At 72.8% G+C, this 57,671-nt stretch carries 46 protein-coding genes (1 of these 46 cut by a window edge); 16 read left to right on the forward strand and 30 right to left on the reverse strand.

Annotation, left to right across the window (positions count from 1 at the left end):
• Nucleotides 1-57: 57 nt before the first annotated feature.
• From ACRX5S_RS11785 to ACRX5S_RS11810, 6 genes are all read right to left on the reverse strand, one after another.
• Nucleotides 58-1,248, reverse strand: coding sequence for a hypothetical protein (locus tag ACRX5S_RS11785; RefSeq protein WP_436772821.1), 1,191 nt, complete (start codon nt 1,246-1,248; stop codon nt 58-60).
• Nucleotides 1,249-1,475: 227 nt separating this feature from the next.
• On the reverse strand, nt 1,476-2,399 hold the full coding sequence (locus ACRX5S_RS11790; protein ID WP_436772822.1) for a 3-oxoacyl-ACP reductase: 924 nt from the start codon (nt 2,397-2,399) through the stop codon (nt 1,476-1,478).
• A gap of 91 nt (nt 2,400-2,490) precedes the next feature.
• On the reverse strand, nt 2,491-3,570 hold the full coding sequence (locus ACRX5S_RS11795; RefSeq protein ID WP_436772823.1) for a Zn-dependent alcohol dehydrogenase: 1,080 nt from the start codon (nt 3,568-3,570) through the stop codon (nt 2,491-2,493).
• A gap of 275 nt (nt 3,571-3,845) precedes the next feature.
• The gene (locus ACRX5S_RS11800) at nt 3,846-4,172 is read right to left on the reverse strand and encodes a hypothetical protein (protein WP_436772824.1); all 327 of its coding nucleotides are present in this window, start codon (nt 4,170-4,172) and stop codon (nt 3,846-3,848) included.
• A 58-nt stretch (nt 4,173-4,230) separates the two neighbouring features.
• Nucleotides 4,231-4,932: a TerD family protein gene (locus ACRX5S_RS11805; protein WP_436772825.1), complete on the reverse strand. Its 702-nt coding sequence runs from the start codon at nt 4,930-4,932 to the stop codon at nt 4,231-4,233.
• 370 nt (nt 4,933-5,302) lie between these two features.
• Nucleotides 5,303-6,163 (reverse strand): MaoC/PaaZ C-terminal domain-containing protein, encoded by an 861-nt coding sequence (locus ACRX5S_RS11810; protein ID WP_436772826.1) that lies wholly within the window; start codon nt 6,161-6,163, stop codon nt 5,303-5,305.
• Nucleotides 6,164-6,352: 189 nt separating this feature from the next.
• Between ACRX5S_RS11810 and ACRX5S_RS11815 the strand changes: the two genes are divergently transcribed.
• Complete coding sequence (locus ACRX5S_RS11815) at nt 6,353-7,048, forward strand: PaaI family thioesterase (RefSeq protein ID WP_436772827.1); 696 nt, start codon at nt 6,353-6,355, stop codon at nt 7,046-7,048.
• 133 nt (nt 7,049-7,181) lie between these two features.
• On the opposite strand, the gene ACRX5S_RS11820 is transcribed toward ACRX5S_RS11815, so the two are convergent.
• A complete protein-coding gene (locus ACRX5S_RS11820; protein WP_436772828.1) occupies nt 7,182-8,759 on the reverse strand; it encodes an ABC transporter substrate-binding protein in 1,578 nt (525 codons plus the stop codon).
• Nucleotides 8,760-9,137: 378 nt separating this feature from the next.
• On the opposite strand from ACRX5S_RS11820, the gene rarD reads away from it, so the two are divergent.
• Complete coding sequence (gene rarD, locus ACRX5S_RS11825; RefSeq protein WP_436773199.1) at nt 9,138-10,247, forward strand: EamA family transporter RarD; 1,110 nt, start codon at nt 9,138-9,140, stop codon at nt 10,245-10,247.
• On the opposite strand, the gene ACRX5S_RS11830 is transcribed toward rarD, so the two are convergent.
• Nucleotides 10,177-11,859, reverse strand: a complete 1,683-nt coding sequence (locus ACRX5S_RS11830; RefSeq protein ID WP_436772829.1) for a long-chain-fatty-acid--CoA ligase — start codon at nt 11,857-11,859, stop codon at nt 10,177-10,179. The two genes, rarD and ACRX5S_RS11830, sit on opposite strands and share 71 nt — an antisense overlap.
• A 388-nt stretch (nt 11,860-12,247) precedes the next feature.
• On the opposite strand from ACRX5S_RS11830, the gene ACRX5S_RS11835 reads away from it, so the two are divergent.
• On the forward strand, nt 12,248-13,168 hold the full coding sequence (locus ACRX5S_RS11835; protein ID WP_436772830.1) for an alpha/beta hydrolase: 921 nt from the start codon (nt 12,248-12,250) through the stop codon (nt 13,166-13,168).
• A 115-nt stretch (nt 13,169-13,283) separates the two neighbouring features.
• Here the strand turns inward: ACRX5S_RS11835 and ACRX5S_RS11840 are convergent, their stop codons facing one another.
• The 3 genes from ACRX5S_RS11840 to ACRX5S_RS11850 form a co-directional block, all read right to left on the reverse strand.
• On the reverse strand, nt 13,284-15,176 hold the full coding sequence (locus tag ACRX5S_RS11840) for a hypothetical protein (protein WP_436772831.1): 1,893 nt from the start codon (nt 15,174-15,176) through the stop codon (nt 13,284-13,286).
• Nucleotides 15,177-15,392: 216 nt separating this feature from the next.
• Nucleotides 15,393-16,211: a hypothetical protein gene (locus ACRX5S_RS11845; protein WP_436772832.1), complete on the reverse strand. Its 819-nt coding sequence runs from the start codon at nt 16,209-16,211 to the stop codon at nt 15,393-15,395.
• On the reverse strand, nt 16,208-18,955 hold the full coding sequence (locus tag ACRX5S_RS11850) for an outer membrane protein assembly factor BamB family protein (RefSeq protein WP_436772833.1): 2,748 nt from the start codon (nt 18,953-18,955) through the stop codon (nt 16,208-16,210). The genes ACRX5S_RS11845 and ACRX5S_RS11850 overlap by 4 nt, the downstream gene beginning before the upstream one ends.
• Nucleotides 18,956-19,053: 98 nt before the next feature.
• Between ACRX5S_RS11850 and ACRX5S_RS11855 the strand changes: the two genes are divergently transcribed.
• Nucleotides 19,054-19,881 carry a GNAT family N-acetyltransferase gene (locus tag ACRX5S_RS11855; protein ID WP_436772834.1) on the forward strand — a complete coding sequence of 276 codons (828 nt, stop codon included), beginning with the start codon at nt 19,054-19,056 and terminating at the stop codon, nt 19,879-19,881.
• Between the two features lie 272 nt (nt 19,882-20,153).
• Nucleotides 20,154-20,810: a hypothetical protein gene (locus ACRX5S_RS11860; protein ID WP_436772835.1), complete on the forward strand. Its 657-nt coding sequence runs from the start codon at nt 20,154-20,156 to the stop codon at nt 20,808-20,810.
• A gap of 112 nt (nt 20,811-20,922) precedes the next feature.
• Here ACRX5S_RS11860 and ACRX5S_RS11865 read toward each other — a convergent pair whose 3' ends face one another.
• The gene (locus ACRX5S_RS11865; protein WP_436772836.1) at nt 20,923-21,705 is read right to left on the reverse strand and encodes a ferritin-like domain-containing protein; all 783 of its coding nucleotides are present in this window, start codon (nt 21,703-21,705) and stop codon (nt 20,923-20,925) included.
• Nucleotides 21,706-21,822: 117 nt separating this feature from the next.
• Nucleotides 21,823-23,409 (reverse strand): MFS transporter, encoded by a 1,587-nt coding sequence (locus ACRX5S_RS11870; RefSeq protein ID WP_436772837.1) that lies wholly within the window; start codon nt 23,407-23,409, stop codon nt 21,823-21,825.
• Between the two features lie 51 nt (nt 23,410-23,460).
• Here ACRX5S_RS11870 and ACRX5S_RS11875 point away from each other — a divergent pair, with 51 nt between their 5' ends.
• The 5 genes from ACRX5S_RS11875 to ACRX5S_RS11895 all read left to right on the forward strand — a co-directional run bounded on the left by ACRX5S_RS11875 (nt 23,461) and on the right by ACRX5S_RS11895 (nt 28,106).
• On the forward strand, nt 23,461-24,510 hold the full coding sequence (locus tag ACRX5S_RS11875) for an Lrp/AsnC family transcriptional regulator (protein WP_436772838.1): 1,050 nt from the start codon (nt 23,461-23,463) through the stop codon (nt 24,508-24,510).
• 113 nt (nt 24,511-24,623) lie between these two features.
• Nucleotides 24,624-25,214 (forward strand): nuclear transport factor 2 family protein, encoded by a 591-nt coding sequence (locus ACRX5S_RS11880; protein WP_436772839.1) that lies wholly within the window; start codon nt 24,624-24,626, stop codon nt 25,212-25,214.
• 181 nt (nt 25,215-25,395) lie between these two features.
• On the forward strand, nt 25,396-26,742 hold the full coding sequence (locus tag ACRX5S_RS11885; RefSeq protein ID WP_436772840.1) for a cation:proton antiporter domain-containing protein: 1,347 nt from the start codon (nt 25,396-25,398) through the stop codon (nt 26,740-26,742).
• Nucleotides 26,743-26,898: 156 nt separating this feature from the next.
• Nucleotides 26,899-27,522 (forward strand): ClpP family protease, encoded by a 624-nt coding sequence (locus ACRX5S_RS11890; RefSeq protein ID WP_436772841.1) that lies wholly within the window; start codon nt 26,899-26,901, stop codon nt 27,520-27,522.
• Nucleotides 27,519-28,106, forward strand: coding sequence for a ClpP family protease (locus tag ACRX5S_RS11895; RefSeq protein ID WP_436772842.1), 588 nt, complete (start codon nt 27,519-27,521; stop codon nt 28,104-28,106). The genes ACRX5S_RS11890 and ACRX5S_RS11895 overlap by 4 nt, the downstream gene beginning before the upstream one ends.
• A gap of 108 nt (nt 28,107-28,214) precedes the next feature.
• Here the strand turns inward: ACRX5S_RS11895 and ACRX5S_RS11900 are convergent, their stop codons facing one another.
• From ACRX5S_RS11900 to ACRX5S_RS11945, 10 genes are all read right to left on the reverse strand, one after another.
• The gene (locus ACRX5S_RS11900) at nt 28,215-28,742 is read right to left on the reverse strand and encodes a helix-turn-helix domain-containing protein (RefSeq protein WP_436772843.1); all 528 of its coding nucleotides are present in this window, start codon (nt 28,740-28,742) and stop codon (nt 28,215-28,217) included.
• Between the two features lie 347 nt (nt 28,743-29,089).
• Nucleotides 29,090-29,548: a hypothetical protein gene (locus ACRX5S_RS11905; protein ID WP_436772844.1), complete on the reverse strand. Its 459-nt coding sequence runs from the start codon at nt 29,546-29,548 to the stop codon at nt 29,090-29,092.
• 488 nt (nt 29,549-30,036) lie between these two features.
• Nucleotides 30,037-31,200, reverse strand: a complete 1,164-nt coding sequence (locus ACRX5S_RS11910) for an NlpC/P60 family protein (protein WP_436772845.1) — start codon at nt 31,198-31,200, stop codon at nt 30,037-30,039.
• 4 nt (nt 31,201-31,204) lie between these two features.
• On the reverse strand, nt 31,205-31,408 hold the full coding sequence (locus tag ACRX5S_RS11915) for a hypothetical protein (RefSeq protein WP_436772846.1): 204 nt from the start codon (nt 31,406-31,408) through the stop codon (nt 31,205-31,207).
• 61 nt (nt 31,409-31,469) lie between these two features.
• Nucleotides 31,470-32,375 (reverse strand): hypothetical protein, encoded by a 906-nt coding sequence (locus ACRX5S_RS11920; protein ID WP_436772847.1) that lies wholly within the window; start codon nt 32,373-32,375, stop codon nt 31,470-31,472.
• On the reverse strand, nt 32,372-33,652 hold the full coding sequence (locus ACRX5S_RS11925; protein WP_436772848.1) for an ATP/GTP-binding protein: 1,281 nt from the start codon (nt 33,650-33,652) through the stop codon (nt 32,372-32,374). The genes ACRX5S_RS11920 and ACRX5S_RS11925 overlap by 4 nt, the downstream gene beginning before the upstream one ends.
• Nucleotides 33,653-33,909: 257 nt before the next feature.
• On the reverse strand, nt 33,910-35,415 hold the full coding sequence (locus ACRX5S_RS11930; RefSeq protein ID WP_436772849.1) for an SCO6880 family protein: 1,506 nt from the start codon (nt 35,413-35,415) through the stop codon (nt 33,910-33,912).
• Between the two features lie 47 nt (nt 35,416-35,462).
• Nucleotides 35,463-37,160 carry a hypothetical protein gene (locus tag ACRX5S_RS11935; RefSeq protein WP_436772850.1) on the reverse strand — a complete coding sequence of 566 codons (1,698 nt, stop codon included), beginning with the start codon at nt 37,158-37,160 and terminating at the stop codon, nt 35,463-35,465.
• Nucleotides 37,157-38,014, reverse strand: coding sequence for a hypothetical protein (locus ACRX5S_RS11940; protein ID WP_436772851.1), 858 nt, complete (start codon nt 38,012-38,014; stop codon nt 37,157-37,159). Before ACRX5S_RS11940 ends, ACRX5S_RS11935 begins: the two co-directional genes overlap by 4 nt.
• 229 nt (nt 38,015-38,243) lie before the next feature.
• Complete coding sequence (locus tag ACRX5S_RS11945) at nt 38,244-38,585, reverse strand: hypothetical protein (RefSeq protein WP_436772852.1); 342 nt, start codon at nt 38,583-38,585, stop codon at nt 38,244-38,246.
• Nucleotides 38,586-38,912: 327 nt separating this feature from the next.
• On the opposite strand from ACRX5S_RS11945, the gene ACRX5S_RS11950 reads away from it, so the two are divergent.
• The 3 genes from ACRX5S_RS11950 to ACRX5S_RS11960 all read left to right on the forward strand — a co-directional run bounded on the left by ACRX5S_RS11950 (nt 38,913) and on the right by ACRX5S_RS11960 (nt 42,290).
• Nucleotides 38,913-39,953, forward strand: coding sequence for an SCO6880 family protein (locus ACRX5S_RS11950; protein WP_436772853.1), 1,041 nt, complete (start codon nt 38,913-38,915; stop codon nt 39,951-39,953).
• A 115-nt stretch (nt 39,954-40,068) separates the two neighbouring features.
• Nucleotides 40,069-41,844 (forward strand): type IV secretory system conjugative DNA transfer family protein, encoded by a 1,776-nt coding sequence (locus ACRX5S_RS11955; protein WP_436772854.1) that lies wholly within the window; start codon nt 40,069-40,071, stop codon nt 41,842-41,844.
• On the forward strand, nt 41,841-42,290 hold the full coding sequence (locus ACRX5S_RS11960; RefSeq protein WP_436772855.1) for a DUF4913 domain-containing protein: 450 nt from the start codon (nt 41,841-41,843) through the stop codon (nt 42,288-42,290). The genes ACRX5S_RS11955 and ACRX5S_RS11960 overlap by 4 nt, the downstream gene beginning before the upstream one ends.
• Nucleotides 42,291-42,322: 32 nt before the next feature.
• Here the strand turns inward: ACRX5S_RS11960 and ACRX5S_RS11965 are convergent, their stop codons facing one another.
• The 3 genes from ACRX5S_RS11965 to ACRX5S_RS11975 form a co-directional block, all read right to left on the reverse strand.
• On the reverse strand, nt 42,323-43,186 hold the full coding sequence (locus ACRX5S_RS11965; RefSeq protein WP_436772856.1) for a hypothetical protein: 864 nt from the start codon (nt 43,184-43,186) through the stop codon (nt 42,323-42,325).
• Between the two features lie 55 nt (nt 43,187-43,241).
• Complete coding sequence (locus ACRX5S_RS11970; protein WP_436772857.1) at nt 43,242-43,877, reverse strand: hypothetical protein; 636 nt, start codon at nt 43,875-43,877, stop codon at nt 43,242-43,244.
• 368 nt (nt 43,878-44,245) lie between these two features.
• Nucleotides 44,246-47,032 carry a helix-turn-helix transcriptional regulator gene (locus tag ACRX5S_RS11975; RefSeq protein ID WP_436772858.1) on the reverse strand — a complete coding sequence of 929 codons (2,787 nt, stop codon included), beginning with the start codon at nt 47,030-47,032 and terminating at the stop codon, nt 44,246-44,248.
• Between the two features lie 311 nt (nt 47,033-47,343).
• On the opposite strand from ACRX5S_RS11975, the gene ACRX5S_RS11980 reads away from it, so the two are divergent.
• A complete protein-coding gene (locus ACRX5S_RS11980) occupies nt 47,344-48,450 on the forward strand; it encodes a hypothetical protein (protein ID WP_436772859.1) in 1,107 nt (368 codons plus the stop codon).
• A gap of 172 nt (nt 48,451-48,622) precedes the next feature.
• Nucleotides 48,623-49,516, forward strand: a complete 894-nt coding sequence (locus tag ACRX5S_RS11985; RefSeq protein ID WP_436772860.1) for a helix-turn-helix domain-containing protein — start codon at nt 48,623-48,625, stop codon at nt 49,514-49,516.
• A gap of 197 nt (nt 49,517-49,713) precedes the next feature.
• Here ACRX5S_RS11985 and ACRX5S_RS11990 read toward each other — a convergent pair whose 3' ends face one another.
• From ACRX5S_RS11990 to ACRX5S_RS12000, 3 genes are read right to left on the reverse strand one after another with little or no spacing between them, the layout of a single operon-like run.
• Complete coding sequence (locus tag ACRX5S_RS11990) at nt 49,714-52,020, reverse strand: transglutaminaseTgpA domain-containing protein (protein ID WP_436772861.1); 2,307 nt, start codon at nt 52,018-52,020, stop codon at nt 49,714-49,716.
• Nucleotide 52,021: 1 nt separating this feature from the next.
• Nucleotides 52,022-53,329, reverse strand: coding sequence for a DUF58 domain-containing protein (locus tag ACRX5S_RS11995; protein WP_436772862.1), 1,308 nt, complete (start codon nt 53,327-53,329; stop codon nt 52,022-52,024).
• The gene (locus tag ACRX5S_RS12000; protein WP_436772863.1) at nt 53,326-55,875 is read right to left on the reverse strand and encodes a fibronectin type III domain-containing protein; all 2,550 of its coding nucleotides are present in this window, start codon (nt 55,873-55,875) and stop codon (nt 53,326-53,328) included. The genes ACRX5S_RS11995 and ACRX5S_RS12000 overlap by 4 nt, the downstream gene beginning before the upstream one ends.
• 259 nt (nt 55,876-56,134) lie before the next feature.
• Here ACRX5S_RS12000 and ACRX5S_RS12005 point away from each other — a divergent pair, with 259 nt between their 5' ends.
• The gene (locus ACRX5S_RS12005; RefSeq protein WP_436772864.1) at nt 56,135-56,767 is read left to right on the forward strand and encodes a DUF6668 family protein; all 633 of its coding nucleotides are present in this window, start codon (nt 56,135-56,137) and stop codon (nt 56,765-56,767) included.
• A gap of 44 nt (nt 56,768-56,811) precedes the next feature.
• Here the strand turns inward: ACRX5S_RS12005 and ACRX5S_RS12010 are convergent, their stop codons facing one another.
• Nucleotides 56,812-57,671: the 3' portion of a helix-turn-helix domain-containing protein gene (locus ACRX5S_RS12010; protein WP_436772865.1), read on the reverse strand. 25 nt of this gene lie beyond the right edge of the window; the window shows 860 of its 885 coding nt (coding positions 26-885); its start codon lies off the right edge, out of view — the gene reads right to left on this strand; it ends in the stop codon at nt 56,812-56,814.

Consider the following 57,671-nt stretch of genomic DNA (forward strand, 5'->3'; position numbering starts at 1 on the left):
CGGCCCGGAGTCCGGGCCGCGCCCCGCCGAAGTCCCCGCGTGCATACGTCCGGACGGCTACTCGACCGCGCCCGCGCCGAGCCCCGTCTCGGTGGCGCCGTCCAGGATCTCCTGGAAGCCGTACCGCTCGTGCGGCCCGAAGACGATCTGCTCCAGCACACCCACGCCGACGCGCCCCTCGCCGCCGATCTCCGTGACCCGGATGACCTGCTGCTGGTGCTGCCGGTCGAAGGCCAGCGGATCGACCTCGTCCACGACCCAGCTCTCGCCCTCGACGGCGAGTTCGCCCTGCCACACGCCGTGCGCCCACTTGCTGTGCAGGTAGCCGAGCCCGGCGAGGAAGCCGCGCGTGCCCATCGGTTCGATGCGGTACGCGAACTCCTTGCCGTCCGCGTCGGCCAGGTGCATCGTCCCCCCGGCCACCCGGCGTGTCCCGGGCACGAACGTCAACTCGTGCCGCACCGGGTGGAGTTCGGTGTAGCCGATGGCGTCCGAGCCGTCCGTCGGGACGGCCAGCGCGGCGGTGTCCGGCACGGTGCCGAGCGGCTGCGCGGCCATGCGGTGGCCGTCCTTCTGGTACATCTCGCCGTCGGCGCGCTCGAATGAGCCCCAGAGCGTGACCTCGTTCTCCCAGTGGATGGGCGCCCACAGCCACATCATCGGGTTGAACGGCTTGGGTGCGCCCGCGTCGCGCTCGCCGACCGGCCGGATGCCCCACGAACGGTCGCGGGTGGCAAGGGTGGTGGCCGGGTCGACGGCGATCTCGCGGCCGCCCGGCAGCGTGATGGTGCCGGACCAGACGCCCAGTTGGGTGAGTCGGGTGGCGTCCATGATGACGTGGTGGCCGTTGCGCGTGGTGACGCGCGGTTCCTCGATCACGGCGGCGCGGGCCGTGAAGGTCAGGTCACAGGTGAGACCGGTCTCGTTGTCGGTCGCGTAGATGCGCAGGACCTTGAGCGGTTCGACGACCTCGATGCCCAGCGGGCCCACCGTCAGGTCGAAGCGGTCCTGCGCGGCGCGGCGGGACGCGTGCAGGCTGTGCTGCACACCGTCCACGCTCACCGTGAAGTGCGCGTCGGCGACGAAGCGGTTCGGGTAGAGGCCGTGCGCGAACGCGAAGTAGAAGGCGCCGTCGCGGTCGTAGCCGTTGAACCAGTAGCGGTCGTACGCGTTGCGGTCCGAGGTGCCCGGGTGGGCCACGGGCTCGGGGGTCTGGTGGATCGGGAAGTCGTCCGCGGGAGTGAGCACGCGGCGCCCCTTTCATGGTTCGTGGGGTCGGGCCCGACGGATGAGGCGGCCCGGGTCCGGCGGTTCGGCGGGCCGCGGTGGTGCGGCCGGTCAATTGGCGGCGGTGGGCGGGCGGTTCGTGCGGAGCCCGGACGACCGCCCGGTGACACGTGTCGACATTGCCGCGCGGTGCGGCGCGCCCGGGCGGACCGGGCGCGCCGTACGCACGACGGCGACCAAGCGGGCGGTCAGCGCTCGCGCTTGAGGAACAGCAGGTCGGTCGCCGAGTAGCCCTGGTTGAGCTTCTTGTCCGCGTAGTGCGGCACCAGGACCGACTCCAGCTCCTCCGGCGTGAAGGTCTCCTGCTTCGAGTCGAACTTCGCCTGGAGAGTGGGGCGTTCGACGACCGCGACGAAGCCGCCGTGCACCACGAAGACCTGGCCCGAGATGTTCTCCGCGGCCGGACTGGCGAGGAACGCGACGAGCGGCGCGACGTGCTCGGGCGCCAGCGGGTCGAGTTCGCCGTCCGCGAGCCCGTCCTTCGGGTTGAAGACGTTGCTGGTCATGTTGGTGAGCGCGCGCGGCGCGATCGCGTTGGCGCGGATGCCGTAGCGGTGGCAGCCGTTCGCGGTGCTCATGGTCAGGCCGACGATGGCCGACTTGGCGGCGGCGTAGTTCGGCTGGCCGGGCGAGCCCGCGAGGAAGGCCTCCGAGGCGGTGTTGATGACGCGTGCGTACACCGGGCCGCCCTCGGCCTTGGACTTGTCGCGCCAGTACTTGGCGGCGTGGTGCGACGTGTTGAAGGTGCCCTTGGCGTGCACCGCGAGGACCAGGTCCCATTCGGCCTCGGTCATGGAGAACAGCATGCGGTCGCGCAGCACACCCGCGTTGTTGACGAGGATGTCGATCGAGCCGTACGTGTCGATCGCGAGCCGGACCAGTTCGCCGCCGACCTCGAACTGCGACATGTCGCCGCGGTGCGCGACGGCCTCGCCGCCGCCCGCGACGATCTCGTCCACCACGGCCTGGGCCGGGTTCGGGGCACCCTCGGGGGCGAAGTCGTTGACGACGACCTTCGCTCCCTGCTTGGCCAGTTCGAGTGCCTCGGCGCGGCCGAGACCGCCGCCGGCGCCGGTGATGACGGCAACCTTGCCTGCGAGGGACGTGGTCATGTGCTGCTCTCCAGGGGTGTGCGGGGTGGTCACCGGCGGGGCCGGGCCGCGGCTTCGCGTACCGGGCCCGGCCCGCCGGCTGCGGGTCGGATCAGGCGAGCGTGACGATGGTGCGGATCGACTCGCCGCTGCGCATCAGCTCGAAGGCCTGGTTGATGTCGGCGATGCCGACGCGGTGGGTGATCATGCTTTCGAGGTCGATGCGGCCGGCCCGCCACAGGCGGATGATGCGGTTGTACTCGCGCACGATGTCGCCGCCGCCGTAGATGCTGCCGATGATCTGCTTCTGGTCGAAGAACAGCTCGAACATGTTGAACTGCACGTTGTCGTCCATGGCCCCGGCGCCCACCACGACGACCTGGCCGCCGCGGCGGGTCAGGTCGTACGCGCTGCGCACCGTGAACGACTTGCCGACCACCTCGAAGACGGCGTCGAAGCCCTGGCCCGCGGTCAGCTCCTGCTTGAGCGCGGCGGCCTCGTCCGGGGTCGCGGTGTGCGTGGCGCCGAACTGCTTGGCCCACGAGTGCTTGCTGGTCGCCGGGTCGATCGCGACGATCTCCGACGCGCCGCTCGCGCGCAGCGCCTGGATGACGGCGATGCCGACGCCGCCGGCGCCGATGACCGCGGTGCTCATGCCCGGCTCGATCCTGGCGCTGTTGAACACCGCGCCCATGCCGGTGGTGACGCCGCAGCCGATGAGCGAGGCGATCTCGTACGGGACGTCGTCCGGCACCTTGACGGCGCACGGCGCGGCGACCACGACCTCCTCGGCGAAGGTCCCGGTGCCGGTCATGCCGAACGACGGGGTGCCGCCGAAGGTGAAGTTCTGGGTGCCCGCGTTCATGAAGCCCGACAGGCACAGGTTCGACTGGCCGCCGGTGCAGAAGTTGCAGGTGCCGCAGGGCGGTGCCCAGCACACGATGACCTTGTCGCCGACCGCGACCGTGGTGACGTCGTCGCCGACCTCGACGACCTCGCCGGCGCCCTCGTGCCCCGGCACGAAGGGCGCGGGCTGCGGCAGGATGCCGGTCATCGCGGAGAGGTCGGAGTGGCACACGCCGGTCACATGCAGCTTGACCCGGACGCGGCCCGGACCCATGCCGACGGCCTCGACGTCGTCGCGGACCTCAAGCTTGTCCTGTCCGGTCTCGTGCAGGATGGCTGCGCGCATGATGCTGCTCCTCGTCCTAGCCGTGCCCATGAGGTCGCCGTGGCCCCGGTCGGGCCCGGTCGGGGTGCCGTCGCCGACGCCCGCGAAAATATAACCCGTTCTCGTTTCCGACAAGGTCGATGACAAGGTCAAGCTATACGCCAGAGCACATCTGCTGAAGCCCTCGGGGTGCTTTGGACTGCTTTGGAAGGCCCGGACAGGGTCGCGGGCATCTCACGGACGGTCCGCCGACGTGTGCTCGGCGGGTTGCGACCCGGTATGGGACGCCGAACCGGTCACACTCGGTGAGCGGCCTGGAAGGCGGTCCACCACGCCGCGAACTCGATGTACCCGGGAGTGAGCACGAACACCAGCCCCCGGTCGGCGCCGGAGTCGACATGGCGGGCGGTCACACTCGGCACCGCGCCGAGTCCGCTGCTCCCCGAAAAATACGGCTCGTGCCGTACCGCGCGCCGGGGATCCGGATCGTGCGGGAGCCCGTCGGGCGAGTAGAAGTCGATGCGGACGGGCGCGGGTTGCGGCCCGCCCACGGGCGGGACCTCACCCGAGACCAACACCGGGAACCACTGCTTCCACCAGAAGTCCACCTCGCGCGGGGACATCGGAGGCAGCAGCGCCACATCGTCCCCGCAGATCCACACATCTATGGCGTGTGACGGATCACACGCGCGCCAGGGCGGACACCCGGTCGACCATTTCGCGGATGACGCCCTGCTCGAACAGCGGCTCAAGTTCAGGCCAGTGGTGGATGACCAAGGTCACGCGAATCGGCGCGGCATCCAGTTCATGGTGTTTGAGCAATGACACGACTCGCGCGGAATTCTGCGGTATCGGATTCCCAGTCGACGGCTCGGTGCTCACGCCCCGGTCCCGAAGGAGCCCGGCAAGCCCGGAGGCGTACCCCTGACTTATCGCACGGAGCTTCCAGGCTCCTTTGTTGCGGTACAACTCGGCCAGCACAACGGCGGATTCACCACCTGCGACATCGACGGCCGTCCCGGCGATCAAGCCGCCCGAGGCGTCGGCGACCGTCAGCCGGAGTCCAGTTGCGGCCGCGAGCATCGTCCCGTCGTCGAGGGAGCCGACCACCAGAATGCGTTCGACGTCCCCGCTCAGTCGGCCCGGATGAACCGACACCGAGACAACGGTGTCACCGCGGAGAACGCAGCACACGGCACCCTCCGCGCCGACAGGTGCGTCGCGGGACAGCAACTCCTGCTCGGCCGCCGCCCGGTCGTCGTGCAGAACCAGTGCGCTCAGACCCGGGCGGACACCCGGCTCCTCATCGACTCCGGCCAGCATGGACACCAACTGCCCGGCATCGGCCACCGGCGTGTTCTCGCCCTTGCGCAACTCCCGCACGCTGCACCGCCCCCTCAGCCGACCCCCGCGCACCGGGCGGAGCCATGGATGATCGCCACGCGCCGGACGCGCCGGCGTACGGGAACGGCGGCCCGCCCGCTGCCGTCTCCGGCGATCGTTGAGCGGCCCGGCGGAGGTTGGGGTGACCCGGTAGGCAGTCGACGGGAGGCAGCCCCGTAGGCGGCCGGGTGGGCGGTTGGACGGCGTGTTCCGTCGGAGGCCGTAAAACGAGAAAGGTGGGTCCTCCCCCGGTCGGGGAGGGACCCACCTCGCCGCGTTGCGGGCGCGGGGTGGCAGTGACGTTGACAGTGTGACGGTGACGGTACGTCAAAAGCCGGTCACGTCAAGGTCGGCCGGAGTTGCCGCGCGGTCAGTCCGAGTACTCGACGACCGTGTCCGAGAGGACGATGGCGTCGTCGCGGTCGGCCGAGGAGGTCTGGACGATGAGCTGGCCGCCCTCGTCCCACACGCGGATGCGCATGGTCTCGCCGGGGAAGAAGATGCCGGCGAACTTGGTGCGGTAGCGCTTGACGCGGGAGACGTCGCCGCCGAGGACGCTGTCGACGACTGCCTTGAGGGTCAGGCCGTACGAGCACAGGCCGTGCAGGATCGGGGTGTCGAACCCGGCGCGCTTGGCGAACTCCGGGTCGGCGTGGAGGGGGTTCCAGTCGCCGGAGAGGCGGTACAGGAGGGCCTGGTCCTCGCGGGTCGCGACCTCGACCACGTGGTCCGCGTCGCGCTCCGGGACGTCGATCTTGGTCACCGGGCCGCGCTCGCCGCCGAAGCCGCCCTCGCCGCGCACGAAGATCTCGGAGCGCGAGTCGTACAGCGGCGTGCCGTCCTCAAGGGTCGCGGACGACTCCAGGACGATGACGGCGGCCTTGCCCTTGTCCCAGACGTCCGCGATGCGGCTGGTGGCCTGGATGTTCTTCGCCTTGGCCGGCAACGGGTTGTGGATCACGACCTCCTGGCCGCCGTGCAGCACGGCCGCGAGGTTGATGTCGATGCCCGGCAGCGCGGAGAGGCTGCCGCCGACCTTGGTACCGGCGACCGTGGCGAAGGTCGGCAGCACCTGGAGGTTCTTCTCGTACGTGTAGCGCAGTTCGTCCGCGCCGGTCGCCGGGGTGCCCGCACCCACGCCCAGGTGGTAGAGGATCACATCCTTGTGCGTCCAGCTGATCTCGCCCTTGCGGGGCTCGGCGCCGGTGGCCACTGCGACGTCGATGGGCATGACGTCTCCTCCCTGGTGTGGTGATCGAGTCCGTGATGCGCTCCGGGTGACCGGCAGCGCTCACAAACTAGAACTTGTTTTCGTTTCCGTGCAATGATCGGCCGCCTCTGTGACCGACACCGCAACCGCGCCGCCGCCCCCGGAGGACGCCCGCGCCGGTGCCAGACCGAGAACGACCTGGGGGTCGCCATGTCCACGATCCAACCGCTGCCCGACGAGACGCCCGCGGCCGCCTCGGGGGTACCCGAGGTGCCCGCCGACGTCCTGGCGGAGCTGCGCAGCACCTGGACGCCACGTCCCGCACCGGGCAGCGCGGGCCGCGCGGCGCGCCACGACCTGGCCGAGGCCACCCGCCGCCTGGTCGAGGCGGTCAAGCTGGTCGACCCGGAAGGCGACGCGGACGCGCTCAAGAGCGTAGCTGACGATGTATCAGATCTGGCAGCCCGGATCTCCGCGATGGCCTCGACGAACGACCGGGAGCCGGGTTTCGACGACCTGCAACTGCACGAGCGCAGCCCGTTCGTGGGCGCGGCGAACCCGCTGGCGCCGCCGATGGAGCTGGTGGCGGACGGGCCGGTGATCCGTGCGCACGCGGTCTTCGGGGCGGCGTACGAGGGCCCGATCGGCCGCGTGCACGGCGGCTACGTGTGCGCCGCCTTCGACGAGGTCATGGGGGTCGCGCAGTCCGGCGCCGGGGCGCTCGGCATGACCGCGTACCTGACGGTGCGTCTGAAGCGCGGCACGCCGCTGTTCGAACGCATCGACTACGAGGCGGAGGTCGTCCGCGTGGAGGGCCGCAAGGCGTGGGTGGAGGCCCGCTCGTACGCCGACGGCGTCCTGGTCGCGGACGCCGAGGGGCTGTTCATCCGGGCGCGCTCGGTCTGAGCGGCGACGGGCGGCGGCCGGGGAGCAGGAGCCCGGCCGCCGCCCGTTCTTGACGCTGTTTCAGCAGCCGACCTCACGACCGGCCCGGCGTCGGCCCGACCACGCGGGATCGGGCCGACGCACTGTCAGCCGGTCAGCTCACACTGACGCGGTCGAACAGGATCAGGCCGTCCTCGAACAGCTCCAGCCCGTCGACCTTGCCCTTCTTGCCCTGGATCGCGGCCATGAAGCCCTTCTCGTAGGACCAGAACGGCAGGTCCTTGACGATCTCGGCCTGCACGATCCCGTACTGCTCCTTGCGCACGTTCTCGTCGTTCGTGTTGCGCGCCTTGTCGAGCGCCGCGTCCACGACCGGGCTGCTGTAGCCGGTGCGGTTCTCCGCGCCCTTCGAGTGCAGGATGTTGTAGAACAGCGGCTCCGGGTCGTCGAAGAAGACGTTGAACTCGGCGGCCTGGAAGTCACGCTGGATCATGACCTTCGAGCCGTAGAGCGCCCCGTTCAGGAACTCGGTCTTCATCTCGATGTTGCGCATGCCCTGGAGCTGCGTCTGCCAGTACTCCGCCGACCGGCGCGCGGCCGGGCTGTCGTTCGTGGTGTAGGTGAAGGACAGCGGCTTGCCCTCGGCGGCGAGCTGGTCCAGCAGCGCCTGCGCCTCGGCCTTGTTCTGCGTCGGCATCTTGGCGTCGGGGTTCACGTACGGCGAGTTGGGCTGGAGGAACGTGCTCAACGTCTGGCCCGCGCCCTGCGGTCCCTGGATCAGCTTGTTGCGGTTCTCGGCGTCCATGATCAGCGCGTACGCGCGGCGCGCCCGCGGGTCGTTGAACGGCGCCCGGTCCGTCTTGAACATGGTCATGAAGCCGCCGTTCTTCTCCGCGTAGGCGACGGTCAGACCCTTTTCCTTGGCGTCGTTCACGATCTTGAAGTTGATCGTGGTGACCAGGTCGGCCTGCCCGCTGGCCAGCGAGTTGAGGCGCTGGTTCTGGTCGGGCACCGGCTTGAAGGTGACCGACTTGAGGAGCGGGCGGTCCTTGTTCCAGTAGTCCGTGTTGCGCTCAAGGGTCATGGCGCTGTCGCGCACCCACGTCTTGAGCTTGAACGGACCCGCGCCGACCGGCTTGAGCGCGAAGCCCTTCGGGTCGGCCTTGATCGCCGTGGGCGACCCGATGAACGCCAGGTTGTGCGCGATCATCTGGTCGAAGTGGATGTTCGGGGCGGGCAGCGTGACCTTGAGGGTCAGCGGGTCCACCACGTCGAACTTGAGGTCCTTGGCCGCCAGCGCGGCGACCGACTTGGCCTCCGGGTCCTGGTGGCGCTCCCAGTTGAACTTCACGGCCTCGGCGTCGAGCGGCGTGCCGTCCGTGAACTTCACGTTCGGGCGCAGCTTGAGGGTCCAGACCGTGCCGTCCTCGGACGCGCTCGCCGACTCGGCGAGCTGCGGCTCGACCTTGCCGGTCTTCGGGTTGATCCAGAAGAGCACGTCGAAGACCGCCGCGGCCTGGGTCCCGCCGTTGACCGACGAGATGGTCGCGATCGCGGGGTCGACGCCGCGGGTCTCCTGGGTGATCAGCACGGTCAGGTCGCCGCTGCTGCCGGCACCCCCGGGGGCCGCACTGCCGCCGCCACCCGAGCCGCCGGAGTCCTTGTCGTCGTCACCGCCGCCGCATGCGGACATCGTGAGGGCGATGGCGGCGGCACCGGCGACCGCGGCCATCTTGCGGGGGGTACGGAGTCGTTCAAAACGCAAAACTGCTCCTGGCGCTGTGTCGGCGGCCCGGGTCGGGCTGTTCAGCGACCGACCGCCGGGCAGTTCAGGGGACCCGGCCTTGCTAGGCAACCGGAGTGGTGGATCCGGTCAACCTAACTCGATCGGCCACTAATCTGACGGGTCGTCATATAACGATTTCGCGACATACGCAGGCGTTGGTCACGGGCGGCGACAGGCCCTTCACTGTCGGGCTCGGGCATCCGGTTGGACGGTCCGCGCGATCCACCGGGGCGGAATTGGCCCGGGACACTTGCCGCGATCCGCGGCTAGGGTCCGCCCGTGGGCGATTTGCGGGAGACTGCGGAGCAGCGGCGGGGCCTGTGGATGGGCGTGGCGGCGTACGTGATGTGGGGGCTCTTCCCGCTGTACTGGCCGCACCTCAAGCCGGCCGGCGCGGTCGAGATCCTGGCCCACCGCATGGTCTGGTCGCTGGTCTTCATGCTCCTGGTGCTGGCCGTACTGCGGCACTGGTCCTGGATCCGCGACCTGCTGCGGCACCCCGCACGGCTCGCCAAGATCACGGTCGCCGGCGTGGTCATCACGACCAACTGGGGCCTGTACATCTGGGGCGTCAACAGCGACCAGGTCGTCGAGACCTCGCTCGGCTACTTCATCAACCCGCTCGCCTTCATCGCGATCGGCGTGCTGGTGCTCGGCGAGCGGCTGCGCGCCGCGCAGTGGGTCGCGGCGGGGCTCGGAGTCGCCGCCGTGCTGGTGCTGACCGTGGCGTACGGACGGCTCCCGTGGCTCGCCCTGGTGCTCGCCACCAGCTTCACGATCTACGGGTACGTCAAGAAGACCGTCGGCCTGGCCCCCACCCAGTCGCTGACCGCCGAGACCGCGGTGATGTTCCTGCCGACCGCCGGGTACCTCGCGTACCTCGCCTGGACCGGCGAGGGCACGCTCGGGACCGTGTCGTTCGGCCACACCCTGCTGCTGATCGGCACCGGCGTGGTGACCGCGATACCGCTGCTGTGCTTCGGCGCGGCGACCGTGCGCATCCCGCTGTCGACCATCGGGATGCTGCAATACCTGGGCCCGGTCCTCCAGTTCGCCGTGGGCGTGTGGGTGTACCACGAGGCGATGCCGGCGTCCCGCTGGGCCGGATTCGGACTGATCTGGGCGGCGCTCGCGGTGCTGACCTTCGACGCGCTCCGCCAGGCACGGCGCAGCCGGATGGCACTGCGCGCGGCCGCCGCCTCCGCCGCGGCAGCCGGCGCGGCGGCCCCGATCCCCGTCGAAGCCGTGCCGGCGACCGCCGTGCCCGCGACCGCGATGCCCGCGACCGCCGTGCCCCCGGCCACCGTGCCCGCGACCACCGCGACCGCCATGGGGCCGGCCGCCGCGGGCACCGCCGCCTCCGCTACGGACGGTCCAGCAGATCCAGGACGTGTGCCCGGCCGTGCTCCGCGAAGCGGCTCTCCAACGCCTTGACGTCCGCCTCGGTGAAGGGCTGGTACGCCCCGTCCTTCCCCGGCCGGAACCACAGCGCGTCGCCGTTGCCCGGGTACCACGCCTCCCGCGCGAGCACCCGTACCAGCACCTTGTTGGTCTGCGTGTGCGGCAGCTCACGCGCCACGCGCACATAGCGCGGTCGCCACGTCGGCGACAGGTCCGGCTGCTCCGCCTGCCACGCGGCGAACCCGTCCGGGTCGAATTCGGCACCCTCGCGCAGCACGAGCGCCGCCATCGTCTGGTCCCCGGCGGCCTCGTCGGGGACGCCGTACACCGACACCAGCACCACGTCCGGGTGCCGGGCGAGGATCCGCGCGACGGGCGCCGAGCCGAAGTTCTCGCCGCCCACCCGGACCCACTCCCCGCTGCGGCCCGCGAAGAAGAACATGCCCTTGGCGTCGCGGTACGCCAGGTCGCCGCTCCAGTACCACCCGTCCCGCAGCCGGTCGGCGGTCGCCGCGTCGTTGTTCCAGTAGCCCTCGAACGAGCCCGCGCCGTCCAGGTTCACCAGTTCGCCGACCGCCTCGTCGGCGTTGAGCAGGCGTCCGTCCGCGTCGAACCGCGCCGTCGCGCACTCCTCGCGCGTGTCCGGGTTCAGCACCCGGATGTCGCCGCTCGCGGTGCCCAGGGCCCCGGGCGGCATGCCCGGTACCGGGACGAACGACAGGCCGCCCTCGGTCGACCCGAACCCGTCCCGCACGCTGCACCCGAACCGCCGCGCGAACCGCTCGACGTCCTGCGGCCCGCCCTCGTTGCCGAAGACCCGCGTCAGGGTGCTGTCGGCGTCGTCGGGACGCTCCGGGGTCGCGAGGATGTAGGACAGCGGCTTGCCGACGTAATTGGCGTACGTCACACCGTATTTGCGTACGTCCGGCAGGAACCCCGAGGCCGAGAAGCGGCGCCGCAGCACCAGTGCGGCACCGGACGCCACCGCCGGGGTCCAGCAGGTGATCATCGCGTTGGAGTGGAACAGCGGCATCGCGCAGTACGCCACGTCCTCGCCGCCGAGCTGCTGCATCGCCACGACCGATCCGCCCTGCGAGGCGATCTTGCCCTGCGAGCAGATGACGGCCTTCGGGTGCCCGGTCGTGCCGGAGGTCAGGATGAGCATGAACGGGTCGTCCGGCGCGGGCGCGTCGGCCGGCAGCTCCGCGCCCTCGAACGGGGCGAGCGCGTCCGCCCACGCGGCGGAGTCGACGTTCCATACGTTCTCGGCCGGGAAGTCCGGCACCGCCTCGGCAAGCTGCGCGGCGTGCGCGTCGCCGGTGATCAGCAGGGTGCAGCCGGTGTGCTCGACGTCGCGGGCCAACTCGCTGCCCTGGCGCGTCGGGTTGAGGCCGACCACGACCGCGCCCGACACCGCCGCTGCGGCCAGCAGGAACGAGAACTCGGGGACGTTCTCCAGCATCACGCCGACATGGAAGGGCTTCTGCGGATCGCGCCGGGACTCCAGGAACGCGGCGCGCTGCGCGGACAGGCGCACGTGCTCGTCCCAGGTCCACGACTCCTCGCCGTACCGCACGCCTGTGGACGTGTCGCCCACCCGCCGCCGGACCAGGTCGTTCATGGTGACGGACCACCGGCTGGCCATGCGTTCTCCCCGCTGTGCTCGTTGTGCGCGCTCGGGTGCGCGTTCGTGGGTGCGGCGCGCGGACGCCCGAGGTGCCCGCCCGCGGTGCTCCCGCTGACGCACGCAAGGTAGCCGCAAGCCGGACAACGTGGAAGATCAATGGCCCGGCCCGTGCCGGATCTGGTCAGCCGCCGCGCCGAGTGCCAACGTAGGTGGAGCGGGCCCGGCCCGAGCGACGCAGCACGCCGACGCGGCACAGCAGCCCACGAACGCCGCACACCTGCGCCGCCCCGGTCGCGCCGCACAGGAACGCCGCACGGTCACGCCGCACAGGAACGCCACAACGGAACGCCACAACGGAACGCCGCACAGCGACGCAGCCGCGGACGCAGCCTCAAGGAGGACCGCCGTGCCCCAGCTCACCGTTCCCCTGGCCCGCAGTCTCGCCCGCCGTACCATCCGGCCGTTCCTGCACCCCGGCGTCCCGGTCGCCGTGCAGCGGGCCCGCGTCGACGCCAACTCCGGTCCCCTGCCGACCGGAACCCACGTGCTGCGCCGCTCACCGGGCGGCGTTCCCGCCCGGCGCATCGCCGTCGGGCCGCACACGCCCGAACGCACGATCCTCTACCTGCACGGCGGCGGGTACGCCGTGGGCTCGTCGCGGTCGCATCTCTCGTGGGGCGCGCATCTCGCCCGGGCCACCCGCAGCACCGTCTACCTGCTCGACTACCGCCGCGCCCCCGAACACCCGTACCCCGCGGCGCTGGACGACACCCTCGCCGCCTGGCGCGCCCTCGCCGCGGTCACGCCGCCCGGCACCCCGCTGGTGGTCGCCGGCGACTCGGCCGGCGGCGGGCTCGCGCTCACCACCGCCCTCGGCCTGGCCGCGCGCGGCGGCGGGCACACCGGCGACCGGCACCCCGGCGACCGGCTCCCCGACGCGATGGTCCTGGTCTCGCCCTGGCTCGACCCCCTGCGCCCCTGGCCTTACGAGCCGCACCACCACCGCGACCCCGTCCTGCGGCCGTCCTGGCTGACCTGCTGCGCCGAGTGGTACGCGAACGGCGTCGACCGCGAAACCCTCGCCCCCGCCCGCACCGCCGACCTCACCGGCCTGCCGCCGACGATCGTGCAGTGCGGCACCGACGACATCCTCGCCCCCGAAGGCGTCGCGTTCGCCGACCGCGCGGCCGCCCACGGGGTCGCCGTCGACCACACCGACTACCCCGACCTGTGGCACGTCTTCCAGATCGGCGCGGGGCTGCTCGGAGCGGCCGACGAGGCTCTCGACGACCTCGCCCGGAGCCTGGACGACGTCCTCAAGTCCTGAGCGGCCGCCGCGGGTTCGCGGACGGACCGAACCTGCCCCGGCCCGCCGTCAGGGAACTCCCGAGCCTCTTCACAGACTTCACGAACTCGCCGCGACGATGCCGAAGTTCGGGGTGTCACGTCTCCCCGCAGAACTTGCGTTCGGCCTCGATCGGATCGGACGGGATGCGCAGCTTGGTCCGGTCGTACGCCCCGGTCAGGTTGTTCCAGAACCGGTTCCAGCTCATCGGCTCCGTCACCGAGTCGATGAGCTCGGCGACCTTCCCGCAGCCCAGCGTGCGGTACGCGGCCCGGATGGACTCCTGCGTGGCGAGGCGCGCCGGCACGTCCTCGAATGCCGCCGGGTCCACGTACAACGCGATGTTCCACGCGGGCGGCAGCAGCTTCTGGTGACCGGCCGCGACGAAGTCCGTCTGCTCGATGTGCGAGCCGATCGTGCTGGAGAGCCCCCACAGGTCGGCGACCATGCCGTCCAGCGGCACGATCGCGCCGCCGAGCCCGAGGCGTCCGATGACGAGGGCGACGTCGTTCGGCAGGTCGGGGCGCAGCGGCAGCGAGAAGTCCGGCGGCTGCCCGTATGCCCGGCCGTAGCCGTAGTCCAGGTAGAGCACGCGCTTCCCGGCCGCGTCGGCGCGCACCACCAGGGAATACGACTTGCGCAGGTAGCCGATGTGGGCCTGGGAGCTGACCGGGTTCTTGTGGCCGGTGTCCCGGACATAGACGAGGCGTTCGTTCCACGTCTGGTTCGCCGGAGGCTGGCCGTCGCGCGGCTGCGACAGCGTCGTCACCATCTCGCTGCGCAGGTCCACGGCGCAGAACACCGCCCAGGCCGCGACGGCCGCGATCAGCGGCGCCGACAGTTTGTCGAACGGCACGAGCATCAGTGGCAACAGCACCAGGAACATGATCGGCATCATCAGCCGCCCGTGCATGAAGTCCCCGCCGACCTTGGCGAGGTACAGGGTCTGCACGAACGCCGCGACCAGCGGGGCGGCGAAGAGCAGCCAGGTGCGGTTGGCGTCCCGGCGGCGGCCCAGCAGGACGGCACCGCGCACCGCTGCGACGAGCAGCAGCAGCGCGGGAATCCACAGGTGGTACGGCCGCTCGTAGTCGAGGATGTAGTCCCGGCCGCGCTCCCACAGCGAGTCCCCGGCCTCTTTGGTGAGCGCCGGCATCGGGAAGACCAGGCCGTAGTAGCCCATGCGGAAGATCTCGTACGCGACCGGCAGCGCGCCCGCGACGGCCGCCATGGCCACCAGTCGGCGCCAACGCGCGCCGGCCAGCACCGCCAGCGCGGCGAGCAGCACCACCGAGGTCAGGACGAGGTCCGGCCGCATCATCGGACCGAGCCCGAACCAGAACGACGTGGCCAGGAGGCGCCGCGTGCTCATCCCGCCGACCGGGGCGGCCCACGCCGTGACGAGCAGCGCCCAGGACACCGCCATCCAGAAGAGGACCAGGCCCATTTCCATGCCCGCGCTGAGGAAGTCCCAGTTCACCGGCACCGCGACGAACACCAGGGCGCCGGCGGGCAGCAGGAAGCGCTTGCCGCTCAGCGAGCGGTGCAGGCGCCGGGTGGCGTCCAGGGCGATCCAGAACCCCGCGATGGACAGCGCGAGTCCGAGATAAACCGCGGTCTCGGCGGGCGGGAGCGGGCTGACCACGTGAAAGGCCACCAGCACCCACTGCCACGCGGTGCTCGTCGAGGTCTCGGCGCGCTCCCCGATGCTGTAGACCGGGCCGTTGCCCGCGGCGATCTGGCGGACCACCCGGGTGAAGATCAGGCCGTCGTCGGTCATCCACCGCCGGTGCCAGCCCGCCGCCGCGAGGACGAGGGTCGGCACGAGCATGACGATCAGGTCGGCGGGACGCGGCGCGCGTCGGCGGAACGCGCGGGCGAACCACCGGGCGCCGCCGCCCGTTCGGCCCGGGGCGGTGGGCATGGGACGGTCCGGCGCGACATCGGAGGTGTTCGCCGTGTCGGTGGCCGGGACGGACGTCGGGGGCATGCGGCTCCCAGGGGGATTTCGGCTCCGGCCCGCACCGGATCCCCGCTCGGATCACGGCATGGGCCACGGAGTGCGGCTCGTTCCGCCCCGGCATGGGCCGCGGGGCGGGACACCCTCGGCTTCCGGCGGCCGGACGGGCGTCTACTGACCAAAGACGCGGTCGACCCTCCGAAAAGCTGCGTGGGGGCCGGCAAACTCCGGAAAAAGTTTCGCCGGTCAGGCGCAGAACTTGCGGACGGCCTCGACCGCGTTGACGGGTATGCGGATGCTGGTCCGCTGGTAGGAGCAGGTCAGGTTCTTCCCGAACCGGTCGAAATCCATCGGCTCGGTGACGGATTCCGGCAGCTCGCGCACATCGCCGCAGACGAGCACCCGGTGCGCGACCTGTACCTGCTCCGGGTCGGCGAGGGCGGGCGGGACGGACGGGAAGGCCGCCGGGTCGACGTACAGCGCGATGTTCCAGGCCGGAGGCATCAGCTTCTGGTGCCCGGCGGCCGCGAAGTTCGTCTGGTCCAGGTGCGCGCCGATGGTGCTGGACAGCCCCCACACGTCGGCGAGGAGGCCGTCGAGGGGCATCATGGCGCCGCCCGCGCCCATCTTGCCGGTGACCGGCGCGACGCGGTTCTCCAGATCGGGCCGCAGCGGCGGCGCGAAGTCCGGGGCCAGGCCGAACACCTCGCCGTAGCGGGGATCGAGCATGAGCACGTGCCGCTCGTCGGCGCGGGCCGCGATCAACAGGCCGTGCATCTGCGAGTGGACGGCGACGAGCAGCCACTGCCACGCGGTGCCGGTGGACGTCTCGACGCGCTCGCCGACGTTGTAGACCGGGCCGTTCCCGGCCACGACCTGCCGCACCACGCGCGTGAGGATCAGGCCGTCGTCGGCCATCCAGCGGCGGTTCCAGCCCATCGCCGCGAGGAACACCGTCGGCCCTGCCGTCGCCGCGAGATCGAGGCGGCGGCGCGTGCACGGGGAGACCGCCTTGGGTGCCGAACTCGCTTCGCGGGCGGGTCGGATCGCCACGAGGAAGGTCACGCGGACCCCGCCTCGCCGGTGTCCCGGCCGGTCAGCGCGCGGACCCGATCGCCGTCCACGACGTACACGAACGCGCCGGACACCACCGGGGCGACCATCGTCAGCGTGCCGTACCAGGCGCGCCACCACCACAGTTCGCGGCCGTCCGCGCGGTCCAGGACGATGAGCACCGAATCGCTGTGCGAACGCACGCACACCAGCGGTCCGTCGGCCAACACCGGCAGCGTGCGGTCGAGTTGGCCGCCGACCGCGTCGAGGGGGCGGCGCGCGGGGATGGGGTCGCTCGTCCAGCGCACCGAACCGTCGGCGAGGTCGACGGCGTGCACGCGCCGGTCCTCACCGCGCAGGTACGCCTCCGCGGAGTCGACGGCGAGCGACAGCCCCGCGGTCCCGCCGGACCAAGGGGTGCTCCACAGTTGCGCGGCCTGCGCGGGGCGCAGCGCGCGGAACTCGCCGCCGCCGAGGACGAAGAGGACACCGTTCTCCAGGACCGCGGTGTCCCCCGGGCTGATGTCGCGGTGCACGAGACCGCCGTTCTCGGCGGCGCGGACGACGTACGAGCCGACCTCGGCGGTCCCGGGCCGGAAGCGGGCGCAGAGCACCCAGCCGCGGTCCACCGCCGTGACGATGGAGTCCTCCGCGTCGTCGTGCCAGAGGAGTTCACCTGTCCGCGGGTCGAGGGCGCGCATCGGTTCGCGGCCGTCGCCGCTCAGGTAGACCGCGCCCGCGTCGTCCCGGGTGAACGCGGTGCGGCGCGGCTCCCTGCGGTTCCACAGCAACTCGCCGGTGGCCGGGTCGAGTCCGAAGATCTCGGTGTGCCCGCCGATCGCGGCGAGGACGCCCGCGGCCGGCTCGAAGACCGCGTGCAGGCGGAACGCCCGTTCCGCACGGGCGAGTCGGGAGGTGCCGCGAGCCCACAGACCGCGCGCGGCGGCGACGTCGGTACGCCAGCGCTCGGTCCCGGTGGCGGCGTCCAGCAGGGCGAGGCGGGTGCCCTGGGTGACGTGGACGTGCCCGTCCCGCGGTTCGCCGACGATGCGCCAGCCGGGCTTGCTCCACACCGGTTCACCGGTCGCGGGGGCCAGCGCGACAAGGCTGTCACCCCCGGCGAAGACGAGCCCGTCGGACATGAAAAGGCTCTGCACACCGGGGACTTCGCGCGTCCAGAGGCACTGCGCCCCCAACGCGGCGGCCTGGTCGGGGGAGGGAGAGGCGGATAACCCGGGGGTGGCGACGGCGGGGTGCCCGGGGCCGCCGGACGCGCCGTGCCCGTCATGTGCGCGGTGCTCGCCGTCGCGGGAGTCGTGCGCGGAACTGCCGACCGACCCGCGAGCGTCGTCGCGCGTGGCACTGCCCTTGACGACGTCGGCCGTATCGCGGGCTGCGCCGCGCGCGGTGTCTGCTGCGGCGTCGCCGTAACCGTCGCGCGTGGCACCACGGGACTTGTCGTGGACTGCGTCGCCGGCGCTGTCGTGCCTGGAACTGCTGCCTGAGCCGCGGGCGCCGGCGCGCGCGGCGTCTGCGGCGGCGTCGCGCGCGGTCGCGAGCTGACCGGCGTCGTGCGCGAGGCCGTCTTCCGGGACGAGTCGAGGCCCGGATTCCCGCTCCCGGGCGTCCGGCGTCGGCCCTGCGGTCCGCCGCCCGCGGCCACCCGCCGCGGCGCTTCCCGCGCCCGCGGAGCGCTTCCCGGCCGGCTTCGGCCCGGTCGTGGACGTCCCGGTCTCGGTGGCCGGCGCGGCCGGCACGACGGCGGCGGTGGCCTGTCCGACCGCCGTGCCCTGCCGGGTCCGCGGGATCGCCCCCAGGGCCGGGGCACCGCCCGCCGGCCCCATCGCGGCGGGTGCGCGCGGGGGATGCGGCAGTGCCGCGTCCGAGCCGGTCGGCGGTTCGTCCTGCCCGATGCCCTCCGCGTGCGCGCTGATCACCCGTCGCGCGGCCCTCGGCAGGTGCGTCGCCAGTTCGCCGCCGGGGCGGCCCAGTTGGGCGACGACCTGCGCGACAGTCGCCCGCGACTCCGGCACCGGGTCGAGCAGCCGCGCGGCCAACTGCGCCACACCGTCCGGGAGATCCGCCGTCGGAACGTCGGCCAGCACGTCCCGCGGATCCGGCCCCTCCGGCAGGTGCCCGCGAACGCACAGAATCAGCAACACACCCAGCGCGTAGGCGTCCGCCGCCAATGTGGCCTCCGCACCGCCCTCCGGGGGCGCGAACGCCGGGCCGGTCAGCGGCACCGCCGCGCCGCCGGACCGCGCCGAACCGCCGAACACGCGGGCCAGCCCGCCGTCCACGAGCTGCGCCGTGCTGACGGTCAGCAGCACGTTGCCGGGCGTCACGCCACCGTGCGGCAGCTCCGCGTCGTGCATGGCGGCGAGGCCGCGGGCGACACCGGCGACGATGCGCAGCGCCGCGTGCGGCAGCGGGCCGCCCGCGGCAAGGACCTCGACGAGCGAGGCGCCGGGGACGTACCGGCGTGCGTACCAGGGCCGGACGTCGTCCGCCCGCCAGTCCACGATGCGCCCGGCGCCGAGGTTGCGCACGCGCGAGAGGTCGCCCATGACCCCGGCGAACCGCGTCGCGAAGTCCGGGTCGGCGCGCAGCAGGTGAGGGTGGGTCACTTTGACGGCCAACCGTTTGCCCTGCGGCGTCCTGGCCATGAACACCCGGCCGAATCCACCCGTGCCCAGCACGCCGACCAACTCGTGGTCGCCCAGGCGGTGCGGATCCCCCGGTTCCAGGTCACGCATGGCGAAGACGCTATCCGACGGACGGGGCATGCCACATCCGCCTCGGCCGCCGGACACGCCGCTCGTCACCGCGCCGGACCACCGGTACCCTGTCTGACGTGCGAACTTTCCGCCCGGGCAAGGAAGCCGACCTCGAAACGATCATCACACTGGAGGCCGAACCGGACGCGGCCCGCTGGCTGTGCGAGATCGGGCGCACCTGGCATGCCCTGGCGCTGGCCGACCCCGCGCAGGAGCACGTGGTCGTGCTCGCGGACGACCGGGTCGTGGGGTTCGGTGTGCTCGCCGGGCTCGCCCGGGAGGACAAGGCCGTCGAGGTGCGCCGCATCGTGGTCGGTCCCGCGCATGCCGGACGCGGGCACGGGCGGGCGCTGCTGCGGGAGTTGGTGGGCCGGGCGTACGCGGTCCACGGCGCGCGGCGCGTCTGGCTCGACGTCAAGGCGGGCAACGACCGCGCCCACGGCCTCTACCTGGACGAGGGGTTCGTCGACGAACCCGACGCCGGGGCCGCGCCGTTCGTCGAGGCGGACGGGACGGTCACGCCGCTGATCGTGATGGGCCATGCGCCGGGGCTCGCACGGTTCGGCGCCGAGTTCCAGGAGGTCGTGGTCGACTGCGCGGAGCCGTACCGCCTCGCGGTGTTCTGGGCGCGGGTGTTGGGCGGCGAACCGGTCGGCCGGGACGCGTCCTGGGCGTACGTCGATCCGCCCGGCAGGCCGCGCGTCGCCTTCCAGCGCGTGCCGGAGGGCAAGTCCGGCAAGAACCGGCTGCATCTGGACGTCTCCGTGTCCGACATCCCCGCCGCCACCCGCGCGGTCGAACTCCTGGGCGCGGTACGCCTGGGCGGCATCGTCCGGGACGACCAGGGCGCCTTCCAGGTCCTGCGCGACCCCGAGGGCAACGAGTTCTGCCTCGTCGGCGACTGAGCGGCGCGTCCCGCCGCCGTTCGCCGAGCCAACGGGCAGGCGGACGGGCGCGCACCCGGGCAACGGGGCAGCGGGGCGAGGGCAGACAGGCAACCGGGCAGACGGGCGAACGGCCCCGGGGAATGTGAGGGGAGTACCGCAGCATCGCGGCGCCGGGCTCCAATAGCGTCCTGCGGGGGCGGGATCCACGGGCGCGCAGACGCGTCGCCGGGGTCCCGGCGCGCCCTGTGCGCGAACCGCCCCTCATCCATCGACTCACGGGGAGTTCCACCATGCCTGGACGAAGCAGATCCGCGCGCCTGCGCAGCGGGGCCGCCGCCGCCGGACTCGTCGGCGCGCTCGCCCTCACCTCGACCGCCTGCGGAGTCATCGACAAGGACAAGAAGAAGAACAAGAGCACGTCGACGCCGAAGGCGGGCGCGCCCGTCAAGGCGCCGGACGACGACGACCCGCCCGCCGCGCCGGTACCGAACGCACCCGTGCCGCAGGCGACTCCGAAGACCACGGGCGGTCCCGTGACGATGCCGGAGGTGTGCGCCGTACTCCCGGTCGACGCGGTCTCCCCCGTGCTGGGCACGACCGTGGTGTCGAAGCCCGACAACATCCCCTTCACCTGCGACTACCGCGGCCCGGACGGCAAGTCCGTCCTGTCGACCACCCGCACGATGGTCACGGTGTTCAAGGCGGGCGACGACATCGCGCCGATCGAGGAGGCGGTCGCCGAGAACAACGGCACCCGCATCGACGCGGAGGTGGGCGTACCCGCCGCCGTCTACACCCGGGGCACGCTGAAGACGCTGATCCTCATGGTCGAGCTCGACGCCAAGAACCTGTTGAAGGTCACCATCGCGCCCGAGGGCACCGCCAAGAACCTCGACCAGGCCAAGCTGGTGGCACTCGCGAAGTCCGTTGTCACCACGGTCGGCTGACGAGGCGACATAACGCAGGGACCAATCCGTCGGCACACCCGTCGCGACGTGCCGTCCGGCGGCCCGCCGTCGGGGCGATCGGCCCGGGACGACCCGCGCCGCGTGACCGCGATCAGGCGGCGTTGGGGTGGGCGGCCGACCTGGGACCCATGGCGTTGACGCGCTCGGGCGGGCGGAGCCGCACCATGCGGCGGGTGCCCCAGAGGCGGTCGTAGGCGTACGTCATATGGATCCCCGCGCTCAGCACCGCTCGGCGGGCGCGCGACCAGTTGAGCAGAGTCCCCATCCGTGCCATCACCGCGAGGCTGACGTCGCGGTTGACCTTGATCTCGGCGCGGGCGGTCTTCTGGAGGGCCCGCTTGACCGCCGTTCCGCCGCCCGCCGCGGTGCGCCGCAGCAACTCCTCGTGGCAGTACGCGAGGTGGTTCTCCTCGTCGTCGCAGATCATCCGGATGCCGCGGCCGATATCGGGGTCGTCGCCGAGGTAGCGCCGCAGCAGGCGCATGTCCTCGGCGGCGCGCTGCTCGGTGACGCGCGAGTGCACGAGGTATTCGACGATGTCGGCGTCGGTCATCGGCTCGTCGCGGCGCAGGCGCTCGTGGGCGAGGCCGATGCCCTGGCGTTCGAGCAGCATGCAGTAGTCGGCCTCCGGCGGCACCTCGACCGGGTCGAGGCCGCGTCGGTGGAGCATGGCGTTGAAGATGCGCCCGTGCTTGTCCTCGTCGGCGCCGTGCCGCGCGACCTTGGGCGCGAGCTCCGGGTCGGGGACGAGCGCGGCGATCCGCCCGTTCTCCCAGCCGCCCTGGCTCTCGCCCTTGGCCGCGATGCTGCAAAACAGGCGGAACGCGTCGTCGTCCCGGTGGATCTCCTGAAGAATGCCGCGTGCGCTGAGCATGGTCGGCCACCCTTCCCCGCAGGTACCGCATAACCACAAATTGACCGCAGACAGCAACAACGGTAACGCAACCCTGAGTGACTGTCCTGTCAACGCTCCGTGGCCGAAACCTTACTCTCAGCCCATCGCGGCGCCTTCGGCCTGCTCGGGGCGGGTCTCGGGGCGGGCGCGGCCGGGTACGGCGGCGGGCGGCCCGGGCCGGTTCCCGCGCACCAGCAGGATGACGAGGAGGCCCGCGGCGAGGCCGACCGCGCCGGACATGAGGACGACGGCGTCCAGGCCCGAGGCGTACGCCGAATCGGCGGCGCCCGGCGGCAGCCCGGCCTCGCCGCCGCGCTCGGTGAGGCGGGTCGCCGCGGCGTGCGCGCCGGCGACGTCCGCGTCGCGCAGGACGCCTTCGGCGCGACCCTGGAACACCACCCCGGTCACCGCGACGCCGAGGGCGAAGCCGAGCTGGCGGAACGTGTTGAGCGCGCCGCCCGCCATCCCGGCCCGCTCCGGCGGCACGGTGGTGAGGATCGCCGAGGCCAGCGCGGGTGTGCCGAGGCCGACGCCGACGCCCGCGGTGAGCAGACCGGGCAGAAGGACCGTCCAGTCGGATCCGGCGTCGATGCGGGTGAGGAGGAGGCCGCCGGCGCCGATGAACAGCAGTCCGCCGCCGATCGTCCAGCGCGCCGGGACCTCGTGCAGCAACCGCCCTGCGGCGCCCGCGACCACGAACGCGACGACGGCCAGCGGCGCGAGCATCAGTCCCGCGCGCACCGGGCTGTTGCCGAGGTGTGTCTGAAGCCACAGGGACACCTGCGGCATCCACGCGAACGCGGCGATCTGGAGGGCGAGTCCGGCGACCAGGATGCCGGTGAAGGAGCGGTCGCGCAGCAGCCGCAGGTCGAGCATCGGCGCGGCGGCGCGGCGCTCGACGACCGCGAACAGCACCACGGCGAGGGCGGCCACGGCGAAGGCGGCGCGGACCGTGCCGTCGTCCCAGCCGTGTTCGCCGGCCCGGATGAAGGCGTACGTCAGCGCCCCGGCGGCGAGCGTGAACACCGCCGCGCCCGGGACGTCGACCCGCGTCGTCCGGTCGCCGTGCGACTCGCGCAGCAGGCGCAGCGCGAGGACCAGGGCGGCGGCGCCGACCGGCAGGTTGACCAGGAAGATCGCCCGCCAGCCGACGTGTTCGGTCAGCAGCCCGCCGAGCACCGGGCCGAGGGCGGCGGAGGCACCGGCCACCGCGCCCCAGATCCCGAAGGCGACACCGCGGTCGCGGCCCTGGTACGCGTCCCCGATGAGCGCGATGGCCGTCGCCAGCATCGCCGCCCCGCCGACGCCCTGGACGACGCGCGCGGCCACCAGCGTCCCGGTGCCGGGAGCGGCGCCGCACAGCAGCGAGGCGGCGGTGAACACGACGAGGCCGACCGCGTACACGCGTTTGCGTCCCACGATGTCGGCCAGCGCGCCGACGCCGAGCAGCAGGGCGGCGAGGGCCAGGGCGTAGGCGTCGACGACCCATTGCAGGTCGGCGTAGGTGGAGTCGGTGTCGTCGGCGATGTCCGGCAGCGCGACGAGCACGACGGTGGTGTCGACGAGGAGCATGAACGCCCCGAGGCATACCGCTATGAGCGGTCCCCATTTGCGCATGGTGTGGTCCCGTTTCTGGGTGATGGGCCGGTACGCCGCCACGTTCGCTCCGCCTTGTGGGGCCATCCAGCCACCGGCGGAATTCGCCCGGAATCCGCCACGGCTAGGCTTCTGTGGATGGAAACCTCCACACCGGTGCGGTCGGCCGTGGTCCTCGACGACATCGACCGTGCCGTCATCCACGCGCTGGAGATCGACGGCCGCGCGCCGTTCGCGCGGATCGCCGGAGTCGTCGGCGTGTCCGAGCAGACCGTGGCCCGCCGCTACCGCCGCCTGCGGGGAAGCGGGGTGGCGCGCGTCGTCGGCCTCGCCAACCCGCGCCGTCTCGGCCTGACAACGTGGGTGGTGCGGATCCGCAGCACGCCGGACGCGGCGTTCGCCATTGCCGAGGCGCTGGCGAGGCGGCCCGACACGTCGTGGGTCGAACTGACCTCGGGCGGTACGGAGATCAGTTGCGTGGCGCGGCTGCGGGGCACCGCCGATGCGGACCACCTGCTGCGGCACACGCTTCCGCGTACCCCCAAGGTCGTGGACATCACCGCCCAGTGCGTGCTGCACATCGCCCACGGCGGGCCGCTGAGCTGGCGGGAGAAGGCAGCCTGGCTGACGCCCGATCAGGTCGCGGCGCTGGACCCCGGTTACGGGCTGTGGAACCTCGCGGACGACGGCGAACCGACGACGGTGGAGCCGACGGAGGCGGACGTACGGCTGTTGGCGCAACTCGGGCGCGACGGGCGCTCGGGCTACGCCGAGTTGGCGTCCGCGACCGGGCAGTCGGAGTCGTGGGCCAGGCGGCGCCTGGACGAACTGCGCCGCGAGCGGCTGCTGTTCTTCGAACTGGACGCGGATCCGGCGGCGCTCGGCCACCGCACGACCGCGGCGTTGCGGATGTCCGTGCCGCCGACGCACCTCGCCGAGGTGCTGGCGGAGCTGAGCCTGCACCCGGAGGTCGTGTTCGCCGCCGCGACGACGGGCGCGACGAACGTCATCGCGGTGGCGTGCCTGCGGGACGAGGCGGAGCTGTACCGGTACCTGACGACGCGGATCGCGGCGCTGACCCGGGTCACGTCGGTGGAGACCACCACGGTGTTCCGGCTCCTCAAGCGCGAGGGCGCGATCCTGACCGCGCCGCGCCGGCCGGGCGGGGGCGGCGGGGCGGCGGGATAGCCGGCAGGGGGCCGCGGCGGCTCGGACGGCCGCGGTCCGGCGTCCGTGCCCCTCGGATGCGACGGCGATGTGGTGTACAACGGTTCGACTGATCACGTCCGGGGAGGTTCGCGGTGGTGTTCGACCGGCAGGAAGTGGAGAGCGAGTTCGCCCGCTGGTGGTCGATCGGCAACGCCGGTGAGGACTGGGCCTCCTGGGCGCGGCTGTACACCCCTGACGCGTACTACATCGACCACTTCTGGGGCCTGCTGCACGGGCCGGACGAGATCGACCTGTGGATCCACGCGGTGATGAAGGGCGTGCCGGAGATCTACGGCGTGCTGGACTGGTACACGATCGAGAACGAGATCGTCACGTTCCATTACCGGAACCGCCGGGACAATCCGTCCGACGAGGGGCCGCCGTACTGGGACTTCGCGGGGCTCACCGTGCTCTGGTACGCGGGCGACGGGCTGTGGTCGAAGGAAGAGGACTTCTGGGACCGCACCGGCGCCCGGAACACGAGCATCGAATACGCGGCCGCGTGCGAGCGCGCCGGCCTGACCGAACCGCTCCAGCGCATGACCCGGCGCCACTGGCCCGAATCCCCTTCGTGGGCACGCCACGACGCACCGCCGTCCCCCTCCTGGCTGACCCGCGACACCGTCCCCGGCATCACCAAGCCCCGCGAACTCCGGGACCTGTTGGCCCCTTTGCGCGCCTGACGGCTTGAGCGCCCGAAACGCGTCCGTGAGTTGCCCGTCCCCTTCAAGAGCCGCATCCAAATGGCGCGATGGAAAGTACGTAAACCGCCGAAGGGGCCGGTGAATTGTCGGGGTGTCACCTGCTTGCGTCAACCTGAGCGCGCACCGAACGTAGCTCAGTCGACTTACAGGGGAACACTGCGTGAGCACCGACGAACTGGTCACGCATGTCGTCGCCGGTACCGCCGTCATCGTCGCGCTGAGCCATCTGCTCAGATCCGCGGCGCGGAAGATGCGGCAGCCTGCCGTGATCGGCCAGATCCTGGCGGGACTCGCCCTGGGGCCGAGCCTGCTGGGGCGTCTGCCGGGCGGGTTCATGGACACGCTGTTCCCCGCACAGGTGCTCCCCTACCTGTCGGTGGTCGCGCAGATCGCCCTCGTGCCCTTCCTGTTCGCCGTCGCGTGCGAGCTGGACCTGCGCGTGCTGCGGGAACGGCGGCGGGCCGTTCCGGCGGTGGCGGTGTGCGGGTTCGTGCTGCCGATGCTGCTCGGCGGTGGTGCCGCCTTCGCGATCGCGCCGCTGTACACCCCGCCCGGCGGAACCGTGGGCGGCAACGCGGGGTTCATCCTGTTCATGGCCGTCGCGATGGCCGTCACGGCCGTCCCGGTGCTGGCGAGCATCATCCGCGAGCGCGGGGTCGCGTCGACCGTCGCGGGCGTCGTGTCCATGACCGCGGCGGGCGTCATCGACGCGGTCGGCTGGCTGGTCTTGGCCGCGGCCGTTATGGCGGGCGGCAGTTCGGGGCAGGAGCACCTGTCCCTGCCCGCGACGACGGTGCTCTTCGTCGCCTACATGGCGGCGATGCTGTTCGCCGTACGCCCGGCCCTGCACCGCTGGCTGGCCCGCCCCGACGCGGTTCCCGGCGGAGACCTCCCGGTCGTCGCGGCACTCGCGATGGCCTCCGCCTGGGCCACGTCCGCGCTCGGACTGCACGTCATCTTCGGCGCGTTCGTCGCGGGGCTCATCATGCCGCGCGGCGCGAACGGCGAGCCGGACGCGACGCTCGTACGCCCGCTCCAGGACAGCGGCACGCTCCTGCTGCCCGTCTTCTTCATGGTCAGCGGACTCTCCGTGGACATCGGCGCGCTGACCGGACGCGACCTCGCGCTGCTCGGCATCTGCACCGCCGTGGCGGTCGTCGGCAAGATCGGCGGCGGCTACCTCGGCGCGCGCATCGGCGGAATGCCGTCCCGCGAAGCCGCCGTCGTCGGCGTCATGCTCAACACTCGCGGGCTGACCGAGCTGATCGCCCTCAACATCGGCCTGCAAAGCGGTCTGATCGACCAGTCCCTCTACACGGTGCTGGTCCTCGTCGCGCTGATCACCACGGTGTCCACCGGCCCGATCCTGACCCTGCTCCGCTTCCCCGGCCCCGCCACGGCAACCGCCACCGTCCCGGCGGAATCCCCGCTCCCGGCCCACACCACCCCGGATCCGGCCACCGACCCCGTCGCCGCCCCACCCGGCACCTCGGACGCCAAGGCGTAGCGCGGAACTGCACCGCGAACGGGGGCACTTGCGTACCGCCGCCAGTGTGGCGTCGCCGATGGTGCGCAGCCGGGCGGGCGGTGCGTCTGCTGTGAGCAGATCTGCCGTGGGCAGATACCGGGACCGCCCGGCTCCGGTGTCGCCCATGGTGGAGGCATGAGCGAAAACGGCAAGCCTCCGATGTTCCACGACCGCATGCGGCGTGACCTGTACGACCAGCGCGTCCTGGTCCTGGACGGCCCGCTGGACGACGACAACGGCACGCTGCTGACCACCCAGTTGATCACCCTCGCAACCGCCGACCCGACCGCCGACATCGCCCTGTGGATCCACTCCCCCGGCGGCTCGGTGCCGTCCATGCTGGCGATCCGCGACGTCATGCGGGTGATCCCGTGCGACGTGTCGACGCTGGCCCTCGGAATCGCGTACAGCGCGGGGCAGTTCCTGCTCTCCGCCGGCACCCGGGGCAAGCGCCGCGCGATGCCGCACGCGCGCGTCCTCATGCACCAGGGGTCGGCCGGCATCGCCGGGACCGCCGTCGACATCGAGTTGCAGGCCAACGACCTGCGCCACACCCGCGACACGGTGCTCGGGCTGATCGCCCAGGACACCGGGCAGCCGGTCGAACAGGTCTTCGAGGACTCGCTGCACGACCGCTGGTACACGGCGCAGGAAGCGCTCGACTACGGCTTCATCGACACCATCGTCGACGCCTTCGACACCATCGCCCCCGGCGCCAAGTCCGCGTCGGGCACCGGATTCCAGGGAGGCCCGCGATGAGCACCTACACGATCCCGAACGTCATCGCCAAGAACTCGCGCGGCGAACGCATCATGGACGTCTACTCGCACCTCCTCGCCGAGCGGGTGATCTACCTGGGCACCGGCATCGACGCGGGCGTCGCCAACGCCCTGGTGGCCCAGATGCTGTTCCTGGAGGCCGACAACCACGAGCAGGACATCCAGCTCTACATCAACTGCGAGGGCGGCGACCCCAGTGCGATGCTCGCGGTCTACGACACCATGCGGTACGTCCGCTCCGACATCGCCACGACGTGCGTCGGGCAGGCCGTCGGCATCGGCGCGGTCCTCCTCGCCGCCGGGGCCGAGGGCAAGCGCGCCGCTCTGCCGCACGCGCGCGTCGTCCTGCACCAGCCTGCGGCACAGGGGCGCGGCGCGATCCCCGACCTGATCCTCCAAGCCGACGAGGTGGTGCGGGTGCGGGCGGACATCGAGCGCATCCTGTCCCGGCACACCGGGCAGAGCACCGCGGCGCTCCGCGCCGACACGGACCACGACCGGGTCTTCACCGCCGCCGGGGCCAAGGAGTACGGCCTTGTCGACCAGGTCATCGCGGAGCGGTGAGCCGCGGGTCGGGAGTCTGCCGGACGGCGCACCCGCGTGACGGCACACTCGCGCGGGTCACCGCCCGGGAACACCGGTCGGCGCCGCGCGCGATGTGGCGGCGGTGGGTCAGACGGCCAGGGCGTACGCCGCCTGGCAGGTGGGCGCCCGGCGTACCGCGGACGCGCGGACGGCCGGCGCGGCACTCCGCAGCCGCTCGCTCACCGCGAGGGTCAGGTCGACCAGCGTCACGTCGAGGGCCCCCGCGAGCGCGGCGATCATCTCGCTCGACGGCTCCTTGATGCCACGCTCCACCTCGGAGAGGTACTGAGGGGACACCCCGGCACGGCCCGCGGTCTCCACAAGGGTCTCCCCGCGCTCATGGCGCAGCGCCCGGAACCGGTCGCCGAGAACATGGCGCCACAACGGCTCCCCCTCCGGCGCGCCCGCCCGCCGCGGGGCGGATCTGCCCGGCGCGGTCTCGTCACCGTCCCGCCGGTCGGCGCCGGGCCGGTCGACCACAGGCCGAACGACGCCGGGCCCGTCGGGGCCCGGCCGGTCGACAGCGGCTCGGTCGGCGGTGAACCGGTCGGCGATCCCCGGCTCAACGGTCGTCGGTTCGGCGGTGGACGGGAACAGCGGAACAGTCTCGGCCATACCCCACTGTAAGCAGCCCACCGCCGCCGCCCGGGGCTTGTACGCCCCCAGCGGAATCCCTCACATCAAACCGAATGGTTCATCTTCGGGGCGAGTTGGGGTTCCAAGGGAGGTCCTGGCCTGGGTGCTGTCGGTGGCACTGTGCTCGCTTGCGAGGTGGGGGCGAGGGTCCGGGACGCACGTCGGGTATCGGGGTGTCCGAGTATCGGGGTGTCCGGTTGTCCGGGTATCGGGGCGTCGAGGTGTCGGGTGTCGGGTGTCGGTCCGATGGTCCGCGGGCCGAGGAAGCGGAGGGTGACGCGCGTCGGTCGTTGCTGCCGGGGGCGGTCTGCCCCGCGGCGCCTCGCCTACATACGCACCTGGAGGAACGTCACCGACCACGGTGCTCCGTCCGCGCGGGCCAGCGCGACCATCACGGTGTGCGTACGCGGAACGCCGACCCACCCGTCGCGCCCCGTCGGCGTGACGGTGACCTGGAGCGTGTGCACGGACGTCGCCGTGGTGTCCGGCGGTCTGCCCATCTCGTCGGCAAGTTCCGCCGTCACCGCCAGGTACGCCCGGTGACCCGCCCACTCGCGCCACTCGGCCCCCGGCCCCGCGACCGGCGCGTCGCGGCGCAGCTGGGCCGCCAACTCCGGTGCCAGATAAGGCCCGGCACGCAGCGAGGCCTCGCGTTCGCTCGCATCCGTGGTGGTGTCCGAGGCCCACATCGTGACCACCGCCGCCCGCGCGGTGGACGCGGCGTCCGAACGGTCGACCGTGCCCACGTCGGGCACACCGGGCGGCGCCGAAACGGCGCTGCGCACCGGCAACGGCTGCGCGGGGGCGGTCAACCCGGGCGACGGCACCGCGGGCGGCGCGGATGTCGCTCCGCGACCGGGGTCGCCCGGCACCGTGGTCGGACCGCCGCTGCCCGACCCCCCTGCCGGGGGAAACGGCGGCACGCTCCCGGTCACCGCTCCCGGCACAGGGAACTCTTCTGCGGCAAAGGCCGATTCACCGTTCGACGGAGCCGACGCGGGCGTGGACGCCCCCGCCGAACACGCGCAGAGGCCGATCGCCGATACGACCACGGCGACGAGCGCGGCGCCCGCCCTACCGCCGCCGGTCCCGACCAGGCTCCGGTCGCTGTTCCGGTCCCAACTCTGCGACCCGCGCCTGGGCCGACGCTCGGCCCCCTTCCCGTTCCCGGCCGCATTCTCGGCCGCACGCCTGGCCTCGCTGTCGGCCCGGCACTTGACCTTGTTCTCGGCGGCGCTCTCGGCCCCGCCCCCGACCCCACCCTCCACGCCCCTCATTTCGGCGGCGTGTAGTCGGTGACGGTGTACCGGCGGATCATCCAGTCCTTGTTGTCGTAGATGGACGCCTGGGCGATCCGGACGTGCAGCGGATCCTGCGGGGCCTCGATGATCTGGTTGTTGCCGATGTAGATCGCAATGTGGCTGTACACGCTCGTCCCCCTGTCCCGGTAGGCGATCACGTCGCCGGCCCGCATGTCGTTGCGCGCCACCGGCGCCCCGTACTGCGCCTGGGCGTTCGCGGGCGGGCTCATGATCAGCCGTTTGCCCTCGGGCAGATGCTTGGTCGCCTGGTAGAACACGTACTGCACGAGGCCGGAGCAGTCGAAGCCCGTCTCCCCCGCCGCGTTCGGAGTCGCCCGCGAGCCCTTGTCCGGGCCGTTGATGCTGCCCCCGCCCCAGACGTACGGAAGCTTGAGCTGCGCGTGCGCGATCCGCAGCACGTTGCCCACGAAGTCCCCCGCGGCCACCTGGTCGGGAACCGGCGCGGGCAGCGGGGCGCTGTACTTCTCCATCAGCCGCAGGATCTTGGCCACGTACTTCTGCGTCTCGGGGTACGGCGGTATCCCCCGGTGCACGCGGACGCCGCACGGCCCGGCGTTGTACGCCGCGAGTACCAAGTCCAGGACCTCGCCGCGCACTTCACCGGCGACGGGCGGCATCATCAGCCGGCCCTGGGCCTCGCTCCAGCACCGCAGCCGCCACGTGCCGCTCTGCATCTGCTTGATCTCGGCGGCGAGTTGGCAGTCGTAGCGGCCCTGGGCCATGATCGCGTCGGCCGGGTCGAAGGGGCTCACCCCGTTGCCGTTCTCGTCGCGGCCGAACGTGGCCCACGTCCCCGGCATGAACTGGCTGATCCCCTGCGCGCCCGCGCTGCTCACCGCTTTCGGGTCCCACGCCGACTCGGCCTCGATCTGGGCGGCTATCACCGCGGGCGGGATCTCCGCGCACATGGAGCCCGCCTTCTCGACCCAGGACCGGTGCGCGACCGGGACCACGTCCACCGCCAGCGCGCCCGAACGCCCGGTGCTGACACTGCGTTCCGCCTCCGCCTCCCGGAACGCCTCGGCCGCTTCCGGAATCCACGTGCACGACCCGAGGAAGAACGCGACGACGGTGAGCACGCCGAGGAAGGGCCCCGCCATGAGCATCGCCCGCATGGCGTCAGCCGTCGCCGAGTGACTTCTCCCTGCCCAGCGCGGCACCCTGGGACGGTGCCCGGGCCGGGGCACTGACGAGCGCGGCGATGGGACGGCGAATCTCGGAGGCGACCTTGGCGCCGACATCTCCCGCCGAGGTGACCAGTTGCGTCAGCCCTGCCACCGCCACGGTGACCATGGGCGCGGTGCCTTCGTGGATGCCGGACATCAGGGGGTCTCCTTCGGGTCAACGGGCAGTGCCGCCACACGTGTTCGAGGCAAGGAGCAATTCAGGTGAACAGGAAGAACTGGGCCAACGCCGTGGACGAGCCCGCGAGCACCGAGGCCGTCAGCACGATGAAGGCGCCCTGGGCGGTCTCGCCGATCCCCCGGGACCAGGCGAGCGCGAGGCGTCCGGCGGAGATGACGATGCCCACCACGCTGGCGCTGAGCGCGATCCACGTCCCGATGGACAGCAGTTCGCCCAGGGGTTTGGTGACGCCCTCGGGCGCGCTGAAGTCGGTGCGGTGGTAAGTGTTGGAGTCCACCCGCGGCTTGACCCGGTACGCACCGCTCAGCACCGGGTTGTCGGTGTCGCACTGCGCGATGACCGCACCGTCCTGGGCATCGTTGTACGGCGGGACGTTCTGCGGGTCCGAGCGGGCCAGGTCCTCGATCAGCCTCCGCCACTGCGTGCACACCCCCTGCGCCCGCTCGGTCCGCAGGCCGTGCAGGTTGAGACACTGCCGCCGCTCCAGGCCGTTGCCGCCGCGGAAGGTGTCGCAGGGCTCGTCGCGGAGCTTCCCGAAGTCGACGCTGCCGTCCGGTGAACCGTTACGGGCCGCCCAGCGGCCGAGGCTCATGTCGTCGTCCTTGTCGTTGACCCAGTCGCTCTCCCGGATGGTCGGGCGGAATCCGCCGCCCTGCTTGCCGTTGCGGCAGTACCAGAGGAACCGGCTGCCCGCGGTGTCCTCGGGCACGTAGAACGAGTCGTCGCGACCGGCGCACTCGTGCATGTCGTCGTCGGCCGGCAGCAGTGCGGGGCGGACGGTGGAGGCCGCGTACCCCGTCGCCGCGTACCCCGGAGCCGCATGCCCCGATGCCGCGTGCCCCGTCGCCGCATGGGCGGCCGCGGGCCACGCCACCGGCGCCGCGGCGAGCACGCCGACCGCCAGCGCAGCCCCGGCACGCCTCACTTGGCCCACCGCCGGTTCGTGTCGTTGATGGCGAGTTCGGCCTGCGTGAGGGTGACCGCGACCGGGATGCCCGGGCGGCCGCCGACCTTGACCATGAACTTGCCGAGCCCGGGAGGCGCGGCCTTGCGCCCGGTTCCGGCGTCCCACGACGGCGGGGTCGCCCAGTCGACGATCATGCGCTGCTCGGCGTCCGTCATCCCGACGACGTCGGTCAACTGCGGCATCTCGGCGCGGGGCAGGCCGCCGCAGATGACCATTCCGGCACGCTCGACGAAGCCCTTCGCCTTCATGCGGTCCTCCTCGGCGCTGAGCGCGACGAGGTCGGACATGGTGTGCGTGATCATGGCCATGCCCACGCCGCGCTGCCGGTTGAGGCGGGTGAGGGCGTCGACGCGGTCGACCAGGCCGCGGCCCGCGCGGAGCACGCGCCACAGCTCGTCCAGGATCACGAAGTAGTTCCGCTGCGGTTCGAGCCCGGCGTCGGCCAGCGACTGCGCCACCGAAATGGCGCCGAAGCCGTACGTCCAGCAGGCCAGCAGCGCCGCGGCCTGCAATTGCATCTCGCTGTCGTCGATGCTGCTGATGTCGAAACAGACCGGCCGGTCGCGGCGCATCGGCTCGGTGGTGGGCTTCGAGAACATCGTGCCCATGCGCCCGCCACCGACCAGCCCGACGAGCGAGGCCTCCAACTCCTCGGTGATCGCCTGGTACCGCGTCAGGTCGTCGCGGTCCAGGGCCGCGGCCCGGACCTCCGGCGGCGCGGACCGGATGACCGCGAGCAGGTCCGCCAACACCGGTACGCTGTCGTGCCGTTCGTCCAGCACCCGCAGCGCGGTGTTGAGGATCGTCTCCTCGCGGTCGCTCGGCGCGTGGCCGCGCAGCACGGTGATGAGGGACGCCACGGCGTTGAGCCGCCGCCCGTGCGCCTCGGCCAGCAGCACCTGGCGGGCGGACGCGGGCAACCGCGGTGCCGCGTCGACGACTTCGCCCGGGTCGAGGATGTTGAGGTAGCCGCGGCCGTGTCCGAGCGTGATGACCTGGCCGCCGAGTGCGTGGATCAGGTCGACGTAGTCGGGCTTGAGGTCGCCGAACACCAGCGGCTGCACGCCGTACCCGGACAGGCCCAGCGCCTGCCGCCGGACGAACGTCGACTTACCCAACCCCGGTTTGCCGAGCACGAATTCGCTCGGATTGAGGATGAGGTTGGCGCGCTGGAACCAACTGATCGGATCACAGCACAGCGTGGCGGCGCTGGTGAGCGTGTGGCCGATCGGCACGCCGGTGATGGGGGTTCCCGAGCCCGCTCCGAACGGCCAGAGCCCGCAAGCCTGTACGGTCGTCGCACGCCACTCGGGGGCGGCCTCCACGTAGGCCGCGGAGCCGTGCCCCCAGCCCTCCCGCCCGCGCGCCGGGGGGACGGGCAGGTCACCCGGCGTCCCGTCGGCGACCGCGCCTCCGGCCGCCGCGTCACGCTTGCGGCCGCTCCTACGCCAACCCCGTCTCGCGCGCCCCGTCGGCGTCGCTTCGAAGGCGGTCACATCGCCTCCCTGAGCTTCTGCGGTACGTGCAGGTGTGCCGGCAGCACCAGGCCGAGCGGCAGGGTCGCGGCGAACGCGGTGGCCTGCGCGCCGAGGACGCGGCGCATCAGGATCCGCGACGACGCCGCGAGACTGTCCACCGTCGACGCGGCCAGCTTCATCGCCTCGGCGGAGTCGACGGTCGCGGTGACGAACAATCCGAAGCGCACCACCCCGGCGCCGGTGGCCTCCTCGTGGGCGGCCTGCTCGGCGGCGCGTACCGCCACCGAGTCGCGGGCGTTGGGGATCTTGGCCTGCTTGGCTTTGAACATCGCGTCCTTGCGGTCGCGTTCGACCAGCTGCGCGGCGGTGCCGGGGTCGTGCGGCCGGTAGACCAGCGTGACGCGCTTGCGCAGGATGTCGGCGTGCGGCAGGACGAGGCGCAGCAGGACCGAGGAGAACACGCCGCCGCGCGGCGCCTCGGACATCGCCCAGGTCACCGACCAGCCGCTGTCGTGCCGGTAGTGGTCCCACGCCTCGACCGCGCTCATCGGGCCGGTCTCCGACCAGGGGATCTCCTCACCCTCTCCCTGGCAGCGCTCCAGGGTGGCCGCGGCGCGCGGGTCGTACGCGACGCGTACCGCCTCCGCGAGTTCGCGCGCCGTCATCGGCTGCGCCGGGCCCGCTCCGGTCATCTGGAGCGCGTCGCACAGGCCCGGGAGCCGGGACGCGATCCCCGCGGCCACCTCCTCGACGCCCATGCGGGCGCCGGTGATGCGGGAGACTCCGGAGTAGGTGAGCGCCACCCACGTCGACAGCCGGGCCGAGCCTTTCGGGTACGAGCGCACCACCTCGCGCAGGACCTCGGTGGCCACGGTCGGGGCGTCGGCGGCCAGGTTGTCGACCACCTCGCGGCGCAGCCGTTCCCCGGAGTCCGGGGCCGCCTCGATGGTGACGGACGCGCCGACCAGGCCCGGTTCGTGGCCGAGTTGGCCGAGCCACTGGCCCCAGTATCCGACCCAGGTGTCGATCTGGTCGCCGTCCACCAGCGAGGCGCCGTCGGCCTCGCAGGACAGCACCACCGTGTGGTGCCCGACCGCGGGGAAGGTGATGAGGGCGAACGGGCGGCCGTGCGCGTCGGTGGAGGAGTACACCGTCGAGGCGGCCATCACGCCGGGCAACTCGCAGGCTCCGTACGGGATGTCGCTGAGCGGTCCGGACCGGAACAGATGCCGGCCGGAGAACTTCCCGCGGATCCACGCCACCCGCGCGGTGATGCGCTGGAGGCCGTTCCTGCCGTGCTTGTCGCGGAAGACCAGGGGCAGCAGGGCGATTCCGAAGAGCACGGCGACGCCGACCGCGAGCACCATCGAGACGAACATGACGACGACGAACACCAGCATCCCGGTGAACAGCAGCAGGGTGCCGGCCGCGCCGATGCCGCCGATGCCGGGCGACAGCGGTTTGCGCCAGTTGCCGTAGGTCCGCGGTCCCAGGGGTTCCGCAGTGGGGGTGGTGTCCATGACGGGTGCCTCGCCTTGCCGGGTAGGGTCCGTGCCGCCGTGCCGGGCTAGCGGCGGATGATCTTGCCGACGACCTTGGTGGCGCCGCCCACGGCCTTGGCCCCGGTCACGAGCATGCCGCCGGCCAGTGCGGCGTTGGCGCCGTCGGACCCGGCCGCCGGGCTCACGATGGGCGTGACGATCCGGAGCAGCGCGGGGAGCAGGATGGTGATGAGCATCAGCACGAACACCCCGCGGAACTGCATCTCGGTGGTGAGCGGGTCGTTCGTCTGCGGCGCCCACATGCGCGCGCCCGCGACGAAGACCAGCACGGTCGCGGGCTTGAGCAGGATGAACGCGGCGAGGTAGGAGAGGTGGCCGCGCATCCAACTGCGGCCGGCCTCGGTGTTGGTGGCTGCGGTGGCCAGCGGGAGCGTGCCGGTCAGCACGATGACCATGAAGAAGGCCACGGTCATGTAGAAGTAGTTCATCAGGCTGCTGGCGATCAGGCAGACGGCGACGATCAGGAAGACGAAGAAGTTCAGGTTGGAGTCGGAGATGGCGCCGGTGAGCGTGGCCAGCGCCTCCTTCGTGGCCTTGCTGGTGTTCTCCGGGGTGATCTCCTGCGGGTTGCTCGGGTCCAGGCCCCGGATCAGCACCCAGGACGAGAAGTAACTCGACGCCCGGACAAGGGCGTTGACCACCATCACGGACAGTCCGGAGACGATGATCAGGGTCGCGATGCTGCGCAGCACGTCGCGGGCGGGGACGGCGTCACGGGTCAGTGCCATCCGTACCGCCGCGATGATGATCGAGACGATCACCAGGAAGTACGTGATGACGTTGGTGTGCCGTACCAGGAAGTCGACGTTCTGTTCCAGCTTGTAGCCGGTGTCGTTGTTGATGACGGGGTCCGGTGAGTTGACCCACCAGGTGGACACCGTGGCGGAAGCCGCCCCGAGGTTGACCTTCGTCCAGCCGATGGGGTCGTCGAGGAACTTGATCGACGGGTCGTACCCGGCGGTGGTGACCGGCCGCGAGTCTCCGCGGTCGCAGGCGCCGGCGGCCACCGTGCCGCAGGCGCTGGGCTGCTCGGGGGTCCGTTCGCCGTACTTGAAGTGGTCGTGGAAAGCCTTCGTGGCGGCCCGGCACTTCTCCAGCAGGCTTGTCGGTCCGCCGCCGGTCAGGCGGTCCTCGGGGCACAGCGACTTGGTGCGGTCCTCGGGCTTGTTGGGGTCGACGCGCGGGTCGACGCAGGAGATCTTGCGCTGGGTGCGCGGTTTCAGGAATTCACAGGGGCTGCTGGCGTCCGCGTTCTCGTTGTTTTCTCCCCAGAAGGATTCCGGGCCGTAGCCGTCGCTTTTCGGGGCGACGGCGCGTTTCTCCGTCTTGCCGTGGCAGTCGTCGCCGCACCGGCCGGTCCAGTTCTCCTGCTCGACGACCAGGTCCTTGTACTCCTCGGTGCCCGAGGTGAAGTTGAACCAAGGCGGTCCGCCGGAGATGTTGTCGGGCTGCCACCATCCGTTGATGCGCTCGTTCTTCTCGTTGCGCAGCACCACCGAAGTCGACCAGTTCTGCTGCGGGCACACGTAATACCATTTGGACCCGCTGATGTTCATCGGGATGTAGATGCACGAGTCCTCGTATTTGAGGTCGGAGGGCCCGGTCTCCTCCGCGGCGGCCTGCGGGACCGAGCCCGGCAGCAGCCCGATGAGGAGGCCGAGCAGCACGAGGACGAGCAGCGCCGGACGGCGCGCCCGGCTCATGCGTCACCCCATTCGACGTAGCCCTCGGTGCCGGCGACGGTCTGTTCCATGAAGGCGTCCGAGCCGTCGTCCCGCATGTGCAGTTTCCAGTCCCCCTCGGACCAGTCCACGGTGTGGACGCTGGCCCACAGTTCTCCGTTCGACATGCGGAACAACAGAGCGACCGCGGCGGATTGCGGGGAGTAGCTGACGAACCGGAAGCCGGCCAGCCGGGCCAGACGGTCCCCGGCAGGCGGGACGGCCGCGACGCCGGTCGGGCCCTCTTGCTGTTCGCGCAGGCGGAGGTACGCGTCCCGCCCCGGCCCGGGGACCATCTGCCGTTCGGCGAGGCTGCGCCAGTCGGGAGCGACCGGGTGGCGCATCACGATGTTGGCGGCGGCCAGCAGCGCGCCGGTCGGGGTCGGGGCGAAGCAGCGGGCGACGCTGCCGACGCGCTCTGCCGGGCCCGCCATGCCCGACAGCGGCACCATGAGGCCGCGGTAGTCGGTCCATTCGATGTGCGAGGGCACCTTGCCGGGTTGCGCGGTGGGGCTGTCCGGGAACGGCGCGCACGTCCCGTCGCCCACGGGTGCGGGCCGCGGGGGTGGCACCGTCACGCCGGGGGCGACCGGGTTGGGCGGCGCCTGCGGCGTGTCGTCCACCGACGCGCCCGGGACGGGTCCGCCGCTGCCGCCGGGGTCGGCCGCGGCGGCGCGCGGCGTGGTGGTGCCGACGTCCACGATCACCAGCACCGCGATGACCAGCACGACGACCAGCACGAGCGCCGCCCCGACGAAGCCCGGCCGGCCGAGCGCGCCGCGCTCGGCGCGCCACGCGCCTTCCGCGGACCGCTCGCCTCGCCTGCGACCGAACAAGGGGGTCTCCGTCTTCCGAGAGGGATGGTGCCTGGACGGGTGTTCCCGGCCCGCGGCCGGGAGGGACGCGCCTGGGCGCGCCGGAGGCGCCCCGTGCGGGCGCGCGGGAACGGCCCCGGCTGCACCGCGAAGTCGCCTGAGTGCCCGGGGAGTTCAGTTCCGGGAGTCGATCCGGGTCGATCCGGGGGGTCGATCCGAGAGTTCGTTCGGAGGGCGGTAAGGACCGCCGTCAGGGCCCGGCGACGATGCCCACGATCGCCGAGGCGGACCCGACGATCACGCACGCGACCATGGGCATGAGCAGGCCGGGGATGTGCACCTCGCCGCCGGTCTTGTGGGCGTACGCCATGCGCCCCGCCGTCGCGAGAAGTCCCGCCACGCACAGGCCGAGCACGATCCACGACCCGAACGCGAGAATTTTCGAGAACCCCCCGGTGACGCTTTCGGGAATGTGCGCGCCCTTGGGTTCCAGAATCGTTTTCGAGTTGTCCGGCGGGGGCGAAGGCGGCGGATTCATGGGGGCGGCGAACGACGTGTCCACCGTGATCCAGAGTTTCAATAGCGCGTCCATATGACCCACCTTGCGCGAAGTATCGGCCCTGCTCGTGCGTCATTGCGGTCCGGTCGCTGACCCGTCCAGTGTAGGAACGCCCCGAGCAGGCTTGATTGGATAAACACGCCACAATTCCCGGGTGTGCCACGGCATTTGCCCGCACTGTCTTGACGAACTCCGCCGCGGGCCCGGATGGTGGGCGCACGGCGCCCCCGCAACTTCCCTGCCGGGGCCGGTGATTCCCAATCTGCCCGAACGGCGGCCCGGCCGCCCCGAGTGCACCGCCGGGTGTGTTCGGGAGCCGGCGGGGCCGTCCGCGAGAACGATCGGCGGAGACCTGCTGCGATGACGAACCGTGTCAAGGCCCCGGGTGCGGCGCACACCGTCCCCGCACGCGACGCCCCCCGCCGCGCGCGGAGCGTCGACGTCGCACCGATGGGCGCGGTCCGGCTGCCGGGGCTGGCCTTCGCGCACCGGCTCGCCGCCGCCCGGGACGCCTACGGGAGGCCGTACGCGCTGCTCGCCGCCGCCCCGGGCACCCACACCGCCGTCCTGACCGCGGACCACGCCGCGTCGCTCGCTTCCGGAGCCGCGGTGTCCGAGTGGGCGGAGAACTGGTCGGAGGTCATCGCCTCGCTCGGCGACCACCCGCGGCCGGTGGCCGCCACGGTCGCGGTCCGGGTAGACCCCTCCGGCATGCGCGGCCACATCGGTCTGACCTGGCGCACCGCTCCCGAGGGACGCCGGTCCAAGTGGCGCCTCGGCGGCGCGGCGGCCGTCGAGGCGGCGGTCATCGTCGGCGGGGCCCTGCCGAAGGTCTGCTCCATGCTGGAGTCCGCCCTGGAGACGGCCGTCGTCCCTCTGACAACGCAGGCGCTGAGCGGACTCGTGCGCAGCGCCTACGACCCGAGCGTCGCGCGCATGGTCGACGCGATGCCCGGGTCCGCGGCGGAGGGGCCCAAGTGGGCCCAGGCCGCTCCGCGTTCGTCCGCGGACGCCTGGGACCACCTGGTGCACGACGGCTGCGCGTCGGTCTCGTGGGTGATGTCCGGCGCGCCCGAACACGAGCCGCTGACCGGCCTGGTCGGCGACGGGCTGCCGGGCGCGACCACGACGCGGCTCGCGCTGACGCACCGCCGGCCCACCGGCGGCGCCTCGGCACGCGGCGCAGCTCGGGGCCCGCGCCCGACGATGGTGCTGACCGCGACGTACCCGACCGTCCGGCAGGCCCGCGAAGCGGTGCTGGACCACCTGTCCCTGGGCACCCAGGTGCGGCTGCGGCGCGCGTACGGCTGCCAGGCGGCGGCGTTCGCGGCGGCTCTGCCGCTCGGAGTGCCGGTGCCGGGCGGGCTGCGGCCCCCGCAGACCCCGCGGCACGTTCCGTGAGGCACCCCGCAGCGCCTGTGCCGCCTTTGTCTGTGCCGCCTCTGCCTGTGCTGCCTTTGTCCATGCCGCCTCTCTCTGTGCCGCCTCTGTGTTCCGGCTTCGGAAGGATCCTGCGATGAGCGCCACGACCCGTCGCCGCGGGCCGTATCCGTTCAGCGAACTCCACGTGCTCATGGGCCTCGTGGTCGTCGCGTTCCTCGGCTGCGGAGTGGTCTGGCTGGGCGCATACCTGGCAACCCCCGAGGGGGCTCCCAAGCCCCCGACGTCGCCGGTGACGATGCTGTGGCACCTGCGCAGCGGCCGCTACACCTGGCCCGGGGCCAAGGCCACCTGGTACGCCTGCGTGCTCGGCGGCGCGTTCCTCGCCGCCGCGGTGCTGGTCCTCCTCTCCGTCCTGGCCCGCAGGCGGCGGCGCGTCAAGATCGACCGAGCGATCCCGTACCTGGCCACGCCGCGGGACCTGGCGGCCACGAGCACGCGCGGCGTGCGCGAGACCGCGGGGAAGATCGGCTACGGGCACGTGGGCACCCCGGGAGTCGCGGTGGGCCGCCTGGTGCGCGGCGGCCAGATGCTGTGGGGGTCCTGGGAGGACATGCACGTCGACATCTGGGGGCCGCGCACCGGGAAGACGTCGGCGCGGGCCATCCCGAACATCGTGTCGGCGCCGGGCGCGGTCGTGGTGACGTCGAACAAGCGCGACGTCGTCGACGCCACGCGGAACTCGCGGGCGCGGCGCGGGCGGGTGTGGGTGTTCGACCCGCAGAACCAGGCCAACGAACCGCCGTCCTGGTACTGGGACCCGTTGGAGTACGTGAACGGCAAGATCACCCTCGCGGTGAAGACCGCGAGCCGCATCGCGTCCATCAACCGCGCCGAACACGTGCGCAGCGACGCGTACTTCGAGCCGGCGGCGGAGGAACTGCTGGCCAACCTGCTGCTCGCCGCGTCTCTTGACGGACGGGTGATCACCGCCGTCTACACCTGGCTCACCCGGCCCGCCGACGACGCTCCGGTGCGCATCCTGCGCGCGCACGGGCACACGCTCTCGGCGGACTCGGTCCTGGCGATCGTGAGTTCGCCCGAGCGCCAGCGCGCGGGTGTGTACGGCACCGCGGCCCAGATGGCCTCATTCCTCACCGCGCCGAGCATGACCGAGTGGGTGACGCCGGGCAGCGATCCCAGCCGACCCCGGTTCCGCTACAAGGAGTTCGTGCGGGACGCGACCGACAGCCTGTATCTGCTGTCGGAGGAGACGAACAAGATGGCGGCGCCGCTGATCACCGTCTTCACCGCGGCGCTGGCCGAGGAGGCGGAGAACCAGGGAACCGCCGGGCCCGGCGGCCGGCTGCCGACACCGATGCTCTTCGTCCTCGACGAGGCCGCCAACGTGTGCCCGTGGAAGGCGCTTCCGGACAAGTACTCGCACTTCGGCTCGCGCGGAATCGTCATGATGACCATCCTCCAGTCTTGGGCCCAGGGAGTGTCCGCGTGGGGTGAGACGGGCATGGCGAAACTCTGGGGCGCGGCCAACGTGCGGGTGTACGGCGGCGGCGTGCTCGACACCAAGTTCCTGTCCGATCTGTCGTCGGCCTCAGGGGTGTTCGAGCCGCACACGGTCGGCGTCAGCTACTCCACGAGTGATCTGTGGAAGCGCAACATCAGCACCGGCTCCCGCTCGGAACCGGTGCTGGACGTCCCGGACCTCGCCTCGCTGCCACGCGGAAGGGCGTTCGTCCAGGTCAGCGGCAGCCCGCCCGCGCTGGTGCGGACAGTGCCGTGGTGGGACGGCGAACACGCCACGGAGATCCGCGAATCCCTCCGGGAGCACGGCCCGGCGCCGTATCCGGAGATCCCTGCGGAGACCGTCCCCGGAAAGGCGGGTGCCGCATGATCGTCGTCACCGAACCGGCCGACGCGGAACCGACGTTCGACTCGCTGGAGGCGTTCGTACGCGATTACCTCGCGCAGGTCCTGCGCAGGCGGCTCAACCGCGCGACGGCCGTCTGGTGCCCCGAGTGGTGGAAGCATCCGGAGGCGATCGCGCGACTGTCGGTGCTGTGGCGCGCCTTCGAACACATGCGGGGCGACCCGGCGGTGGGGCTGTCGCGTTGGTGGCTCGACCACGCCGACCCGCACATGCGGCAGTTGATGGATCCGACGTACGGGCCGTTCGCGGCCTGCGACGCGGAGGACGGCCACGCCGAATTCCCGCCCGGCCCGCTGCCGTTGCGTCCCGCGCCGCCGGAAGTCGCGGACCATCCCATGCTGAACGTCCTGCGCGCGGAGGAGATCCCCGCGCCGAGGCTGGTCACGGTCGACCCGCCGCCTCCGGAGTAGCAAGGCCCCCGGGCGTTGTTCATCGGCGAGCGCTACAGCAGTTGTGTGCGGGCGTCGTCCAGACGGGCGCGGGCGGCGTCGGCACGGGGAGTGTCGACGATGCCCAACGCCAGGTAGGCCGCCAGGAGTTCGTTGCCGAGGTCGAATACCTGCTCGGAGTCGCCGACGTGGGTCCAGGTGTAATGCGCGCACTCGGTGAGACCGAGCGCCCAGTCGTCCGCGGTGGGGCGCAGCCGCAGCCAGGCGAGTGCGGCGTCCGTGTAGAGGCGCGTGGCGCGTACGGCATCGCCCTCCAGAAACGCGAGGTAGGCACGGATTTCGCCCAGGGCGACCGCCGCCTCGGCGTCGGCGTCCGGTTGGAGTTCCGCAAGGAGACGGAGCGCGGCGGGCTGGTCGCCGGACTCCGCGAGGCCGCGCACCCGGTCGAGGACGCGCGCTTGGTGCGGGGAGGGGCGGGGCAGGGACGGGTCGGTGTCGGTCGCGGAGGCGTGCGCGACGGCCCGGACCGGCGGTGTGCGGGTCCGCGACGTGAACTGCTTTTCTGGTTCCGGTGGTTCTGGGGTTGCGGCAGGTGCGCTCGGAGGCGCGACGGCAGTCCTCCGCCGCCGCAGGAGGCCGCGCCGCTCGGAGGCCGGCGGCACGGGTGGCCCCACCTCGGTGACCGTCCCGGCGGCGTCGACGACAAGCGGGAAGAGCGTCCCGTCGGCTTCGTGGGCATCGACGCGGACCGGGCGGCCCAGGCTGTCCGCGGTGTGGGCCGCCTGCTGTAGCGCCGCATCGCGCGCGTCCTCGCCGCGCTCGGGGACGACGGGTCGGCCGTCGACCTCCGCGCGCCCGTCGGAGGTCATCCGGATGAGCACGACGGGCCAGTCGGGTACGGCGGATTCGTCGATCATGAGGGTGCTCCCGTCACGGGCGGGGGTGGGCGGCGGAGTCGGCGGGTCCGCCCGGTCACGGCGTGCGGCAGACCGGGTCGGCGCGCATCGGGGTGACGCCGGTCGGACCGCGCACGAGGGCGGCGACGACGACGCACCCGTCACGTGTCATCGGCGGCGTCGCGAAGACGGCCGACGTCTCACCCACGGGCGCCAAACGGTGTTCCAGCACCGCCCCGTCTCGGCTCTGCGCGACCACCATGAAGCCCGCCACCTCGCCGATGCGCTCCGGCGGCTGCCACGTGACCTGGACCTTGTTCTCGAAGCCGCCCAGCGTCAGCGCCCGGGGCACGTAGGCGGACGCGGGTCCCGGCGGCGCGGCGGCGGGCGCCTGCGGAGCACTCGGCGGTGGACCGTCCGGGCGTTCCGCCGTCTTGCCCCGCCCTCCGCCGAGCACAAGGGCCGCCGCCACGACGGCCGCCAGGGCCGCGGCTCCGCCGAGGATCCACAGGATGCGGCGGCCGCCGGAGGTGTATGCGGGCGGCTCCTCGGCCCCGTCGAAGGCCCAGGCGAAGGGGCGTTCGGGTTCCGCGAATGCCGGTTGCCCTTCCTCGGCCTCAGGCTGCTCCGGCGCCTTCGGCGGCAGCGGGACGTCCGCCCGTCTGCCGTCGGACCACCACAGGGGGATGCGAAGGGACACTGCTGCCGGCACGGCGCCGAAGTGGGCTGGCGGCAGGGGTGGTTCAGGGTCGAGTGAGGACGGGTCGGAGGGGAGCGGACCCAGGAGACCGGGATCGGGCAAGGCCGGGTCCCGGTCTTGCACGTACGGGTCGACGAGACCGGGATCGGGCAAGATCGGGGCCGGGTCCCGCGTGAACGGGTCGAGTCCGCTCGGATCTTGCCGGACCGGGCCCGGCGAGACCGGGTGCGGCGGCGGAGCGGACGCGGTCGAGTCGGGCGGCTCCTGCTCGGGTGGCGGGACCGGACGTGCGCCGCCCGTACGCTTCCGGCGTCGCTCGGCCTCCCGCTTCTCCAGCGACACGGCGACCCCGAGTGGCCTCCGCGGCTCGTCGTGCGGCGTCATGTCGGCGGCACCGCCCGTAGCCGCGCGGCCAGTTCGGTGCGGTTGGCGACGCCGACCTTGGCGTACACCCGCGACAGGTGCACCTTGACCGTCGAGCGCGCGATGACCAGGCGTTCCGCGATCGCCGGGTTGAGCAGCCCGTCCGCGGCCAGCCGGGCGACGGCGGTCTCGGTCGCGGTGAGGCTCGCCCAGCCGCGGTCCGCCCGAACGCGCCGGCCGCGCGTGCGGCGGAGATAGCCCGCGACGTCGTCCAGCGTCATGCCCGCCCCCTGCGCGTACGCGGCCTCGCGCTCGGACGGTTCGAGGGCCCCGTCCACGGCCCGTCGCACCGCCGCGTACGCAGTCTGCCGGAAGGGGTCGCGTACCGCCGCGGCCGAGGCGTCCGCCGCGGCGACGAGGCAGGCGGCCTGGGCCGGGCGTCCGCGTACCACCGCGATCGCTGCCAGCAGATCCAGTGCGGCGACGGCGTTGGCCGGGAGGCGCGCGGACACGGCGACTCCGAAGGCCTCGCGGGCGCGCATCTCCGCGCTGCCCGCGTCACCCGCGGCGAGGTCCGCGTGTGCGGTCCCCAGCGTGGCGGTGGCCTCGGCGACGCGGTTGCCGAGGTCGCGGGCCAGGGTCCGGATGCCCTCGGCGTGGCGCCGGGCGGCTGCGGTGTCCCCCTCGGCGAGTGCGGCGCGCATCAGGATCTCCAGTCCGCGCCAGGCGAGCGCGGCACTGCCGCCGCGCTCGCGCTCGTACAGCCGCATGCCGGTGGCGCGGGCGGCGGCGTGGTCCCCCGCCGCAAGTTCCGCGCAGCCGCGCGCGTGCAGGAGCACGCCGACACCCCACGGGACCGGTTCGCTTTCGCAGCGCGCGAGCTCGTCGGCGACGAGTGCCGACGCGCGCTCCGGATCGCCTTCGTCGACGGCGATGAGCGCGAGGACCTGGACCGCTCCGTTGTGGCAGAACGTCCGTACGTCGCAGCCGCCTTGGCCCGGTTCGGTACCGCCTGTCAGCTCCAGCACACGTTCGGCCGCGGCCTTCGCCCGGGCGGTGTCGTTCCGCGCCCGGGCCTCGTGGGCCTGGCACCACAGGGTCAGCGCCTCGATGTAGTCGAAGCCGAAGATGTAGGCCAGGCTGGCGCTTTCGTCGGCGGCCTCGCGCATGGCCGCGTAGTCCTCCTGCCACATCAGACTCAGCGTCAGGTTGACCAACGCGTCGCCGAGGACCACGGGGTCGTACGACCGCCGGGCCAGCTCCACGGCCTCCCGCATCACCGACTGCGCCTCGCGCGCGCACGTGGCGGCCAGGCTGCTCCCGAGCCGGACCAGTGCGTGGGCGCGCGCCCGGGTGTCGCCGGTACGGGCGGCCGAGTCCACCGCGGCGACCGCGTACGCGTGCGATTCGGTGACGTTGCCGAGCCAGAAGAGCAGCGCCGACTGGTTGGCCAGCACGACGGCGCGCGCCGGGTGCGGCGTGTCAGGTGCGGCCTCCAGCGCGCGGGCGGACGCCTCCGCGGCGATCGTGAGTCGGCCGGTGACGCGCCAGTAGAACCCGAGGGCGGCGGCGAGGCGCAGCGCGTCCTCCGGGTGGTGCGCGCAGGCGTGTTCGAGCGCGGCATGGAAGTTGGCCGACGCGTCCTCCAGTTCCTCACGGCCTTGGAAGTCCAGGACCCACTGCGCGGCGTCGGCGCGTTCGGCCAATTGCACGTAGTAGCGCAGATGGCGGTCGGCCGACGGTACCCCCGCCACCGGGTGCACGGCGGGATCGTAGGCGGAGTACACCTGTTCGCGGGCGTAGTCCCGGATCGGCAGCAGCATGCGGAAGCGCTCGCCGAGCGGCGTCTCGCGGCGGACGACGAGCGACTTCGCGACGAGCGCCCGCAGATGGCCCGGCACCGACTCCGGCGGCAGGCCGTCGTCCGCGCACACCGCGATCGCGGCCTCCTCGGACCATTGGCCGCGGAACTGCGCCAGGCGCCGGAACAGCACGCGTTCGGGGATCGACAGCAGTGAGTAGCTCCAGTCGAGCGACGTGCTCATGGTGCGGTGGCGCGCGTCGCCGCTGCGGCGGGCCGCGGAGAGCATGTGCAGGTTGAGTCCGTCCGCGATCTCGTGGACGGTGAGCATGCGCACGCGGGCGGCCGCCAGTTCGACGGCGAGCGGGATACCGTCCACCGCGTGCACGATGCGGCGGATGTCGCGGACGGCGGACGGCGAGACGTCCAGCGTGCGGCGGACCAGACGCGCGCGGTCGATGAACAGCCGTACGGCCTGGTTGTCGCGTCCGCCGACGCCCTCCCCTTCGCCGCCCACCGCAAGCGGCTCGACGTGCCGCACGAACTCGCCGCGCACGCGCAGCGGTTCGCGTGCGGTCGCGATGATCCGGACGTGCGGGCAGTTCTCCAGCAGCGCTTCGGCCACCCGCCGCGCCTCGGCCGCCACGTGCTCGCAGTTGTCGAGCACCACCAAGACGTCGCGCTCACCGAGTAGTTGGGTCACCGATCCGGGACGAAGGACGCTGGACTCGGCACCGTCGGTGACGGCGCGCAGGAGCGCGTCGTCGAGGCGGCCCTGCGAGCAGACGGGGGCGAGGTCGACGAGGACGACGTCCAGGCCGCGGTCGGCGCGCAGCCGGGCGACACGCGTGGCCAGCCGCGTCTTGCCGATGCCGCCCGGGCCGACGAGGGTGAGCAGCCGTACCCCGCGCCCGAACAGCCGGGTGATGTCGGCCAGTTCCCGACGCCGTCCGACGAAGCTGGTCGCGGTGTCCCGGTGCCGCAGCACCCGGTCCCCGTTCACGTCGGCTCCGCCCCGGCCCGGTCGAGTGTGCGCCGCGGTACCGCTGTCCGTGTCGAAGTGGCCACAAGAGTCCCCGCATCCCCGTTGCGTCGATCCCCCATCGGAATCGTAACGCCAATCTTCCCCCGGGAATTCTGGAAAAAGGCGCCATCATTCCGGGCTCTCCCGGACGGATAGCCGGGCCGTTTGCCCGAGGCGAATATCGGCGCGTATTTACACGTCCGGCGGGTGTCCGGCGCACATCATGGATTCCACGCCGTACCAGGCGTGTTCGCGATACGGCCCGAAGGGCCGGCGGGTTGGGGTGGCGAATGCACGAGCGCGAGTCCGAGTACCACATGCCGGAATGGCTGTTGGGCCGCGACGAGATGGTCGAGGCCTGTGCGGCCCGCGACATCGGCGCCGTCTTCCGGCTCGCGCGGCGGCACACCGGCTGCTACAACAGCAGGCTCGCGCGGTTGTGCGGGCTGACACCGAGCCGGGTGGGCGAGTACATCTCCGGACGGTCCCATGCGCAACAGCAGCAGGTCATCGAGCGGGTCGCGGACGGGCTCGGTATCCCCGGGCGCATGCTCGGCCTGGCGCCGCGCCCCTGGGAGGCCGCGGGCTCGCCTTACGCGCCGGCTCCCCGCGGACCGCGCACCGCCGGTGAGACGGGCGTGCGGCTGCCGGACACGGGCGGCCACGCGGGCGATCCGCCCGCCCACGACACGGCCCTCGCGGACGCGTTCGACGTCGGTTTCGGGGAGACCGCCGAGAAGGTCGTGGAGCTGAGCACCGAAGTCGGCCTGGACATCGCGGTCGGCGGCCACGCGCGCGTCCTGTACCGGCACGTGTTGCTCAACCTCGGCGAGCGGCCCATGGCCAGGTTTGCCCGACAGCTCTGGTTCGAGCAGACGTCCGGACGCATTTCCCTGGTCCCGGTGCCCCCGCACGCGGCCGGAACGGTGCCCACGCACTCGGTGACGATCCGGCGGGTCCACGAGACGGAGACCTTCCTGAAGTTCGCCTGCCTGATCACGCCGCCGCTCGCACCCCGGGAATCCCTCGTCGTGCAATACCTGTGCACAGGCGGGTTGTTCGTTGACGAGCATTATTGGCGGCAGGACATCGTCCGGCCCACCAAGCAACTCCAGTTGACCGTGCGTCAACTTGGGGTCGCCAAACTGCGCGGTTGCGACCTTTTGGAGGAGCAGGCGGACGGGCGCGAGGCGCCGTCGTCCTCGGGGGTGGCCTGGACGCACCGCGAGGACGGCACCGTGCTGATCACCTGCTGCCGGTCCGACCTGCACGCACCGCGCGCGCTGACCCTCCGCTGGGACGTGGAGACCACCCGGCAGCAGGCGACCTCGGATCGGCTCGTCCGACCCGTTCGCGGGTCGGACGGAGTGCCCATCGGGACTGCGAACCACCGCTAGACGGCCGGAACTTGCCCGCGTGGGTGCCCGGGTCGGGCAAGTCATGGGTAACAGCCTCGGCCTCCCGGCACCGGCCGCCGCACGCCGAGACTGACCGGCGGCGGGGCCCGCGCATCCGGGCGGACGGCCCGCGCCGCCCGTGCGGGCCCGCCCTTTGCGAAGGACCGCCGCGATGCCCTCCCCCCGTACGCACGACCGCGACTGGACCGCGACCAGCGAACGGGCGGTGATCGGCGTCGAAGGTGCGGGGGTGCGGTGGGCTCGGGGGCAGTCCCCGGCGGAGGATCCGTGGCTGGGCGTATGGACGTACGCCGCATGGGACTTCGCCCCGGCCGACCGCCGCCGGACCGTCGTCCTGGGCTATCCGGTACCCCATCTCGTGGTGTTCCGGGGGCAGATCACGGTCTGCGGGGTGTCGACGCTGCGGCACACGAACGAACTCCGGGGCACCGGAAGCGTTCTGGCCGTCGAGCTGCGGCCGGGAGCAATGGCCGCACTGTTCGGCGAGCGGGACGCGGCGGCACTCGTCGACCGCACCGTCCCGGTGGCGCACTGGACCGGCGACCGCGACGCCGCCGACCTCTCCGACCGCCTGACCGGGCAGACCGTCCCCGCGGACATGGCCGCCCTGCTCGCCGGGCGGCTCGCCGAGTACCGCCGCGAGCGCGAACCGGTGTGGGCACGCGACGTCCTGGAGGCGGTGCTCGTCCCGGGCCGCTACCGCCAGGTGCGCGAGGCCGCGAACCGGAACGACCTGTCCATCCGGTCGCTGCAACGGCTGTTCCACACCTACGTGGGTACCGGGCCGAAGGCGGCGATGCGCAGGTGCCGCATCCTGGCCGCCGCCGCGGCCCTGGTCCGCGCGCCGGACCCGTGGACCCGGGTGGCGTCCCAGTTCGGGTACTTCGACCAGCCGCACTTCATCAACGACTTCAGCCGCGGTCTGGGCATCACGCCCGCCGCGTTCGCGGCGGAGTGCCGCCGGGCGCGGTCGGCGGGCGACGCGGAACTACGCCGAGCGCGGCCGCGCGGTCGGCCGCCCGGCCCGCGGCGTGAAGCGGGCTGAGGCTTCCGGCGTCGGTGCGGCCCTCGGCGCGACGTCGGTACGTTCTTCAGCGCCGTGTCGGTGCGGCCCTCGGCGCGACGTCGGTGCGGCGTCGGTAAGGCCCTCGGCGCCGCGTCGGTGCGGCCACTGACGGGGCTCTGGTGTGGCTTTCGGTGCGCCTCTCGGTACGGCTGTACGAGCGGCTGTCAGTGCGGCCTTCAGTGGTCGCCGCGCCGGCGGTCCGCCGCGGCGGTGCGGAGCACGGCGTACGTCCGCCTCACCGCCGCGAAACGCAGCCGCCCCAGCACGTCCGCGGCACGGGCCCGCCTGCTCACCGCCAGCACCGGGGCCAGGCCGCCGCGGACCGTCTCGGCGTGGCGCGCGCAGGTGGCCACGAGGTGCGGGGACGCGTTCCGGCCGCCGAAGGAGACCGCGTCCACGATGCCCGCGAGGTCCAGGGCCGCGGCGCCGGCCCGCTCGCCGAGGCGCTGGGCCGTGAGCCCCGCCACGTCGGTCGACGTCGCGCTGCGCGGCACGGCCGGTCCGACGCGGCCGAGGTCGTCCAGCACCTGGTCCCAGGATCCGCGGATGCGCCCGCGCGGCGAGCCGCGGGCGCGGCCCCGTCGGACGAGCGCCGGACCGGCCAGGCCGAGCGAGACGTAGCAGCCGACCAGCAAGGCGGCTCCGGTGGCCGCCGCCAACACCGCGGTACTGCCGAACCCTTCGTCTTCCCGCCGGGAAGCCGGGGCGGCGGCCGGGTGCTGCTCGTCCGCGATCGCCCGGTCCAACTCCTCGCGTCCAGGAGTGTGTTCCGCGGGCGGAGACTGCGCGGCGGGAGCCGTCGCCGGGACGGGAGCGGGCATCGGCACCTCCTCGGTCGGCGGAGCCACCGCAGAGGTGGTCGTGCCGACGCCGGGCGTCGGAAAGAACGGGACCCAGCCGACCCCCTCGAACTGCACCTCCGCCCAGAGGAGTACGTGTCCGCCGCGCACGGGCGTGGTCGCCCGCGTCTCGGCCTCCGGCACGCGGAAGCCGACCACGACGCGGCTCGGCAGGGCAAGTGTTCGCGCCAACAGCGCGAACGCGGTGGCGAATTGCTCGGGGGTGCCCTGTTTGCTCGTGCCGAGGAAGTATTGGATGTGCCGGTACGAGTGGCCCGGGATCGCCTGCGGGTCCAGCACCGCACGCCCGCGCAGCCATGCGGCGAGCAACACTGCCTGCTGGTACGGGAATCCGGCACCCTTCGTGGCTTCCTGGGCGTACCCCCGCAGTTCGTCGACGACCGGTATCGGGGCACCGGCGGCATCTCGGTCGGGCAGATGCAGCGCAGCCGCTGAGTCACCGGCCGCCGCGTACTCCACGGTCCGCGGATCGTGCGCGACCGGTCGACTGGTCACCTGGTAGCGCATGCCGGGGTGCAGGGGCGTGGCGCCGGCCAGAACGCCGGTGTCCGGGTCGACCGCGACGGCCTCGCCCGCGGCCGCCTGGACACGCAGCGGCCGGTCCGCGGCCGGGAGGAACACGCCCGCGAGTTCGCCGACGACGATGTCCTGGCGCAGCGTGGGGCCGAGCGTGCCGCCGGTCGAATTCGCGGGCACCGCTTGGGGGATGCGTCCTCCCGTTGCCTGGAAGGTGTCGGACGGCAGCCATGACACGCCGTCGAACTCCTGCATCGCGGCGAGCCGGAAGAGGGTGCCTCCGGGGGCGGGCGGCGGCCCCGTGACGGTGAACAGCGGCGTTTCCGGTTGTTGCAGCCATGCGGAGACGTACGCGAGCGGGTTGGTCCCGCGCAGGGTCACCGGCTTCGGGGCGTCGACGTGTGCGCGGGGGTCGAAGGCGTGGCGGTCCGCGCCCGGCAGCAGCGGGGCCACCGCGGACGCGGGGGCGGCGAGGGCCAGCGCCAGCAGCGCCGCCGCGGCGGTCCGGCCTCGGCCGCGTACCGCCCCGCGCAGCGCCGGGACCAGGACGGCGGCCGCGCCGAACGCGGCGACCAAGGGCAGCGACGCGCCCGGGGCCCCGGTGCCCAGCAGGACCGCCCCCACGAAGAGCACGGTCGCGGGCAGCAGCGGAAGCACGGGGTTCCGCGTGCGCAGCACGAGTTCGGCGCCGAAGGCGGCGGCCGTCCACACGGCCGCGGGCACCAGGACCAGCCCCTCGCTCCCTTCGGGGACCGGGGCGACCGTGGTCAGGGCCTCGGACGGTGCGTCCGCGAGCCGCTGGAAGAGCGCGGCCGCGGCCGCTGGTGTGGGCCAGATGCCGCCGCCGAGGTGATCGCGGGCGTACCCGACGCATCCGGCGGCGACCGCGACGAGGAGGCCGACCGCCGCGGCGACGGGTGCGGGGGCGCGCAGGCCCCGGTGCAACGCCGCGGCGAGGACCACGGGCGCTGTCGACGCCACGAGCGCGGGCACGAGCACGGCCGACAGTCCGTAGACGCGGTGGAAGGCCAAGCCGACGGCGAACGCGAGCAAGGCGACCGGGACCAACGCGGCCGTGTCCCGCCGGACTTCGGTGTCGGGCGACATCTCAGCCCCGTGCCGTGCCGTGGCGGCGGGCGGAACGCCAGATCCCCGCGACGTCGGCCGCCGTCTCGACGGTGACGAGCCGTACGGGCTCGCGGACCGCACCGGTTGCCAACGCCACGGTAGGCGACCGACCGATTTCGGACGCGGCGTCAGAGGCTCGTGCAGGTGGTGCGGTTGGCCTGGCCACGGGGGCAACGGTGCTCCAGTCCCGGGTCCCCACCCCGTCAGAAGCGCCAACCCGTACCACCACAACGTGTTCGTGGTCGCGTGCGGCGGCCGCCAGGCGCCTGCCCGCACCGGGGTCCGCGTACCCGGTCACCAGCGCCACCACCCCCTGGCCCGACTCCCGGCGCAGCTCGCCGACCGGGTCGGCCGCGTCGTCGCGGGTCGGGCGAACGTCGGTCAGGAACGCCAGCAGCGCGGCCGGGTCGACGCCGCGTCCCGAGGCACCGCCCAGTCCGGCGCCGCCGTCTCCGGTACGCACGCGCAGCGGGAAGTTGTGCACGGCCGCCGCACTCCCCAGCGAAGCCGCGACGTCGACGGCCAACTCGAAGTCGGCGTCCTGGGCTGGCCCTTGGTAGGCGGCGATCCGGCAGTCGAGCAGCACGGTCGTGACCGGCAGGCTCACGTCCGCCATCTGCCGCACCATCAACCGGCCGGTTCGGGCGGTGGCACGCCAGTGCACGCGCCGCAGGTCGTCTCCCTGCACGTAGTCGCGGAGCGCGTGGAAGGTGGTGGTTCCGGTCTCCGCGCTGTCGGACGTCGGGCCTTCGAGGTGGTGTTCGCGTCCTGAGGGCGGGAGTTCGGTCCGGGTGACGCGGGGCTGGACGAGCAGGGTGGCCGCCGCGCCGATGGGGATGGTGCGCCGGGCGAGGCCGAACAGGTCGCCGCGGACCAGGTGCAGGGGGCCGACGGGGATGCGGCCGCGGCGGGTGGTGGGCAGGGAGTAGCGCGCGGTGGCGGTCGCGCCGGGGGCGAGGACCGGGAGGCGTACCGACACCGTGGCCCCGTCGCAGCGGTCCTCGACGACCAGGCCGCGGCAGGGACGCCGTCCCCGGTTGGTCACGCCGACCACACCCCCGGCCGGGTCGCCGCGGGTGACGCGGGCGGGGTTGAGGCGGCGTTCGGCGGTGAGGTGCGGTGCGGACGACGCGTCCGCGAGCGCGACGCCGACCAGGGCGAGGCCGATCATCCCGAGCGCCGCGGGCTCCGGGTGTCCGGCCGCCCAGCCGCCGCCGAACAGCAGTACGGAGGCGGCGAGGACGGACCAGCCGGCGGGTGTCGGGCGCGGCCCGGCGGCACGGGTCATTCGCACTGCCAGAGTTCGGGCGAGAACGTGGCCTGGTCGGAGTTCGGCGTGCGGATGTAGAGGTCCGTGGTCCACCCGCTGTGGCCGTTCCAGGTGACCTTGTCCCAGACGCTGCTGCGCAGGTTGGTCCCGTCGCGCGGCACGGACTCGCCGGTCGTCTGGCAGTGCACGGTGATGGGCCCGGTGTAGCCGGACGGGATCTGCGCGACCGACCGGGTGCCCGCGACCCCGGGGCCGCTGCGGATGCCGACGGTGACCCCGTCGTTCGCGTTGGGGCCGACGTTGTAGACGTGGCTCGGCGGTGTCAGGTTGGCCACCGCGGTCGCGGCCGGACCGGTGCCCACCTCGTTCGCCGCGGTCACGGTGATGTTGTACGACGTCCCGTTGGCAAGTCCGGTGGCCGTGGCGGTGGTTGCGGTCGCGTTGGTACCGCCGGACGCGCCGCCGGAGGCCGCCGACCAGGCGACCCGGTAGGTGACCTTGGACCCGCCGGCATTGGCGGGTGCCTTCCAGGTGACGGTGAACCCGTGGCCGTTGCGTGGCACTTCGGCCTTCACGGAGGTGGGCGCGGAGACCAGAACACAGGGCCGAACCGGGGTGGACGCCGCGGACTCCAGCTTGGTGGCGCCGAATTCGGCGACGACCTTGAAGCCGTACTCGCGCGCGCAGCTCAAGCCGGTGATCACGAACTGGAACGGACCGCCCGGGCCGACCGTGGCCGGCGCGGCCTTGGCCCCGGCCGGGAGACCGGCCACCGCGTACCGGTCCGGTCGGGCGCCCGGCGACGCGGCGAACACGAGGGTGATGCGGCCGGGTCCGGACTCCGCCTTGGGGGTGCCCGGCGGCTGCGGCCGGGGTGCCGGAGGCGTCGAGGGCGGAGTGGTCGGCGGTGTGGTCGGCGGAGGGGTCGACGGAGGGGTCGACGGAGGGGTCGACGCGGGGGGCGTCGTGACGGGCGGTCGCGTGGTGCCCGGTGCGGGCGGCGGCGACGTACGCGGCGGGGTGAAGGTCCGCGTCGGCGGCACCGGTACGCCGGTCGTCGGCGGCACCGCCGGACGCGTGGTCGGCGCGGGAGGCGCAGGCGGCGCGGGAGGCCGAACGGGCGGCGGCTGTACGGGCGGTGGCTGGACCGGCGGCGGAGCGGGAGGCGCGGTCGTCGGCGCGGGCGCCACCGGGGTCTCGGTCACCCACTTGGTCACGGTGACGGCAGGTGCAGGCGGAGTCGGCGGAACCGGGTTCTCCGGCGCCGTGCCGGTGGGCTGCGACGCGGGCGGCCCTGTTGTCGGGTCGGTACCCGGCCCCGAGGTCGACTCCCCGCTCGGCCCGGTGGTCGGCGCGTTCGTCCGGCTCGCGGTCGGACTGGCGGTCGGCGACGGCGTCTTCTCCGCCTCCGACGGCGCGCCCGGCTTGTACTTGTCGACCGGATGCACGGTGCCCCGCGCGTCCACGACCACCGCGGTGGCCTGCGTCTGGTCGTTGGCCCACAGCAGGCCGTCGCGTACGTCGATCTCCAGCGGCCCGGGGCTCCCGGTGACGCGCACAGCGGGCGCGAAAGCGGCCGCGGCCGTGTCGTACACGATGAGCTGCCCAGCGGTGCGGTCCGGCACGTACACGCGGGTGCCCAGCACCTCGGGCGCCCCGTAGTCGCTCTGGCCGGACGTGGTCAGCGGGGCCGCCTGGACCGCGCCGTCGTCGATGTTCAGCAGCACCAACTGCCCCGAGGACGTGGCCAGGACGGGCAGCAGCGGCCCTTCGGTGCGCTCCGGGATCCGCACGGACTCGGGCGCGGCCTTGGCCACCGCGTCCGGCAGGTTGATGGTGCGCAGCGGCCCCTGCGGACCCATCACCTTGACCACGCCGGCCGTAGCGTCCGTCACGACAGGCCGGTTGTCCGAGATGGTCAGCCGCAGCGTGTGCCCGGGTTCGGCGACCGGCAGCGGCGCGGTCGGCACGGTGCCCTCGATGCGCACGAGTTGGCCGGTCGCCGGAAGCGTCACCCAGAGATTGCCGGACGCGTCCGCCCCCGACGGGCCGAGCGGGCGGGAACCCAGGTCGACGGCGCCCGACAACGGCGCGAGCGACACCGGGTCGATCGGCTGGACGGTGCCCGCGAGCGGGTCGATCAGCCACGCGCGGCCGCCGCCGACCGCGAGGGCCAGGCCCCCGGTGCCGTACGAGCGGGTCTGCGGCACCGCGAGTTGGGCCGGGTCGATGCGGCTGACGGTGCCCGTCGCCTGGTCCAGGACGAGGACCACCGAGCCGTCCGTACCCACTTCGATGGGTCCTCCGCCCGATCCGGGCAGTTCCACGCGTCCGTCGACCTGGCCGGTGGTCCCGTTGACGTGGACCACGGTGTTCGCCCGCGAACTGGACAGCCAGTTCCCGAGATCGGCCAGCGAGACCTTCGCCCCGGCGGCTCCGCTGCCCAGCACCACGGACGTCGCCACCAGCGCGAGCACGAGGGTCAGCGCCGCCCAGCCCGCCGCACGTCGCGGCAGGCGGGGCACGAGGCGGCCGGCGGATGACTGCACGGACTGGGGATTCATCGGTGTACTCCGGATCTCCGGCGCCCGCGGGGACGTTCGCCGGGTATTACTGTGCGCATCCGACGCGGGGCAAGGCATGCAAAAACACGCCGAATGCGCCGGTGGCAGGGGGGTTTCGGAGCAGTCGTTGGATATACGCGCCACATTCCGGAGAAGTGAACGCGGCCCGTTCTGCGGGCGGTTCGGCGGGCCTAATCTGAATGCGCGTCAATAGGGTTGCCGCGAATACGCACAGGCGCGGCGGCCGGGAAGGAATCCGATGAGCTCCGGCAGGCCACCGAATCCGTGGCTTCCCCGCCCGACGCCGGTCGCCGGACCGGCCGGGGAGCCGGATCCGCCCGCGGACGCCGCCGCCCGGCCACGGCCCGCGGCGGTGCGACCGCAGGCGGGGCTGGCCGCCGAACCGGCCTCCGCAGGGCCCGGGTTCCGGTCGCTGCCTGTGGACGCGCCCAACCCGCCCTGGTGGTGGGTGGGTTGCCACGGCGGGGCCGGGGTCTCGACGTTGGTCGCGGCGGTGCCGGGCGGGCGGGACGCCGAACGCGCCTGGCCGCTGCCGCCGGACCGGCGTACGAACCGGGTGGTCCTGGTGGCGCGCACCAACTCCGACGGCCTGCACGCGGCCCAGGACGCGGCCCGGCAGTGGGCGGCCGGGCGGGTGCCCGGCGTCACCGTCCTGGGGCTGGCGGCGGTCGCGGACGCGCCGGGACGCCTGCCGCGGCCGCTCGCCGCGCTGTTGCACCTGGTCGGCGGCGGCGTGCCGAGGCTGTGGGTCGTCCCGTGGATCGACGCCCTGCGGCTGGGTCGGCCGCTGCCGGCCGCGATGCCGAAGGGGCTGCGCACATTGGAGGCCGAACTGGGCCTGCTGCGCGTCGAGTTGTCCGGTGGATCATGACCTCCCCGATCCGCCCGGCCCCGGCACGGAGCGCGCAACCGGTGTCAGGCCGCGCGTTTCGGTCCACTCTCCGCGCTCGGGCCGCACTCGGGCAGCGGCGCCGCCCGGCGGGCGAACGCGTAGGGGGTCACGCCCAACGTCTCGGCGAAGTCCCGGGCGAAGTGCGAGTCGTCGAAGTACCCGAATTCACCCGCCAGTTCGCTCCACTTGTCGGGCGCGATGCGCTCCAGCCGGGCGGCGGCGTGGTGGATGCGGGAACGCCGCAGCAACCACTTGGGGTTGACGCCGACCTGGTGCAGGAACAGGCGCTGCACCGTTCGGATCGACAAGTGGAATCCGTCGGTCAGATGCCGGACGCGGGTGATCGTGCCGTCCTCGCGGATGCGGTCGATGATCGCGCCGATGCGTTCGCGGTCGCGGCTCTCGGCACACACCCGATGGCCGCGCAGGTGCCGCTCGAACGCGGCGCGGAAGGCCGGGAGCCCGTCGCGGACCGCGGTCCACAGGTCGCTGTCCAGGCGGTGCGCCCGCAGGCCCCATTCGGTCTGCGCGAGCAGGCTGACGCGGTCGGTGTGGTCGGCCGCGCCACCGCCGATGAGCTGGACGGCTGCGCCGGGCCGCAGCGCGGCGCCGTAGAAGGCCCCGCTCCCGGTCACCGGCATCGTATGACGGTTGCGCAGAATGCCGTGGAAGATCAGGCGGTTGCCGTGCAGGACGACGTTCGCCTCGGGGAAGCGCAGAGCCACCGCGGTGGCGTCCCGCGCACCCGGGCGCACGGCCCAGCGGGCGACCCAGAATCTGTCCACGACGTGGGCGAACTGCGGGCTGGGGCGCAGCGCGGCAGCGGTGACGTCGACGCCCGACGCGCCGAGGACGCCGAGGGCGGGGTCCGTCCACCACTGCA

This window comes from Yinghuangia sp. YIM S09857 (genome assembly GCF_051388915.1).
Taxonomy (GTDB): domain Bacteria; phylum Actinomycetota; class Actinomycetes; order Streptomycetales; family Streptomycetaceae; genus Yinghuangia.

Excerpts from the sequence above, each read along its gene's own strand:
- ACRX5S_RS11790 (WP_436772822.1), bottom strand. The coding sequence starts at position 2,399 with ATGACCACGTCCCTCGCAGGCAAGGTTGCCGTCATCACCGGCGCCGGC.
- ACRX5S_RS11795 (WP_436772823.1), bottom strand. The coding sequence starts at position 3,570 with ATGCGCGCAGCCATCCTGCACGAGACCGGACAGGACAAGCTTGAGGTC.
- ACRX5S_RS11800 (WP_436772824.1), bottom strand. The coding sequence starts at position 4,172 with ATGTCCCCGCGCGAGGTGGACTTCTGGTGGAAGCAGTGGTTCCCGGTG.
- ACRX5S_RS11810 (WP_436772826.1), bottom strand. The coding sequence starts at position 6,163 with ATGCCCATCGACGTCGCAGTGGCCACCGGCGCCGAGCCCCGCAAGGGC.
- ACRX5S_RS11815 (WP_436772827.1), top strand. The coding sequence starts at position 6,353 with ATGTCCACGATCCAACCGCTGCCCGACGAGACGCCCGCGGCCGCCTCG.
- ACRX5S_RS11820 (WP_436772828.1), bottom strand. The coding sequence starts at position 8,759 with ATGGCCGCGGTCGCCGGTGCCGCCGCCATCGCCCTCACGATGTCCGCA.
- rarD (WP_436773199.1), top strand. The coding sequence starts at position 9,138 with ATGGGCGTGGCGGCGTACGTGATGTGGGGGCTCTTCCCGCTGTACTGG.
- ACRX5S_RS11830 (WP_436772829.1), bottom strand. The coding sequence starts at position 11,859 with ATGGCCAGCCGGTGGTCCGTCACCATGAACGACCTGGTCCGGCGGCGG.
- ACRX5S_RS11840 (WP_436772831.1), bottom strand. The coding sequence starts at position 15,176 with ATGCCCCCGACGTCCGTCCCGGCCACCGACACGGCGAACACCTCCGAT.
- ACRX5S_RS11850 (WP_436772833.1), bottom strand. The coding sequence starts at position 18,955 with ATGCGTGACCTGGAACCGGGGGATCCGCACCGCCTGGGCGACCACGAG.
- ACRX5S_RS11860 (WP_436772835.1), top strand. The coding sequence starts at position 20,154 with ATGCCTGGACGAAGCAGATCCGCGCGCCTGCGCAGCGGGGCCGCCGCC.
- ACRX5S_RS11865 (WP_436772836.1), bottom strand. The coding sequence starts at position 21,705 with ATGCTCAGCGCACGCGGCATTCTTCAGGAGATCCACCGGGACGACGAC.
- ACRX5S_RS11870 (WP_436772837.1), bottom strand. The coding sequence starts at position 23,409 with ATGGCCCCACAAGGCGGAGCGAACGTGGCGGCGTACCGGCCCATCACC.
- ACRX5S_RS11875 (WP_436772838.1), top strand. The coding sequence starts at position 23,461 with ATGGAAACCTCCACACCGGTGCGGTCGGCCGTGGTCCTCGACGACATC.
- ACRX5S_RS11890 (WP_436772841.1), top strand. The coding sequence starts at position 26,899 with ATGAGCGAAAACGGCAAGCCTCCGATGTTCCACGACCGCATGCGGCGT.
- ACRX5S_RS11895 (WP_436772842.1), top strand. The coding sequence starts at position 27,519 with ATGAGCACCTACACGATCCCGAACGTCATCGCCAAGAACTCGCGCGGC.
- ACRX5S_RS11900 (WP_436772843.1), bottom strand. The coding sequence starts at position 28,742 with ATGGCCGAGACTGTTCCGCTGTTCCCGTCCACCGCCGAACCGACGACC.
- ACRX5S_RS11910 (WP_436772845.1), bottom strand. The coding sequence starts at position 31,200 with ATGCGGGCGATGCTCATGGCGGGGCCCTTCCTCGGCGTGCTCACCGTC.
- ACRX5S_RS11915 (WP_436772846.1), bottom strand. The coding sequence starts at position 31,408 with ATGTCCGGCATCCACGAAGGCACCGCGCCCATGGTCACCGTGGCGGTG.
- ACRX5S_RS11930 (WP_436772849.1), bottom strand. The coding sequence starts at position 35,415 with ATGGACACCACCCCCACTGCGGAACCCCTGGGACCGCGGACCTACGGC.
- ACRX5S_RS11935 (WP_436772850.1), bottom strand. The coding sequence starts at position 37,160 with ATGAGCCGGGCGCGCCGTCCGGCGCTGCTCGTCCTCGTGCTGCTCGGC.
- ACRX5S_RS11945 (WP_436772852.1), bottom strand. The coding sequence starts at position 38,585 with ATGGACGCGCTATTGAAACTCTGGATCACGGTGGACACGTCGTTCGCC.
- ACRX5S_RS11950 (WP_436772853.1), top strand. The coding sequence starts at position 38,913 with ATGACGAACCGTGTCAAGGCCCCGGGTGCGGCGCACACCGTCCCCGCA.
- ACRX5S_RS11955 (WP_436772854.1), top strand. The coding sequence starts at position 40,069 with ATGAGCGCCACGACCCGTCGCCGCGGGCCGTATCCGTTCAGCGAACTC.
- ACRX5S_RS11960 (WP_436772855.1), top strand. The coding sequence starts at position 41,841 with ATGATCGTCGTCACCGAACCGGCCGACGCGGAACCGACGTTCGACTCG.
- ACRX5S_RS11965 (WP_436772856.1), bottom strand. The coding sequence starts at position 43,186 with ATGATCGACGAATCCGCCGTACCCGACTGGCCCGTCGTGCTCATCCGG.
- ACRX5S_RS11980 (WP_436772859.1), top strand. The coding sequence starts at position 47,344 with ATGCACGAGCGCGAGTCCGAGTACCACATGCCGGAATGGCTGTTGGGC.
- ACRX5S_RS11985 (WP_436772860.1), top strand. The coding sequence starts at position 48,623 with ATGCCCTCCCCCCGTACGCACGACCGCGACTGGACCGCGACCAGCGAA.
- ACRX5S_RS11990 (WP_436772861.1), bottom strand. The coding sequence starts at position 52,020 with ATGTCGCCCGACACCGAAGTCCGGCGGGACACGGCCGCGTTGGTCCCG.
- ACRX5S_RS11995 (WP_436772862.1), bottom strand. The coding sequence starts at position 53,329 with ATGACCCGTGCCGCCGGGCCGCGCCCGACACCCGCCGGCTGGTCCGTC.
- ACRX5S_RS12000 (WP_436772863.1), bottom strand. The coding sequence starts at position 55,875 with ATGAATCCCCAGTCCGTGCAGTCATCCGCCGGCCGCCTCGTGCCCCGC.
- ACRX5S_RS12005 (WP_436772864.1), top strand. The coding sequence starts at position 56,135 with ATGAGCTCCGGCAGGCCACCGAATCCGTGGCTTCCCCGCCCGACGCCG.